The following is a 57671-nucleotide window of genomic DNA, read 5'->3' as shown; positions in this document are numbered from 1 at the left end:
GCAGTACTCCAGCACGCCCTTGCGCAGCTGGCTCACACCGCGGGCCTCCACGTGATTCCTTGCTTTGCCAGCTACCATGCAATGCATACTACGTGGGCGTGTCAACCCCGGGCCAGAACTGGCGACTTCGCGTAATTCGACTTCGGTCAACTGGCGGACCCTCGTAACCAAGAGTCGCGCATTCCCCGGCCGATGAAGGCTTGATGTCACCGTGAGTGATCGCCGAGGCATAGTGCCGCGAAGTCCCTTCACTCTCGGCAGCGCGTTGGGCGGTGGTGTCGTCGCGGTAGCCGAGCATGCGGGCGATCACGGTGAAGGTACCTGGAGGACGAGGTGACGGATGGCCGCAGTGCGTCCCCGCTGGGTGGGGAAGCCCAGGCGACGGAACCGGAGTTCGATTCGCCCTGCGGAAACAGTTCCGTCGCGATTGGAGGCGATGTGCGTGCATCGGAGTGTTGTGCGGTCCCAGTTCTCGCCGGCATGGGGTTGGGAACCGCTGGTTCTGGTGACGTCCTGGGGCGGCTGACGGTCTTGACCGTCAGGTTCGGGTAGGTCTTTGCCCAGGTCACGCGCTGGCCGGCATAGGCGGAGTCGGCCCAGACGATGGTGATCTCGGGGTGCATCAGCCGCAGCCGGAACAGCACTTCCTTGGCCCTGTTGCGGTCGGGCGATCTGCACCATGGACACCCGCGGCCGACCAGCCCGAGCACCTCCGGCCCCGCGCACACCAGCCTGCCCGACCTGCACTTTTCACGATGCGCACTGCTTAATGGACGGCCGGCCGAACGGCATTGGGGGACCTTCGGGCGGCTGCCGCGAGAGCGGCGGGGGTCGATCCGGGGCAGCGGCCATCGGGACGGCGAGTCATGAGGGTGCCGGGGTGACGGGGGCGGCGGCGCTGGCGATCAGCTGCTCCGCGTCGGGGAGGAAGACCTTGAGGTCGGCCTGGTCCCTCCCCTCGATCCCGATGGCGAACAGATGGCTCTTGCCTCCATATCCGATGTCGGACAGATAGAGCCGCAGCACTGCGGGCTCGGCGAGGCCATAGACGTTGTCTCCGGAATTCGGCCAGGTCAGAAAGTCTGCGCAGGCCCGCGCCGGGCAGTCGGAGGCCTCATTCACCGCCTTGCTGGAGATCGCGATGTCGACTACCTGCGCCGGGAGGGCGTTGGCGCCGATCGTGCCGCTCCGGGGTTTGGAGACCTGTAGGTTCGGGCGGGTGCTGAGCCATGTCATCAGCCCCGACGCGGTGTTGGGCACTCCGGCGGCACGTTTGCGGTCCTTACCCACCGGGACGAGGTCGGACCAGAACAGGACCCGGTGCAGATCCCAACTGCCCTCCGGCGCCACGGAGAACTCGACGGGCTGGTCCTCATGGCTCTCCCACCGTCCCGTGAACGTCACCGTCAGTTGCGCGTTGAAGAAGTGCGACGTCTGATGTCGGCCCGCAGGCAGGCTTCCAGGATCCGACCCGCCCGAGAGGCACTCCGGGGCGCAGCCCGGGATCCCCGCCGATGCACTGGCCGTGGTCGCCGGAGTTCTGGATGGACCCCCCGAGTTCCCCGAGCCGTCGGAGCCGCCGCAGCCGGCGACGAGGACTGCTGAGAGCGCGACCGCGACGAGCTTGAGAGCGGATTTCATGACAGACCCCCTTTTGATCCGGCGCCCAGCCATGCCTAGTTAGTGTCTCGTGATCCTTTTCACGTCATCCACGGCCGGCCAGAAACTGCTGGTCAGCGACCAGGCTAGGTCTCGCCCGGAGCGACAGCGACGGAATCACGAGACACTGGACCGGCGTAAATGCTCCCAGAATCTGATGCACCGGCATAGGCCAAAGCACAGGCTGCGCACCGGCACTGTTGCCTGCGTTCCCGGGGTCTTCATGCGCCTGCCGCGAGTTCGGGGTGCTCGTGCTCGCAGGTGTCGTCGATACCGTAGGTGTCCCAGGCGGGGAACGGGTCCTTGGGCGGCAGGTTCTCTCCGTCGGCCATGAGGCAGTCGGTCAGTGCCTCGTGCAGGGCGCCCGCGTGCAGGTGTGTGCCGATGAAGACAAGTTCCTGGGCGTCCGGGCTGTCGGTGTCGCGGGCTGCGGAGGGCTCGAAGCGGGCGACGGAACCGGCCTGTGACCACAGGCCCGTCACCTGCCGGCGGCTTGCCAGAGTGAAGAAGCCCTTGGAGCGCAGGATCTGCCCGTACGCGCCGCTGTCGAGTTCCTCGGTCACGAACGTCCACAGCCGCCCAGGGTGGAAAGGCAGTTCGGAACGGAAGACGGTCGAGGTGATGCCGTACTCCTCCGTCTCGGGGACGTGTTCGCCGTTGAGCTCCCGCACCCAGCCGGGGGCCTGTTGGGCGCGTTCCAGGTCGAAGAGCCTGGTGCCCAGAATGTCGGCGACCTGGACCCGACCGTGGATGGCCGGGACGATGCGTGCGGCCGGGTTGAGTCGGATGAGTGTCGCCCGCAGCTGGTCGGCTTGCTCCTCGTCGACGAGGTCGAGCTTGTTGACGACGATGACGTCGGCGAACTCGATCTGGTCCATCAGCAGGTCGCTGACGGTGCGTTCGTCGTTCTCGTACTGGTCGAGGCCGCGCTCGACGAGTTCGTCGCCGTTTGTCAGCTCGGGCAGGAAGTTGGCGGCGTCGACGACGGTGACCATGGTGTCCAGGCGGGCGGTATCGCCGAGCGTGGCGCCGTCGTCGCGGGCGAAGGCGAAGGTGGCGGCCACCGGCATGGGTTCCGAGATACCGGACGACTCGATGAGCAGGTAGTCGAAGCGGCCTTCGCGGGCCAGCCGGTCGACCTCTTCGAGCAGGTCGTCGCGGAGGGTGCAGCAGATGCAGCCGTTGGTCAACTCGACGAGGCGCTCCTCGGTGCGTGACAAGGCTGCCTCGCCGCCGCGTACCAGGGCGGCGTCGATGTTGACCTCACTCATGTCGTTGACGATGACCGCGACGCGCAATCCTTGGCGGTTGTCGAGGACGTGGTTGAGGAGAGTGGTCTTGCCCGCGCCGAGGAATCCGGACAGGACGGTGACGGGCAGTCGGTCGTGAGAGCCGCAGGACATGAACGGTCAGCCCTCGGGGCGCAGCAGCTCGCGCGCGTATGCCTTCACCAGGCGCTGAGGCACAAGGTACGGGACGCCGTCGACGGTGACCGGGGCGAGTGTTGGGGTGGTCGCCTTCCACTGGGCGCGGCGGTGGCGGGTGTTGCTGCGGGACATCTTCCGCTTGGGGACGGCCATGGGTTCCTCCTGAGTGGGTGAGCACGCACGCTACATGGAAATGAATCCCATTACTACTTGCGAGGTGAGTCCGGGAGCGCGGGCGGCATGCACGGGTTCGGGAGCGTGCAAAGGCCCTCGGCCGGCTCGGCGTCACGCTGGGGGAGGCCTTGCGGGCGTTCTCTCGGGTGAGCTCTCGGAGGCGGCCAAGGCGGCGGGGGCTGGCGTGTTGCCCAGGTCGGGTCGTATGTGTTCGACGTTGTGGAGGGCCTGGTTCAGGAGCCGAAGGGGTGCGCCGCGCGGGCTTCGGCAGCATGCGCGCCTGGTCCAGCGGCAGCGCACGCAGCCTTCCCGATATGGGCAAGTCGTCGGCCCAAGCCGACTGGCGCTCCGTCGCGCGGGGCCGCCCGCCCCAACGCCAGTGCCTACCACGGGTTCCCTGCGGCAGCGTTCAGGATGGCCGCAGATCGCCGGCGGCGGGTCGGCGCCGATGCCGGTGCGGACGAGGTGGTCCACAGCCGTCCGCCAGCGGGGGGCGGGAAGTTCGACGGTGCCCGGCGGGCGGCGGCGCAGCCGTTCGGGCTGCTCGCCGTCGGCCACCTGCTCGGCGGTCACCACCCGTACGTAGTGACACTGGGCAGTGCCTACGGCGCAGGCGAGTACCTCGGCGCTCGACTCGTCGAGCCGCTGGAGGCTCTCGGCGGCCGGCGGAACGGGGCCGACGGCGGCCGGGGTTCGCGGCACTTCGAGGATGGGTCTCCCGGTAACTCTCCGGCGCAGGCGCGCACAGGTCGACGCGGCCGACGAGGGGGGCGGAGTCCTCCTGGGCGGGGTGAACAGTGCAGGACCGTGCCGGTCGGCCGGCCCTGCGCGGCCCAGACCGTCGTGAGGGCGGTCACGGGCATGGGCTTGCGGCTTTCCATGGGGCTGTGGAACTGCGCTCCGGATCAATTTCTCTCCGATGACGCGCAGGGCTTGCGGCCATGGGCAGGGCCTGCCTAATCTCTCTCTCGAAAACGACAATCGTTTTCAATAGAGAGGGGAAACGCATGCTGTCGCTCGCCTTCGAGGAGCTCAAGGCCGACGGTTCGCTCGCGGCGCCGCAGGGCCCGGGTACGAACGCCCTGGTCCACAACCCGTTCGCGTTCGAGGAGCTGGAGGCCGACGGCTCCCTGGCCGCGCCGCAGGGTCCGGGCACCAACGCGCTGGTCCACAACCCGTTCGCCTGGACCGCCTGAGCAGTCACCGACGCCGCCCGCCCCGTGGTCAGGTCACGGGGCGGGCGGCCCCTCGTAGGAAGGCATTTCCCATGGATCGCATCGCCCCCGGACACCATCTGTATGCGGGCCTCGACGGAAGTTGGCGGCACAGCACGCCCGATGGACGCTTCACCCGGATCCGCGGTCCGCGGGAACTGCTCACAGCGGCCCAGCGGCTCGCCTACGGGGCCGACGACGAACCGGTCGATCCCGCCCTGGAGAGCGAGCACGGTCAGGCCCTGCTCGCGGCACTCAGCGAGCGCGGCACACTGACCACCGCCCCGAAACGGCCGGCTCCGGGCACCTTGAGCGTTCATATCGAGGGCGACAACCCCCTCGCCCACGCGGCCGCCGCACTGCTCCCCTCCGGAACGCGCATCGCCGGCGGCCCGGTCGACGAGGACGCCGTGCGGGCCGCCGACGCCGTGATCTGTTGCGCCGGATGGCTGCCCGACGCGCATTGGCAGCGGGTGGACGCCTGGTGCGCGCTCAACTCGACTGCCTGGCACCGCTGCCACGCCGAAGGGCTGCGCTTCGTCCTGGGCCCCATGTCCGTCCCCGGCCGGACGGTCTCGTACGCCGACACCCGCGGCCGTCTGCTCGCCGCCGCCGACCTGCCCGACGAACTGGCCACGCACTGGGCCTATCTGGACGGCGACACCGTGCCTCCGGTGCCATGGCCGGGAGCCGCCGCGACGGCCGTGCTGGCCGGGCTGCTGGTGGAGGATGTGCTGCGCTGGCACGAGACCGGCACACCGGCCGCCCAGGACGTACAACTGGTCGTGGACGCCGCGACCGCCGGTGTCGAGCGGCACCGCGTCCTGCCGCTGCCGCTCACCACGCCCGCGGGGGCCGTGCGATGAGCGGGCTGCCCGTGCGGGCCAACGAACGCGTGCCCGGCTGGGACGGCACGCCGCTCGCCCTCGACATCCACCTCCCGCCTTCCGACACCTGGCCGGTGCCGGCCGTCGTGACCCGCACACCGTACGGCCGCGGCGGGCACCTCGCCGAGGGTGCGGGCTGGCGGCGCCGGGGTTTCGCGTACGCCGTCCAGGATGTGCGCGGCCGGTACGACTCCGACGGGACCTGGCAGCCGTACCGTAACGAGCGCGGCGACGGCGCGGCTCTCGCCGACTGGATCCTGAAGCAGCCGTGGAGTGACGGACGGCTCGTCACCTACGGCGGCTCCTACGCCGGTCACACCGCGTGGGCGCTCGCCGCCGAGCGCCCGGACGCCGTGCGGGCGGTGGTCAGCATGGGCCCGTCGATGGCGCTCGGCCGCACCAAGTTCGAGCGCAGCGGGATCCTGAGGCTCGCCGAGCACGCCGCCTGGTGGCTGGAACGGGCCGACGCGCGGACCAGCCGCGAGGGCCTCACCGCCCATGTCTTCCGGGAGTGTCCGGACCTGCTCGGTCACCTGCCGGTCGTGGAGCTCGCCGACCGGCTCGGCGCCCGCCTCCCGGGCTGGGCCCAGGTCATCGAGGACGGTCCCGATCACCGGGCGCAGGGACCGGACGCCGCCGAGCTGGAGAAGCTGCCGACGGCCGCCCTGCACATCGGCGGCTGGTACGACCTCCTGGTCGACGAGGTCCTCGAACACTTCCACCGCGTGGGCGCCGCCCTGGAGCCGCGCCCGTCGCGGGCGCTGGTCATCGGCCCCTGGGGACATGATCTGGCGTACGCCCCCGGAACACGGATCGGGGACCGGGACCACGGACCCGCCGCACGCATCGACCTGGGCGCCCTTCAGGTGGACTGGCTGGGGCGGGTGCTGGGCGGCACCGGGCAGGGCGCGAGCGAGGCCAAGGTGTTCACCGTCGGCGCGGACCGGTGGTGGACGGGCACGTCGTGGCCGCCGCCGTCCGTAGATGCCGTCTGGCATGCCCACCCCGACGGGACGCTCGCCCCGCGGCACCCCCGGACCGGCGGCGAGGCCCGGTTCCGCTACGACCCGGCCGACCCCTACCCCTCCCGGCAGCCAGGCGTCGACCGGGCGCCGCTCGCCGCCCGCCGCGACGCCGTCCGCTTCACGAGCGCCACGCTCGACGAGCCGGTGACGGTCGTCGGCAGGCCGGTCGTGGTACTGGACGCGGCCACCAGCGCACCGGCCACGGACTGGATCGTCCGCTGGACCGAGGTCACCGCCGACGGCCGCTGGCTGGAACTCGCCCACGGCAGCCTCGACACCGGACGGACGACGGCCCCCGGCCCGCACGCGATCGAACTCGGACCGGTGGCCGTCACCGTACCCACCGGGTCCCGCCTCCAACTGGAGGTCACCAGCAGCGACTTCCCCCGTCTGGCCCGCTCGCTCGGCACGGGGGAGGACCGCTGCACAGGTACCGCCTACCGCGTCGCCGAGCAGACCGTCCGCACCAGGCCGGTCGACGGCACCCGCCTCATCCTGCCCCGCACCACGCCCGAGGAGACGACCGAGTGAGCAGCACAGACGTCGTGAGCGGCGCGGTTCCTACAGGCTCTGCCGAATCGGCTCTGCTCGACGCGCGGACCGGGCTCATCACACGGCTGGAACGGCAGCGCCGCCGCCCGGGGCTGCCCCGGATGTGGGTCGGCTACGGCGCCAGTGTGGCCCGCACCGACGTGTTCGCGCCCTGGCTCGCCGACCGCTTCGGGTTCGGGGCATCGGCCGGCGATGAGGAACGTGCCCGGCGCGCTGCCATCGGAGAGGCCGTCGAGCGCTACTGCGGCAATGCCGTCCCCGACGGTCTGCGCACGGCGTCGTACCGTGAACTGACCATGCGCGGTCTGCGTGCGCTCGACCCGGAGACGCTGTCCCTCTACTCGCCCGCCCAGTACGCCACCCCCGGCTTCCCGTTCACCCCCTTCACCCGCGATCTGCCAGTGGCCTGGACCCCGGGCCGCGATCTGCACGACGGCGCCGAGGTGCTCGTCCCCGCCTCACTGGTCTGGCTGGACTACTTCCACGGCCCGCGTGCCGCCGAACCCGCCACCCACTCCCTCGTCTACTCCGGCATCGCCGCCGGCGAGAACCGTGCCCACGCCGAACGCTTCGCCCTCGAAGAGCTGCTGGAACGCGACGCAACAACCACCTGGTGGAGTACGGGTGCCGAAGCCGCCGCGATCTGTGACGCCGCAGCCGTCACCGGTCGCCTCGGAGGTCCCGCCCCAGGCGAGGGGCCCGGCCCGTCCGTGCGCCTGCTGCACATCCCGTCGGAGTTCGGCGTACCCGTGGCCGCGGCCTTTCTGGAGGACCGGCAGCGCGAGATGGTCGCCTTCGGCAGCGCCTGCCGGGCCGAGCCCGAACTCGCCGCGGAAAAGGCCCTGGTGGAGGCGTACGGGCTGTACTCACTCACCCGGCAGCTCGCCGAACCGGGCAGCGAGGTGTGGCAGGCAGTCGCCGCCGGCACCCTGGAGGGCCATGTCTTTCGGCCCTTCCGCGCCGACCGCACCTACCGGGACGCGTTCCGCGCGGACTACCGCGACCTGACCGACCTCCCCGCCATCGCCCAGCTCTACCTCGACCCGCGCATGCAAGGGCAGCCGCTCGACCGGCTGCGCGGACCGGCGCGTATCGCCTTCCGCGACATCCCGGCGGTAGCGGACGCGGACCCGCGCGATGTCTATCTGAGGCGGCTCGCGGACGCGGGGCTGCCGGCCTACAGCGTCGACCTGACGACCTCCGATGTCGCCGCGGCCGGACTCTCGGTCGTCCGCGTGGTCGTGCCCGGGCTGATCGGCAACGCCCCGCCGGCCTTCCCGTACCTGGGCGGGGACCGGCTGTACCGGACCCCGGCCCGACTCGGCCTGGTGCCGGGCCCGTTGCGCGAGGACGAGCTGTACCCCCATCCCCTGCCGCTGGCCTGACGAGGACTCTTCATGGCGTACCCGTTGCTGACCGACCCGCGTACCGGAATCGTGCGCCGTCTGTCCCGCCCACCCGTACCGGACCACTTCCCGTCGGGCTTCCAGATCATCGCCTCCCAGCTGTGCGACACCACCCGCTTCTGCCCCTGGCCCGCCGACTCCGCCGGTGCCGGCTACGCCTTCGCGGACCCCGACGCCGCCCTGGGCGCCGCGCTCGGCGAGGCCGCGGAGCGGTACTGCGGAAACCTCGTGCCCGACCAGCTCGTCCGCGCCTCCTACGAGGAGCTGCGCGGGCGCGGCCTGCGGGCGGTGGACCCCGCTCTTCTGGGCCTGTACGGCCCGGAGCAGTACGCCGACCCCGCGTTCCCGCTCACTGCCTTCACCCGCGAACTGACGGTGGAGTGGACCGAGGGCACCGACCTGACCGACGGCGGCCGAGTGCTCGTCCCCGCGTCCCTGGTCTGGGTGTCGTACGTCTCCGCCGACGTGGAGCCGCGCGGCCCGCGCACCAACCCCGTCATCCAGGCGGGTCTCGCCGCGGGGGCCACCTACGAGGAGGCCTGCCTGGGCGCGCTGTGCGAGATCGTCGAACGGGACGCCATGACCATCAGCTGGCACGGCAGAGCCGGCTTGCGCGCCATCCGGCCGCCGGACTGGCTCGACCGCTTCGCCCGCGGCCCCCACGACCGACTGAGCACCAGATTCCTCGCCTTCGCCACTCCTTTCGGCCTACGGGTGGCAGGGGCACTGGTCCACGACACGATCACCGGCTACCTCACCCTTGGCGTCGCCGCCCGCGCCGACGAGGAAGCCGCCCTCCTCAAGGCCTACGGCGAAGCCCTCCAACTCCAGCTCTTCACCGCCGACTACGACAACCCCACCGGCCCCTACATGCGCGCCGCCGCCGACCCGCGCAGCCCCCTCAAGCCCTGGCGCCCCGCACGCGACTACGGCGACGCCTACCGCGAGGACTTTCGCGATGCCGTCGACTACGGCTGCCACCTCCAGCTGTATCTGGACCCGCGCATCCAGGACGCCTTCGAGCAGGAGCTGGAACTCGCCCTCAAGGAAGGCGCGGACGCGAGCGGCGAGTCGGGGCCGGAACCTGCCGCTCCCACCCTTGACGCGCTGGTGTCACGCGTCGGCGCGGCGGGCCACCGGGCCGTCGCCGTCGACGTCACCACCCCCGACGTCCGCGCCGCGGGCCTGCACGTCGTCCGGGTCGTCGTCCCTGGCCTGTACTCCAACACCGCGGCCGGGCTGCCCTTCCTGGGCGGTACACGGCTCACCGCCGCCCTGGGCGGAACACCTCGCCGTGTGCTGCCCCTGCCGCACTGAGCCCGCTCACACCTCGCGAAGGACCCGCCCGTGATCGTCCCGCCACCGGCCGCCGCCGACGGCTCACCTCCCGCGCCTGTTCCGGCACCGCCCGCCCGCGCCGCTCTGCGCCCCGCACGGGCCACCGCCCCGGACCGGGAGGGCAGCGCGCGAAAGCCGGCCGCCCGCGTGATGTCCGCACGGCTGCTCCTGCTGTGCCTGTTGCTCGCGCTGCCCGCTGCCGCGCTCGCCTCCATCGCCCTCGGCGCGGCGTCGCTGCCGTTCGCCGAGGTGTGGCGCGATGTGGTCTCCCATGTGACCGGCGGCAACCGTCCGGGCGGGACCAGCGGAATCGACGACGCCATCATCTGGGGCTCACGGGTGCCGCGCACTCTCCTGGCGATGGTCGCCGGAGCGGGGCTGGCCGTCGCCGGGGCGGTATTGCAGACCGTCGTACGCAATCCACTCGCCGACCCCTATGTACTCGGCGTCACCTCCGGCGCCTCCCTGGCGGCGGTCGCCGTCCTCACGCTCGGGCCCGCCGGACTGCCGGGTCCACTGCACCTCGGAGTGCCGGCGGCGGCCTTTTTCGGGGCCTGCGCGACTCTCGCCCTGGTCGTCGCGCTCAGCCGTCATCAGGGCACGACGGCACCCGTGAGGCTCGTGCTGGCGGGAGTCGCCCTGTCGTATCTGCTCCAGGGCGCCACCAGTTACCTGCAACTGCGGGCCCGCCCCGACCAGCTCTCCGGGGTGCTGTTCTGGCTGCTCGGCTCGGTCGCGGGCGCACAGTGGACCGATCTCGGCCTGCCGGCCACGCTCGTCGTGGTCTGCACGGCCTGGCTGCTGCTGCACGGACGGTCGCTGAACGCCCTGGCCATGGGGGAGGAGACGGCGGCCTTCCTGGGCGTACGGGTCCAGGCGCTGCGCCTTCAACTCCTCGCCGTGTCCGCCCTGCTGACGGCGGCGGTCATCTCGGTGGCGGGCGGCATCTCCTTCGTCGGGCTCGTCGTACCGCACAGCGTGCGTCTGCTGATCGGCTCCGACCATCGGTCGCTGCTGCCCGCGACCGCGCTGGCCGGAGCCCTGTTCCTGCTGCTGGCGGACCTGGCGGCCCGTACCGTCGCCGCCCCCATGGAGCTGCCGCTCGGCATCCTCACCGCCGTGGCCGGGGCCCCGTTCTTCCTGTGGCTGCTGCGGCGAGACCGCTCGGCCGCCGGACGGGAGGTGTGATGGAAGCCCGCCTCGAAGCGGTCACCCTCGACATCGGCGGCGCACGGATCGTGAGCCGGGCCACCCTGCACGCCGCCCCGGGGGAGATCATCGGTGTCGTCGGGCCCAACGGAAGCGGCAAGTCGACCCTGCTGCGCGCCGTGTACCGGTCGATGCGTCCCGCCTCCGGAGCGGTCCTGGTCGGGGGCCAGGACGTGTGGCGGAGCCTGACCCCCCAGGCCGCCGCGCGTCGTACGTCCGTAGTGGCCCAGGAGAACCCGGCCGCCTTCGACTTCACCGTCGCCGAGGTCGTCGCCGCCGGTCGGACCCCACACCGTACGCCCTGGTCGGGCGAGAGCACCGCCGACCGCGGCATCGTCGCCGACGCGCTGGATCGGGTCGGCATGGCACACCTGGCAGGCCGCCAGTACTCCTCTCTCTCGGGCGGCGAGAAGCAGCGCGTCCTGCTCGCCCGGGCACTGGCCCAGCAGGGGCGGCTGCTCGTCCTGGACGAACCCACCAATCACCTGGACATCGGCACCCAGCTTGACCTCATGGAGCTCGTGCGCGACCTCAAGGTGACCACGCTCGCCGCACTGCACGACCTCAACCTCGCCGCCGCCTACTGCGACCGCGTCCACGTCCTGCGCGGCGGACACGTCGTCACCTCGGGCACGCCCCAGGAGGTGTTCACCCCCGAACTCCTCGACGAGGTCTTCCAGGTCCACGCCGCACTCGGCACCCACCCACTCACCGGACGCCCTCAGCTGAGCTTCGCGCCACTTCCCGCCCCCACCACTCACCCCAGCCTCAACGGAGCAGACCAATGAACCGTCGTCACCTCGCAGGAGGGCTCGCCCTCGTCGGCGTGGCCCTCGTAGTCACCGCCTGCGGGTCGCCCGCAGCCACGGACACGGCCGATGCCGCGAAGGCCGCCGCCCGCCCGTCCGGGGGCACGGTCTATCCGGCACAGGTCACCAGCTGCGGCCGCGAGGTCCGCGTGGAGAAGGCACCCGAGCGGATCGTCTCGTTCTTCCCGTCCAACACCGAACTCCTGCTCCGGCTCGGCCTGAAGGACCGGATCGCGGGCCAGACCTGGACCGACCAGTCCCCGCCCAAGCCGGCCTACGCCCGCGACTACCAGAAGGTGAAGGTCCTCGCTCCCGGGGAGATCGGCAGGGAGGCGCTGCTGGCGGCCCGCCCCGACTTCATCCTCGCCGACGGCGAGTACCAGTTCGACGGGAAGAAGCTGCCCACCATCGCCGAACTCGCGAAACTCGGGGTTCCCGTCTACATCGACAGCGCCTTCTGCCCCAAGACCACCGGCACCGCCACCCTCACCGCCACGACCACCGACCTCACCGCACTCGGCACGCTCCTGGACGTCCAGCCCGCGGCACGGCAGGCCACGGCCGAAACGCGGGAGCGACTGTCGGCCGTGGACAAGGCCCTCACCGGACGGCCCGCCACCACAGCAGCCATGGTCCAGATCGTCGACAGACAGCTCTACGCCCTCGCCGGCGGGCTCTACTCCGACATCGTCCGCCGCGCCGGAGGCCGCAACGTCCTGGACGACGCCGTGCCCAAGGGCAGCAACTTCGCACCACTGTCCGTCGAGGCCCTCGCCAAGAAGAACCCAGACGTCCTCATCTACCACTACACCGGCGCCGCCGACCGCGCCGCCTCCGAGGAGTGGCTGCGGACCCACCTCGCCGCCACGGCCGCCGTACGCGGCCACCGCCTCATCGCCGTACCCGCCGCCGACTTCTCCGAACTGCGTGCCGTCGACGGCACCGTAACCCTCGCCAAGTCCCTTCACCCCGACGCCTTCTGATGACCACCCGGACCGGCTTCGGTCTTTTCCTCACCGCGCGCGTGGTGTCCTGGGCCGGTTCCACGGTCACCGCGGTGGCGCTGCCGGTCCTGCTCTACCAGCGCACCGGCAGCGCCTCCCTCAGCGGCCTGCTCACCGCCCTGGAGGCCTTGCCCTACCTCGTGCTCGGCCTGCCCGCGGGCGCCCTCGCCGACCGCTGGGACCGGCGCCGCACCATGACCTGGTGCAGCTGGTCCAGCGCCGCACTCATCGCGGCGATACCGGCCGCCGCGGCATCGAGCCTTCTCAGCACGGCCCAGTTGATGCTGACCGGCCCGGCCGTATCCGCGGTCTTCGTCTTCTTCGACGCCGCCGCGTTCGGCGCTCTCGCCACCCTGGTCGGCCACGACGGCCTGGCCCGCGCCACCGGCCGCATGATGAGCGCCAGCACCCTGATCGGCCTGATCGGGCCGTCCGCCGCAGGACTGCTCGTCGCCACGTTCGCTCCACCCGCTGCGATCACGCTCGATGCCCTCAGCTATGCCGCCGCCGCCCTCCTCCTGACCCGCCTGCCCCTGATGCCGATCGCCCGCACCAAAGCCCGTTCACCTGTACGGGACACCTTCGCCGACATCGCCGAAGGTCTGCGGTACATACGCCGGCACCCCCTGATACGCCCCCTCACCCTCCTGGGCATCGGCAACAGCTTCACCGAGGGCGCCGTCGTCGGGCTGATCGTCGTCACCGCCGTGCGCACCTTCGGTATGGCCCCGGACGACGGACGCATCGGCCTGCTCTGGGCGGCCGCCGCCCTCGGCGCACTCGCCGCCGCCACCGCCCTGCCCCGCCTGCAGAAGACCGTGCCCCTCGGCTGGATCACCCTCGGCGGACTCGCCGCCAACACCGCCTTCCTCGCCTGCTGGGCCGCCTCGCCAGGACTGGTGACCGGCCTGGCCGCCCTCGCCTGCTGGCAGAGCGCCAACGCCGTGGTCAGCCTCAACGGCATCGTCATCCGCCAGCAGCTCACTCCCGAACACCTGCAGGGCCGGGTCAACACCACGGCTCGCATGATCGCCTGGGGTGGCCAGCCTCTCGGCGCCGCCGTCTCGGGTCTGCTCGCAGACGCCGTGGGAGTCCGGACCGCCCTCCTGACGGCAGGCCTCGGGGCGCTGCTGTCACTCTCGGCGGGGCTCACAACGCCACTTCGGCGGCGGGCAGTTGAGGTGGCCCCAAAGAGCTCCGCGCTTGGCCCGGAGGCCAGGAAGGCGGGATAGCCCGAGCACCTGCCCGCGGGACACGGTCCCCGATGCCGGCGGCCGAACCGGCCGGCGACAGATGCTTCCCGCACCCGCAGGGGAGCCTCTGAGCGGTAGAAGGGAAGCTCGCTGCATGACGGCTCAGACTGATTTTGCTCCGCTCCCGAGGCTGGCTAGGGCGGCGTTCAGCGGCCATTGCCGTTGTACTCCACCGCGACCACCCACTGGCCCCGCGCCCGGCACTGGACTTGGCCGACCTCACGAACGAACGCTTCAGCGTGATCGCCCGGGATGCCTTGCGCGGGCAACCGTTCGGGATCCACGGTCTGTGCCAGCGGACGGGGTTCCAGGCGCGCCGGTTCGCCGAGGTCCACGACGTCACCATGCAACTGGCGATGATCGCTGCCGGCCTCAGCGTGGGTGTGCCAGCCGAGTGGGTTGTTGCGGTTCCGAAGTGCGGTCCGGCGGCGCTTTACGCGCTTCACTCGGCGCAGCAGCAGCAGCAGCGGGTCGGTGCGGTGGCTGGCTCGATGGTCTCGGCACGCGGCCGGGTGATCCGGCGAACGCGGAGTAGGCGCGGCTGGAGCGGCATCCGCCTCCGCCCGGACAGTGCGGCGGCCGGTCGAACGACCACCGCTCGGTGGCCAACGGGATCCTGTTCCTGTTCCTGTTCCTGTTTCCTGTTCCGCTCCGGCATGCCGTGGCGTGACATGCCGGAGCGCTTCGGCCATCGGGAGGCGGTCCCTGAATACGACCGCTGCCAGCTGCGGCCCTTTCGCTTCTCAGCGGTCTGCCGTCCGGCCTTCTCGGAACGGTGGGGGCGCGCTAGGCGGGTGCCGGTGTCGCGCCTGTGCGCAGGATGCCTTCGACGCCGTTGAGGAATGTCTCGCGGATCAGTGTCGGATCGAAGAGGCAGCCGGCTGCCATGGCGCCGTCACGGAGCATGACGAAGTGCCGGCCTGCGGCGTCGGAGGGCGTGCAGCCGGCGTCTTCCAGTAGCTGGGTGGCGGTGTCCAGGAACCACTGCCGATGGGCCAGCACGGCTTGGTGGACGGGGTGTGCCGGGTCGGGGTACTCGGCGGCCGCGTTCAGGAAGGCGCACCCGCGGAAACCGGGGGACTGGATGCCGTCGCCGATGGACCGGCTCACTGCCCGGAGCGTGTCGGCCGCCGACAGGCTCTGGGCCCGGACGGCTTCCACTTGCGCCCGGATGCCGTGGTCGGCTTCTTGGAGATAGGAGAGGATCAGCTCTTCCTTCCCCTTGAAATGCCGGTACAGGGTGGCGCGGGTGACCTCGGCCTCCGCGATGATCCGGTCCACGCCGACGGAGTGGATTCCCTCGGTGTAGAAGATTCGGGTTGCCGTGTTGAGCAGCCGGGCCCGCGCCCCGGACGTGCCCCCGGCCTCTGTACTCGTGCTCATGCCGTCACCGTACCAGTCGGTGAGGGAGAACGTTCGGTCTTGACAGCTGGAGTCAGACCCCTTTGGATAAGGCACGAGACCGAACGTTCTCCCTCGTTGTGGGCTGACTGCCGTTCGCCCCTTCACCCGCCTTCGCCGAAAGGGCCCTGATGAACACCTCCATTGACGCGTCCGCCCCTGTCTCCGCCCCGGTCGTGAGTGACGCCGCGGTGCTGCGCCGCCTGTACTTCGCGCGTTTCGCGTTCGCCGCGGTGTGGGCCGCCCTGCTGTTCGCCTCGTCCGGCGAACTGGGTCCGCTCGGTGCAACCTTGTTGGTGATCTATCCGTTGTTCGACGCGGCCTGTGCGGTCGTCGACGTCAGGTCCGCCGCCGCGATCCGTGGGTCGGTACGTGGCCTGTACGTGAACATCGCACTCAGCGTCCTCACCGCCGCCGCTCTGGTCGCCGCCACGACATCTGGTGTCCCGGCCGTCCTGCGGGTCTGGGGTGCCTGGGCCGTCACGGCCGGGCTCGTCCAGCTCCTCGTCGGTGTTCTGCGCCGTGCCGCGGGAGGGCAGTGGCCGATGATCGTCAGCGGCGCCATCTCCGTTCTCGCCGGTGGGTCCTTCATCGCCCAGGCCGCCAAAGACGATCCCTCGCTGAGCGCCCTGGCCGGATATGCATTCCTCGGCGGAGTCTTCTTCCTCATTTCCGCGCTTCGCCTGGGGCGGGCCGACAGGACCAACCGATTTCCTGGGTCGGCCGGTCGAACGCTGTAGGCGGAGAGGCTGCTGGGGTACCGGGCGGGTTGCAGCAGCTGTTCTGTCGGCTGCTGCAACCCGCTTTGGCGGGTCGGCGGAGGACTGGGGGTTCGTCGATGGGCTGGTCCTGCGCCCTTGTCGGCTGGTCCGGAATCGGTGGAGAGTCCGGCGTACGCGCGCGGTTGAGTGCCGTCATCCGTCGGAAAGGCGGACCGCGACGGTCACGTGGGCCTATGGGTCCGTCCTGACAGGGATCTGGACGGCTCGCCGTCTGACACGGAGATGCGGGTGCTCTCGAGTCTTGGCCCGCGCGGGATCACGGCGGCCATCTCCTGGCAGGTCAGGGCCCCTTGACGGAGCCGGGCCCGGTCCGCGAGCACTTGCAGGATGCGCTGGTAGCCCACCGACAGCACCGACCAGGCCAGCCCCTCACGCCACACCGCCACCTGCGACGTCGGCTTCGCCGCGGTCGGCACCTGCGACGTCCTTCCGGTCTGCTCCCCGGCAGCCGGCACGGTCCCCTCGGCCGGGGCGTGGTCCTGTCCGCTTTCGTCAACGGGGGCCAGCACCTCGCCGACCCGCGAGCGGGCGATGGCCCGCTCCTTCCATTCCTGCTCGGCCACGGCCAACTCGGCCTGGATCCGGTCGGCCGCCTCCCGCAGTTCGTCCACACGACGGCGAGCACCCAGCTCACGCTGTTCCAACAGCCCGACCACCGACGGCATCCACGACCTCCCGGAAAGCGACAGCACGACAGGCCACAACTCCCACGGGATCACCGACCCTATGCCCGGCCAGCGGAAACGCAGTCCTCAAGTCCGGAAAGACAAGCTCAGCAACGGAGTCCTACTGGTAGGGGCTGCGGACGACGATCGAGACGTTCTGGGTGAGTTGGTAGGACGGGGCTGGAGTCTGGCAACGGGCCCACAGCGTGGGCCTGTTGACCACGAGGGTGGTCGGGATCTTGACTCTGGCCTCGAAGGACCCGGTCGCGAGTGCACTGACCGAGGACAGCTCGTATGTCCCGGCGGCCGTGGCGGTTGGGTGCGGTTGCCCCGGTGACGTTTTCTGGTCTTCCATGGAGAGGTTCAGCTTCGCGCCGCGCTCCCAGCGGATCCCGACGGTCACCGGCTTCCCGGGGGCGCAGTCCGTACCGGTCAGCGTGATCGTGCCGCCCGGCACGGTCTCGGACGGCGAGGCGAGCAGAGGCCTGGCGGGGCCGGTCACCGTGGGCTGGGGGGTGTGGGGCGCCGTCGGACCGGGTGTGCTGGTTCCGGAACGTTCCCGGGCGACCAGGGGGAAGGCCGCAAGCACCGCGGCGGCCACGGCTGTGACCATCGCGACCTCGCGGAATGTGCGGCGGCGCCGGGCCCTGCGCCGTAGGTCCGCGAGGGGCGGCTGCCGGGCGGCCCGCGTGCCCTCCTCGACGAGTCGGCGAAGTCCGTGTTCAGGGTCGGCCATGGTGGGACAGAGCTCCTTCCGGATCGGCGGCGAGGCGGCGGGCCAGGTTCGCGCGGGCTCGGGCGAGTCTGCCGCGCACGGTGCTCACCGGCAGGCCCAGCTGCTCGGCGACCTGCTCGATCGGCAGATCCAGTACGTCGTGCAGCAACAGCACCGGGCGCTGGTTCACCGGAACATGGCGCAGCATCTCGGCGACCTCGACGGTCTGCGGCGTGAGGTGGGGCAGCGGGCGCTGGGCACCCAGGCGCAGCAGAGCCGCGGCACGCCGGCGTAACCGGCGGATCTCGCTGACCGCGAGGTTGATCGCCACCCGGCGCACCCACAGCTCGGGCACGTCGTAGGCCTGGATCCGGGGCCAGCGGTCCAGGGCTCGGATGAACGCTTCCTGTACGACGTCCTCGGCCTGTTCGAGACTGCCGGTGACCGAGAACAGCTGACCGACCAGCCGCGCGTACGCCGACTGGTAGAACTCCTCGAAGTCCCTCACACCGGCCTGCTGTCCTCGGTCACCGCCACTGTCATGCTCCACTCAGTTCACGTTCACCGGTGCCGCCTCCACGCGCTTCTCGGCGGGAGTCAGCGCCAGCCACGCCAGTTGCGCGGCGGTGGCCTTGCCCTGCGCCTTCAACTGCCCGACCAACTTGTCGGCTTCGGCGACCTGGGCCTTGGTCGGGCGGCCGGTCGTCACCTTGATCGCCCACTGGATCTTCACGAGTTGCCGGTTGAGCTCGGACGCGGACGGCTGGTCCTTGATCTTGACGTCAGAGGCCGCCTTCGGTTTCGCGGCCTCCTTGACCACGGTCTGCGCGTGCTTGACGTTCTGCGCGGTGCTTCCGTGGTCGGACGAGGCGAGCGCCGTCGTGGCCAACGCGGCGCACAGGCCCGCGGCGGCGACGCCGGCAGCGGCGAATCCCAACTTGCGGTGCTGCATGGTCCATCCTCACGTTCGTAGGGGAGGGAAGGTCCGAGGGCCTCACTCGCTGGGCGAGCCCGACCGCCGTTCCACCACCCCCACGCCCGGGCCCCCACGCGGCGCACACTCCGCGGACCTTCGTTATCGACCCGTGACCGACCCGTCGCAGCCCAAGATCTGTCGACCCGGTTCGGTTTCGTCCCTGCCCGGTGCGACGGCGCGGTGTGCGGGCACCGTGAATGCCGGATACCCGTGAGCGGTGGGGTACGTGGAGGCTGCGCAACTCCAACCAGCCTTAACCCTGGCTATTCAGCGGAATCGGGTAATCTGACGCCCTGATAGCAGAAAGGCGCCGTTGACCTGCGAGGATGTGAGTGTTTCGGTCGTATCCGCTGTGGGAGCAAGGCACCTTTCTGGTGGTCGAGAGTACAGGGTGGGACCGTCGGCTGTCCGTGGTGGCTGATGGGAAGAGGCTGGTCGGGCATGCGGGGGCGGTGCTGCTGCGCCGGTGTGTGGACCGGACGGGGCTGACGGACGCGCTGGCGAAGGTGTTGCCGTCCAGTACGGTGGCCGGCTGGCGGGACCGTGCGGCAGTGCTGGTTCAGCTGGCGGGCGCGATCGTGCTCGGGGCCGAGAATCTGTCGGAGGCCGAGCAACTCCAGTTACATCAGCGGCCGTTGTTCGGGTTCGCGGCCTCGGATTCCACCGCTCGCCGCACACTGGCCGCGCCCGCACCCTGGTGAAAATCGCAAGGGTGCGGGCGCGGGTGCGGTAGCCGCGCAGGCGGACGAGCCGGTTGTGGGCGCGTGTGGAGAGCAGGGTGCGGTCGGCGTTCTGGTCGTGGAGGATCTGGCCGGTGGTGCGGTCGATGATTTGGCCCTGGTCGTTGCGGTAGCGGTCGGGCGGGCCTGCCCGGCCCACCGCCCGGGCCTCCTTGTCGTCTCGGTCCTCCCGGCCTCCTTGTCCTCCTGGTCCCCCGGGGGCTGCTGCCGGGGAGTCGGCCGGTTTCCGGGCCGCCTGCTGCCGTGGGCTTTCGCCACTTTTCCAGCTTCTCGCGGTCCGGCTGTTTGCCGATCAGCAGCCAGTGCGCGCTCTTCACGCCGAGCCGGGCTCCCAGCCCGCCCACGGCCGCTGCCGCGGTGAGGGGGGCGAGGCCGCGTCCGGCTTCGGCGGTGGCGTCGGCGAGCATCCCGCCGGTGTCGGCCGGCATGCCGGCGCTGTCGACGAGGGAGGTGAGGGCGTTCAGCAGCCGGTAGCGGGTGCCGAGCACACCGAGCCGGCCGCTCCCGCTGCCGGCGAATATGCGCAGGCCGCCGCCGTATCCGCCCAGGGTGGCGGGGGAGTTCATGCGCCTGGAGGTGTTGGAGGCCGTGCTGGCCATACTGCTGAAGACAGACGGTTCCCTGTCCCACTTGTCCAGCACACTTATGTCGAAGCTCCGGGGCAAGGGCAAGGCGTAACGCCCGGGAAACGGCGCACGAGTAGGCCCTACCGCATGGGGTTGCCGCGCGAAGGCGCACGTCTGTCGCGCGGTCAGCACCGGCACCGTGCGACAGGAAGTCACCGCCCCCGCCCCGGTGGCTGGACGGCGAAGAGGCCACCCGCGTGCGGTGGAACGCCCTGGCCGCAGCCTGGCGCCGCCACCTCGCCATGCCCAGGTAGCTCTCGGTGGCTGGGCGCGGACGACGACGTGTCCGGCCGGATCCCAGCGGCACAGGAGCCGATCCGCGTGGCGACCCAGGGCGACGTCCTCGAAGCCGAGCAGCCGTTGGTCCGGCGCCGGGCGGCGGCCGACGTACGGGGCCGGGTTCGTCCTCCGGTACGGATGGTCACGCCGACCCCGCCCAAGCGCATTGTCAGGTGCGCTACGGTGAATCACAGTTGGTGAATTCAGTGGGAGGCAGTCATGGGCGATCAGCAGTGGACCATCCAGTCCATCAGTGACGCCCTCGGCAACCCGACCCTCGCCCAGCGCTTCCTCAGCGAGATCAACCGGGCCCCCGCCCACCAGCTCCTCGCCGTGTTCACCAAATGGCAGGGGACCGCACAGCGCACCCTCGACGCGGTCCAGCGCGGCCGTGAGATCGCCGCATACGAGACGCGCGGCGAAGAACCTCCCGGCGCGTGGATCGATGTCACCGACCGGGTCCTGCGGGACGCTGCCCGAAACCGATCACAAGGCGCAGCCTGACCTGACAGGGTGGGAGCCGTGTACAGGCTCCTCTGTGACGAACCCCTCATGGCCATCTGGGACAGCCTCCCCGACGACGCCAGCAGGCAGCTCACGGCAGCCCTCTCGGATGTCTGCCACGAGCCCTTCATCGACACAGAGCCCTGGGGCATCGACGACGGCATCAACCGCATCCTCGTCAGACCCCTCGTCACGGCCCGGCTCGCCGTCAACGAGCAAGCCCGGACCGTACGGATCTACAGCATCGAATACCGGCACTGAAACGCCCCTGACCAGCTGGGCAGGAACCCTTCGCCACTGTTCAGGACCCGTCTTGTCGCCGCGACCAGCCAGCCGTCCCGCACGCCTTCAAACCGGCCTGAGCTTCACGACGTCGGGGACATTTCGCTATTTCCTGTCGGCCGCGATCTTCATGATGAGCTCCACCACGTCGACTATGAGCCGCAACACCGCGACCGTGAGCGAAGCCAACACGATCGCAGTTGCCACGAACCCCTCTGCGACTGCACTACTCAAACCGCCGCCAGACCCCGTCGTTCATCGCGTACAGGATCGCGGTCTTGATCTCGGGTTTGTTGTAGGCGAACCAGGTCGATACGCACGCTTCTCGTGCAAGCGTGAGCAGTGGGCCAGGGAAAACCTTTTGGAAGGCTTGGCAGGTGCTGGATGGATCATGGTTCTGGCTTACCGGAAGATTCGGTGAAATTTACCGAACGGGGGGCAAGCCGTGGGGGTTTCGATCAGGGCTTCCATAAGCCGCGCGTGTAGACAAAGGGGACGTAAGCGAAGACCCGGCAGGGTCCGGAGACGTCTGGCGGTGGTGTTGTCCGCCGGACTCCTCGCATCCGGGCTGGGAGGGATGGGTTCAGCAGCGGCTGACACCTCCGGGTCGGGCGGGGAGTTCGTGCCGATCTCTCCGTCGGCCAAGATCGTCGACACTTCGTCGGGACTCGGTATCTCGTCCTCGCTCGGAGCCACGACGACAAAGTCCTTCCAGGTGCTTGGACAAGGGGGCATCCCGACGAGCGGTGTGTCCGCCGTGTCCCTCAACGTGGTGGCCGTGGATCCGACTTCGACGTCCAGCTACATGGAGTTGTGGCCTGACGGCTCGTCACGGCCCAGTCCGGGGTCGGTGATGAACTTCCACTCCGGACAGACCATCAGCAACTCTGTGCTCGTAGCGCCCGGGTCCGACGGGAAAGTCGACGTCTACAACTCGTCCGGGACTGTCGGCGTGGTCGTCGGTGTCAGCGGATACTTCACGTCGTCGTCCTCCGGAGCGACACCCGGCGGCTACGTCCCCGTGACGCAGACTCGCCTGGTCGACACACGGGACGGAACGGGCGCCACCGAGGCGCAACTGGCGCCGGGCGGCAGCATCAATGTGCAGATCGACGGCGTGGACGGGATCGCCGACGCCTCGGCGGTCTTCGTGAACCTCACAGTGCCGTCACCCGCGGCCGCTGGCTCTCTGTACGCGTACGCTGCCGGGGGATCTGCTGGCCAACCTGTTCTGGACTACGTAGACGCCACCACGGCGAGTGCAGCGACCGTCGCCGTGAGCTCGGGCGGCCAGATCACCCTCAAGAACGGGTCGAGTACGCAGTCCATCGACGTCATCGTCGACATCTACGGGTACTTCAGTCCCGGTGTAACTCAGGGCGGCGGCTTCAACCCCGTCCAAGCGCGGCTGCTTGACACCCGCACCACCACCTCCATCCCGGCACACGGCACCGTCGCCGTGACGGCGGGAGGTACCAACGGCCTGCCCGTCTACGGCATCGGTGGCGTCGTCCTCAATCTGACAACCACCAACCAGCAGGCGACGGGCTATCTGCGCGCCTGGCCCACCGGCCAACCAGCTCCGGACACGTCAGTAGGCAACTTTCAGCCCGGCTCGTCGCGAGCCGATCTCGCCATCGTCCAGCCAGGCACCTCCGGCAAGATCAGTGTGTACAACAGCAGTTCGGGCACGGTCGATCTGATAGTCGATCTGGAGGGCTGGTTCTCGGCGATCGAACCATCCATCCCGGCGGACCTGGCAACGGCCGGAACGGATACCGCGACCCCGATGGTGTCGGGAGTGGTCTACGGTCCGACCGGCGACTCGGTGACCGGCGAAATCTTCGTTCAGGACGCGTCCGGCAACCCGGTCGGCGAAACCCCGACCGCGATCGGGACCGTGCCGTCCGGTGAGCGGGTCACCTACATGATCCCCGACGGGACACTGACGGCCGGCCAGACCTACAGCTGGTACATGCTCGCCTGCTACGCCTCCCTGTGCTCCGCACCCAGCACCACCCAGAACTTCACCTTCGCTGGGCCCTCCTCCGACTCCGGCTCCACCTCCGTGCCGACAAACGCCATCACCGCCACGATCCCCTCCGCGGGCATCACCAGCGAGGACGCCATCACGGACACGATCGGCTGTAGCGGGTCCGCCTGCGCTGTGAACTCCTCCTCCACCACCTTGAAGGTCGGCGGCGACGGGACCAACCACTGGGCCTCGGCGATCAAGACGGATCTTTCCGCAATTCCGGCTGGCTCCACCGTCTACAGCGCCACCTTGTCCCTCACGCGACAAGGCTGCCTCGGCGGATGCACCACCGACACCCTCGATGTGGAGCAGGCCACCAGCGACGTGACCGCGCAGACGACGGGGGCCGGTCTGCTGACACGCGAGGACACGTCCGGCCCTGTCGCCTCGGGAACGGAGGCCAGCGCCTCCTACGACATCACCTCCGCGGTGGTGGGCTGGCTGAGCAGTGACTTCCCCAACGACGGACTCGTCCTTCAGGCCGACGACCAGTCCACAGCCACCACCGGTACCGCCTACTACTCCTCAGCCGGCACAGTCCCCACTGCCGACCGTCCGACCATCAGCGTCGTCTACACGCCTCCGACCGCTCCCAGCGCCCCGACGAACGCCACCGCGACTCCGGGCGATGGGGGAGCCGTCCTCAGCTGGTCGCCGCCAACCGACAGCGGCTACCTCTACGCCGCCGGCGACAACATCACCTACACCATCAAGGCCCTCGCCCCCTCCGGCCAGGTCGCCCAGCAGGCCACCACGGGCGACCTGCACGCTGTCGTCACCGGCCTCACCGACGGCACGGCCTACACGTTCGCCGTCACCGCCACCAACCCGGCCGGTACAAGCCCCACCGACGCCACGACTGCGGCGACCCCGCAAGCAGTGTCCGGCGGAACGTCGCAGTACACCCAGACCATCAGCCAGTTCCTCAACGCCGAGGACCAGCTCCAGGAGAGCGCCACCGCCAGCAGCTCCATCGTGGCGTCCGAGTACAGCTTCTCCACGTCTTTCTCCACCGAGCTGAGCTACGGAGCGGACACGGACACCGCTATCGCCGCCCTGGAGCAGGCCAACGCCGAACAGGACACCCAGGACGCCACCACCTTGTCCAACACCCTCGTCGTTCACCCTTCTGGCAGCACCACCACCGAGGTCTTCACCACAGCCGCCGAGACCTTCACCACCGTGGACACCAGCAGCGGTTCCTCGGTGTCCACTCCCGGAGAGAGCACCGACAACGACGAGTTCTTCCTCAATGCCACCGGCACACCCTTCATCACCGGCTTCGTCGACGCTGCGGCGGCCTTGGATCCCGTCACGGAGTACACCAACCAGACGGCAACGGCCCCCAGCGTCCAGGACACCGCGTCCGACGGCACCCCCGAGTGGATACTCGACAGCAATGGGCACGCCGTCCTCGCCCCGGGGTTCACCGATCCCGGCGGTGGGGGCAGCGGCGATCAAGCCGTTGCCAGCTGGGCGCTGAACCACGTCAACATCGATTACAACGGGTTCGGTGACGACTGCACCGACTTCGTCTCCCGGGCTCTGTTCTACGGGGGCGGGTTCCCGAAGAAGTACAACGGTGCGGGCTTCCGGGGCAAGCATGCCAGCACGTCCAACGATAAGTACTGGTTCATCCAGGACCTCCTGGGGCGCAGTTGGAGCCACTCCTGGACCGTCGCCCATGATCTCTACCAGTTCGAGAAGATTCAGGGCGCGGGCTTCGAGTCCCCGCACAATGCGGCCCCCGGAGACATCGTCTGGGTCAACTGGACCGGCACCAGTTCGGCGGGCATCAGCCACGCGGCGGTGATCACCAAGGTCACCGGCAGCAACGTCTACGTGACCCAGCACTCCAGAACGCGCAAAAACGAACCGATATGGAAGGTCAAAGACGTCATGAGCTGGCAGAAAGCCAACCCTCACCTCCATGCCTGGGCCACCCAGCCCACCGAGAGCTGATGAGGCCGACGCCATGAGACGTCTCATCCCTATGGGACCGGTCGCGTTGCTGGTCTCCGCGTTCCTGGTCGGCTGTTCAGCGAAGGGCCCTCACCTCCCCGACTACGTCGTGCTGTCCAAGCACGTCACCCATGGGGTGCACTGGCAGTTGGATGCGTACCTGAGCGATGAGGGGCTGTGCCTGACGGTGGACGGCCCCAAGGGGCCAGAAGTCAGCGGAGACTGGTCGTCCGGAGGCTGCGGCTTCGACAGCAGCCCGTCGGGCGGCTACTGGTCAGGCGGACAGGAGCCCGGCGCGGAAAACGCCATGGTCGTGTACGGACCGCTGCCGGACAATGCCACCGCGATCAAAGTGGCAAGCCACACTGTGGTGAAGTCCGTCCCGTTCCCCGACGGCAGCGGCCTGCCTGCTGACCGCTACTGGTTCTTCATCGAACCACCGGGATGGCCGAACAAGGCCGACGGAACACTGCTGAGCACGCCCCAACCGCTGGACAAACAAGGGAAGAAGGTCGCCTTCAAGAAGTTCTGACCCGATAGCCGACTCCATAGGCGACCCGTAACGACAGATGCCCCGGCGAGCCAACGTGCTCGCCGGGCAGGATTTCGATCGCTTGATGTCCGGTTCGTGCGGGCCGTCGGCTCGGTGGGTTCCGGGAACGTGGCAGGAACGGTCTTCCTGTCGGTTCCCCGGCTGGCGAACCACAAGTATCGGCCAACTCGAGGCAGATACCGGTGGTTTGTTAGGGCGGGACGTAGAGGTTCAGGGGTCTGCCGGTGCCGATGGTGTTGATCAGTTCCTGTAATGCTGGGGGCGGGGGCTCCGTCGTCCAGGCCCGCCAGTAGCGTTGCAGCGTGGCCCAGGGCATCAGCCAGCCACGGACGGCGCGGATTGCCTGGGGCCAACAGGCCGGTCGGGGCTGCTGGGACCCGGGTTCTCCCTCCTCTGCCGGTCCTGACGGTGCGTCAGGACCGAGTGGTGGGCCGACCGGAGCGGGCGGTGGTGGGTCGGGGGTGAACCAGGTGTTCCAGCAGAAGCTGAACGCACAGTTCACGAGGGTCTGGTGGCGGCGAATCGCGGTGTCGGAGCGGACCTGGAAGTCGGCCCAGCCGAGTTCGTCGTTGACCTGCTTGTGGCTCTGCTCGACCCAGTGCCGCAGCCCGTAGAGCCGTACCACTTCGGTGAGATCGGCGGCCGGGTGGCGGCTGTGTGCCTCGCGGGGTGATCCGGGCCGGGGCAGGTTGGTGGCCAGGTACCAGGTGGACATCTCGGACAGGGGGGCCGGGTCGGTGGTGGCTACCACGAGCCGGATCACGCCGTTGGGTCCCCACCAGCCCACCTGGGCGTCGGCGGCCCACCAGGTCGCGGTGCGTCCGTCGCGGAAGCTGCGGGTTACCGGTTGCCAGTCGCCGGGCTGGTCGGGGCCGTACCAGGCCAGTTCGCGAGCGGCATCGACGGGCCGGAAGGCGTCCTTGTACTGCCAAGTGCCGTGGCCGCTTTTGAGGGCCATCACGAACGGCAGGCGGGCGTCGGACAGTTCAGCGCGGAAGGTGTTGTGGTCGCCGTAGGCACAGTCGGCGACGACCGCCCGGAACACCACGCCCGCTGTCTTCGCCGCACGGGTCAGAGTGGCCCCGATCTGCAGCTTGGTGCGGAAGGCCGGGTCCTTCTTCCCGCCGGGGAAGTGGTGGGCGGGGGTGTAGGGCATGGCATGCAGTGGGTAGTAGAGGCGTTCGTCGGCCCAGCAGGTGGTCACCGTGACCACCCCACGGTCGATCTTCCCGACCGAGCCCAGGTACTGCTTGCCCACGTGAGCGGTCGCGCTGCCGTCCTTGCGGTCCCCGGAATCGTCGATGACCAGCACCCCGCCGTCATGCGGTGCGGTCGCCGGGTCGGCCAGCAGCAACTTCAGGCGGCGGGCATTGACCTGCTCGCCGTCCCAGGTCGACTCGGACAGGAAGAACTGCAGGCGCTGCACCGCCGCATGCTGGGCACCCACCACGGGCCCCGTGCCGGCCAGGCAGGTCAGCGTCTTGTTGCGGTCTCGCGGCAGCAACAGGCCGGCCAGGTACTCACGAAACCCACGACGCGGTGCCAACGTCCCAAAAAGATCGTCGAAGTCGGCGGCATACGCCTCCAGCGGACCCGGAGCGGGCGGACACGGCAGCCGCCTCGTCATCTCAGGCTCCCTAGACCGTAGTTGACGCCTTTACTTCACGACCTACTCCCGCACGAACCCGCCGTCAACAAACCACCGCTAGGAGGGTCACCTGCCCGCGTCCGCCGAGCGGAGCGCTGCGGATCTCCTTGCCCGCTCGCCCGCTGCGGGCCGAGGTGCTGCCGGGCCGCCAGATCGAACACCTGGACGGCCGCAGGTAACCCGACCGTGACTTCCGTAGGGCGCCGACCCGAATCGAGCCCGGATCTGCCCTGGTCGGCCAGGAGCAGACGCTCTGCGCCCTCGGTCGGCCTGCGGCCGGCTGAGGCTCGGGTGGCACCCCTGAGAGCTCGACCTGGCGAGACCCACCCATCGACACGCCTATGGGTGGGTGACGCCTCGCCGGATGACTCCCGTCGGCGCCGGCCGCTCCGTCCATCGAGGACGGCCGAGGGAACCTACAAAGGCGGATAACGGGGGTCAGCTTCCAGATGGTAATTGACAGGGTACGAAGGTACCTCTTAACGTACCCGCATCCGGGGCAACGCCGGCAGCTCAACGAGGAGCACCGATGCAGCACCTATATGAGATAGATGTTCAGGTTTCGATGCGGGACGGCGTGGCCCTCGCTGCTAACGTGTGGCATCCGGTCGAGGGGCGGGCTCCGGCGCTGCTCGTGCGCCTGCCGTACGGCAAGGACGTGATGGGCTTCGGCCAGTCGGCCATCCCTGACCTCCTGACTCTGGTGGAGGCCGGTTACGCGGTGGTGGTGCAGGACTGCCGGGGCACATACCGCTCGGAAGGCGAGTTCGTTCCCCATATGGCCGACCGGGCCGACGGCGAGGACACCGTCGCCTGGATCACCGACCAGTCGTGGTCGGACGGCACAGTGGGTATGTACGGGCCGTCCTACCTCGGCATGGTCCAGTGGGAAACCGCCGTAACCGGCACTCCCGCACTCAAAGCGATCGCGCCGACCTTCACCTCGATCGACAACTACGAGGCGCCCTGGTACGGCCCGGGCGGCGCGCTCTCACTGAGCCTGGTCACACTGTGGAGCGCCATGATGTACGCGGCCGATGCGCAACGATCCCTGGCGTCCGGCGAGGGATCCGTGGCCCAGCTGCTGCAACTCGGTCAGGCCGTCCTGTCCGCCGCGTCACTCAACGAGGTGCTGCCGACGGCGGAGGTTCCGGTCCTGGCGGAGTACGGGAAGTGGTGGGACGACTGGATGGCCCACCCGTCCCACGACGGGTACTGGGATGCCATGGAGCTCACGCCCGAGCTCAAGAACGTCACTGCCCCGGCGCTCAACATCGGCGGCTGGTACGACCTATACATTGGCCAGACCGTGCGCACCTACACCACCGCCCGCCAGAAGGCAGGAGGTGCGCAGGCACGCGAGGGGCAACGGCTGATCATCGGTCCGTGGGACCACATGTCCGCGAGTGGTTTCTATCCTGACCGCTCCTTCGGCCCGCTGGCCAGTGCGCAGATGATGGGCCTGACCGGCCTGCATGTGAAGTTCTTCGACCGCTGGCTGCGCGGCGACACCACCGCTCTGGACGGCGTGGCGCCGGTGAAGATTTTCGTCATGGGCATCGACCAGTGGCGCGACGAACAGGAGTGGCCGCTGCCCGACACGAGGTGGACCGACTTCCACCTCACGAGCGCCGGTCACGCCAACACAGCAGACGGCGACGGCATTTTGACGACCGACCCACCGCCCGGCGCCGGGCACGACACCTACCTCTACGACCCGCGCCGCCCGGTTCCCACCGCCGGCGGGGCGTCCATGCCGACGACGTTCGGATTCTGCGGCCCGGTCGACCAGCGCACGGTCACCGGCCGCGACGACGTCATGTGTTTCGCCACCCCCGTGCTCGACGAGGCCGTCGAGGTCACCGGTCCGGTCAGCCTGACCCTGTTCGTGTCCTCGTCGGCCGTCGACACCGACTTCACCGCCAAGCTCGTCGACGTCTTCCCCGACGGTAAAGCGCTCAACCTGTGTGACGGCATCCTGCGTACCCGCTACCGGGGCGGCCTGGCCACGGAGCAGCTGATGGAGCCCGGCACGGTCTACGAGATCGCCATCGACATGACCGCCACGTCCAACGTGTTCCTTCCGGGCCATCGCGTCCGCGTGGACGTCTCCAGCAGCAACTTCCCCCGCTACGACCGCAACACCAACACCGGCGGCGTCATCGCCCGCGAGAGCGAGGAGCAGATGATCCCCGCGGTCAACCACATCCACCACGGCCCGAACCACCCCAGCCGTCTCATCCTGCCGATCATCGACCGGAAGGCCCAGATATGACCGCCGCCGACCGCGTCTACGAGCTGACCGCGACTTTCGCGGCTTCCTCCTTGAATGTGGCGCAGCTGCTGTGTGACCGGCACCCCGCCGACCGTGTCGCGTTCACCGTGGCCGAGGGCGACGGCAAGGCTTCCCCGCTGACCTTCGGCGAACTGGCCGCGGACTCGCACCGGTACGCCCGGGTGCTGCAGGGGCTCGGAGTCGGGCCGGGTGACCGGGTGGCGACCCTGATGGGCAAGAGCACCGATCTGGTCACCGTCATGCTGGCGGTGTGGCGGCTGGGTGCGGTGTACGTCCCGCTGTTCACCGCGTTCGCGCCGCAGGCCATCGCCCTGCGCCTGGAGGGCTCAGGTGCGCACGTGGTGATCGTCGACCCGGACCAGCGCCACAAACTCGACCCCGGCCCCGACATGCCGGACGACCCCCAGCGCCGCGTCGTCGTCACCGGAACCCCAGCGCCGGGCAGTGACGTGTGGCTGACCGATCTCGTCGCGGCCGCATCGACGGAGCCGGTACCCGCTGTCACCACGAGCGGGGACGGACCGCTGGTGCACATGTTCACCTCCGGCACCACCGGCAAGCCCAAGGGCGTCATCCACCCCGTCGCCTACATCGCCGGATGGCAGATCTACCTGGAGTACGGTCTGGGTGTCACCCAGCAGGGCAGTTACTGGTGCGCCGCCGACCCCGGCTGGGCGTATGGCCTGTACGCAGCTATCGTCGCCCCGATGGCCGCCGGCATCCCCAGCCTCCTGCTGTCCGGCGGGTTCTCCCCGGAGACGACCTGGCGCACCCTCGCCGATCACCAGGTCACCGACTTCACCGCCGCCCCCACCGTGTACCGGGGCCTGCGTTCCTCCTCAGTCCCGGTACCGCCCGGTCTTCGTCTGAAGCGGGCATCCAGCGCGGGCGAGCCGCTGACTCCCGAGGTCAACGAATGGGCAGGCGCCGCGCTTGGCCTGGCCGTGCACGACCACTTCGGCCAGACCGAGGTCGGCATGCCGTTGGCCAACCACCACCATCCCGAACTCGCCCGCCCCCTCAAGGCCGGGTCGATGGGCCGTCCGGTGCCCGGCTGGAGCCTGACCGTCCTGGCCGACGAGAAGGACGAGCCCGCCGGACCAGGGGTGCTCGGCCGGGTCGCGATCGACGTGACGGCAAGCGAGTTGATGACCTTCCGTGACTACCAGATCCCGGGCCAGAGCTACGGCAAGTTCACCCCCGACGGCCGCTGGTACCTCACGGGCGACGCCGGACGCATCGACGCCGACGGTGACTTCTTCTTCTCCTCCCGAGACGACGACGTCATCATCATGGCCGGCTACCGGATCGGCCCGTTCGAGATCGAGAGCGTCCTCGCCCAGCACCCCGCCGTCGCCGAGTGCAGCGTCATCGGCGCACCCGACGCCGTCCGCGGCGAGGTCATCGAGGCCTACGTCGTCCCGCGCGACGGCACCGACGCCTCGCCACAACTGGCCGCCGAACTCCAGCAGTTGGTCAAGACCCGCTACGCCGCCCACGCCTACCCCCGCACGATCCACTTCATCGACGCCCTGCCCAAGACCCCCAGCGGCAAGACCCAGCGCTACCTGCTGCGCAACCGCCGACGCACCGAACTCACCACCCGAGAGACACCGTGACCGACACCGCTCCTCTGCTGGTCGAGCAACGCGGACCCGTCCGCTGGCTGCGGCTCAACCGCCCCCAGCGGCGCAACGCCCTCGACATCCCCCTCGTAGAGGCCCTGGACAAGCAAATCACCAGCGCCGAGGCCGACCCCGGCACCGCGGTCATCGCCGTGGCAGGCAACGGGCCGAGCTTCTGCGCCGGTGGAGACTTCCACCAGTTCCTGCAGCTGCACGACGCGGGCCTCAACCCGGTCGAATTCCTGGCCGACGTGTCCGCCTGCTTCAGCCGTATCGCGGCCAGCCCGAAACCATGGGTCGCCGTCCTGCACGGTCACGCCGTCGCCGGCGGCCTCGAACTCGCGCTGGCCTGCGATGTCGTCGTCGCCGCCGACACCACCCTCATTGGCGACGGCCACCTGCAGCGGAGGCTGGTACCGGCCGGCGGGTCAAGCGTGCGGCTGCCCGGTGCGGTCGGACGCGGACTGTCCCGCTGGCTCCTGCTCACCGGCGAACTGCTGCCTGCTACCGCCTTCGCGCACACCGGCTGGATCCACGCAGTCGTGCCTGAGTCCGACCTCGACGCCACCGCCACCCGCATCTGCCACCAACTGGCCGACCGCAACAGCCCGGCACAGCAACACCTCAAGACGCTGTTGCACCGCATCGAAGGCATCGCCCCCGAGCACGCCCTGCGGGAGGAACTGGCCACCTTCGCCGACAACTGGCAGGCCAGCTCGGTCGCCGACGCCCTGCGGGCCTTCCTCACCCCCCACACCACGAAAGCAGACACCACGTGAACCGTTACCACGGACGCGTCGTCGCCATCACCGGCGCCGCACAAGGACTCGGCCTCGCCATGGCGACCCGCTTCGCCGCCGAGGGCGCCACCGTCGCACTGGCCGACATCAACGAACAAGCTCTCACCGACGCCGCCGGAACCATCACCGAAGCCCACGACGCGAAACTGCGCACCGATGTGGTAGACGTGACCGACTCGCCCCAGGTCAACGCCTGGGTCGACCGCGTCACCGCCGAACTCGGCGGCCTCGACGTGCTGGTCAACAACGCCGGCATCATCCGCGACAACCGCATCGAGGACATCACCGACGACGACTGGCACGCAGTGATCGGCGTCAGCCTCACCGGCGGCTTCCACTGCGCCCGCGCCGCGTTCGCCCCCATGAAACGCCAGGGCTACGGACGTATCGTCAGCTTCTCCTCCATGTCATGGCGAGGGAACTTCGGCCAGACCAACTACGTGGCCGCCAAGGCCGGCATCGTCGGCATGACCCGCACCCTCGCACTCGAAGGCGCCCGCCACGGCATCACCGCCAACGCCATCGCCCCCGGCCTCATCGAGACCCCCATGCTCGCCTCCATGAACGGTCCCGCACGCGACAAACTCACCAACAAGATCCCCATGCGCCACACCGGCCGCCCCGAGGACATCGCCGAAGCCGCTGCCTTCCTCGCCAGCGAAGCCGCCGGCTACATCACCGGCATCGTCCTCGACGTGGACGGCGGCATCTCCATCGGGTCCTCCATCCGGTGACCACGAACCCAGCGGACAAGAGGGTCAGCATCCGCTGCGTGGGTCTGCGTCGTCCGGCCCACCCACAGCTCACGGACCGTAGCGTCCACGCGTGAGGCGATCGTTGAGGACAGTCACAGGGCCGCCCCAGCCAGTAGTTGTGCAAGCACGCGATGGTCTTGTCATGGTGCCGGACTGACCCCATATGCCCTTGCGGCCAGGACCCTCACCTTGGACGAGATTCCGGCGGCGCTGACGAAACCGGCCGGCCGTCACGTGCGGGACAAATCGACGGGACAGCCGCTGGCCGGGCCCGCAGGCCGACCCTGGCCCCTCACTGCCAGGTAGCGTGTCCCATGGACGAGAAGCGCTGCGGGCCGCCCCTCCCGCGGTGTTGTACAGGACGTGGACGAGGTTCGTTTCGTGCGTCCGGATGGTGGCATCGGTGAGCGCCTATATCTGCGCCGGGTCCGCGACGTCGGGGCCGACTCAGATCACATCACCGTCCCGGCCCGTCGAACGTCCACCCGGCTGCCAGGTCCGATGCCCGGCAGCGCGGCTGTGCCCTCGTCGACGAATCCGGTGGCGAGTCCCCGGTCGATGGGATGCTCTCGCAGGTACGTTAGTCGGTACGCTATTACGCATTTATGCGGGTTGGTCTTCCGGCCCGGACGACCAGCCGACGTTCCAGGCGGAGATGCTCATGGGAGACTGCTGCGGTGACGGCCCAAACTGACTCGCGTGACCGACGCCCGCGCCGCACGGCGCGCAGGCGGGTCGTCGACACCCGTCGGCGGGACGAACTGTTGCTCCAGGCCGAGGCGATCATCCTCACCGAAGGCTTCACCGCGGTGACCATGGATGAACTCGCCCAGCGACTTGAGTGCTCCAAGGCGACGCTGTACAGCCTCGCCTCCACGAAGGAACAGTTGGTCCTGACGGTCACCCGTGCCTTCTTCCGGGAGGCGACAGCCGAGATCGAACAGGCCGTCCAGGCCGAGCCCGACCCCAGGCAGCGCATCCGCGTCTACCTCACCGGCGTCGGCACGGCCATGCGCCGGCATTCCACCGCCTTCTACGACGACATGGTCGGTTACGAACCGACCGCGCAGATCTACCGAAAGAACTCCGCCGCGGCGGCGCACCGGGTCCACGAACTGATCGATGAGGGCGTCGAGAGCGGCGTCTTCCGCGCGCTCAACGGCCATTTCGCCGCCCAGGTCGTAGCGGTCACCATCGACGCCGTCCAGTCGGGTGCCCTCCTGGAGAGCACCGGCCTCACCGCTGGCGACGCCTTCTCCGAACTCGGAGACCTCCTGCTGGACGGGCTCAGTTCGGGGCAGACCGTATCCGAGTCTCCCTCCAAAGAGGCGCACCCTCCCGGTCAGTTCTGACCGGGAGGGTGCCCCTCTTCAATCGGACGCCGTCAGCAGGAGCAGGCGGACACCGTGCCGGCTTCGGATGGGAAGTGTGCGCACGGCAGCAACTCGATTCCGGAATGCCGGGTGGTACGCCGGTGCCCTCGTTGCGTGCTTACCGTGGGTGGGAGGCCGCCCGCAATCAGCAGACGTATCCGGTGTCCCGCCTTGACCTCCCCGGAGAATCTCCGCGTTGGAACGACAGCTCAAGGCGCCACTGGTGGAGCGAGGTGCGCAGGCCTACACGCTGGCTTCGCTAGGCCGACAGTTTCTCCGCTCCTGTGAGCAGGTGCAGTCCGCGGTAACGGCGTTCCAGCAGATGAGTGGGCGCGCTGAGCCTGCACCGAGCGATTTGCACGGTCGGTCTGGTGCGGATCGCCTGACCGAGGCATTCGGGACGTGCGTCGTCGCACTCGTGATGGCCCAACTGCAGCGGGACAACCCGGGACGTCACGTGGAGATCGTCCCCCAGACACGGCTGAGCCCCTACGACGTCGGCTTTCTGCGGCGACATCGAGGTCGGCGCCCCCGTACGCAGCCGCCCCCCATGCCGAGAAGCTGTCCGGCTACCGGCTGGGGCTGTACGCGTCCAGCGCGTATCTCCGAGAGAGCGGAATGCCGTAATCGACCAGGGACCTGTCGGAGCACTATCTGATCTGTTACGTCGAGGGGCTTCTGCGCGTCGAGGATCTCGAACGCGCTCGGCCGGTTCACCTCGGTGACCCACGCGGCGTTCGGCTCCACCAGTCAGGCACAGTGCGGATGGCCCGTCACGATGGATGGACCGTCAAGGCCACCTGACAGCCGATGCCCGCAACCCGCCGACCTCAGTCGCCGACAGGCCCTGGATCGATGAGTTCGGCAAGGTGCAGGCTCTGCCGCCTGGGCGCGAGTTGCTTCACCTGCATGGAGCAGCTGAACCCGTCGGCGAGGACAGGTGCGTCCGGTGTGGTCCGCTCAAGGGCAGGGGCGAGAGCCTGCTCGGCGACCTTCATGGAGACGTCGTAGTGCTCGGACTCGAATCCGAAGGTGCCCGCGACGCCGCAGCATCCCGTGGCCTCGACGACCTGGGCGACGCCCAGTGCCGCCAGTGTCTTGCGCTGGACGGCGGCACCGAAAGCCGAGTACTCGTGGCAGTGGGTCTGCACGGTGACCGTCGACGGCATCGTCGGAGGCTGCCAACCGCCGTCGACCCACTCCAGCACGGCTTCCGCGAAGCTGCGGACCCGGGACGACACCCGCTCGGCCGCCTGTGTGCCCAGGAGCTCCGGGGCTTCTTGCTTCAGCGCGGCGGCGCAGCTCGGTTCGACGACGACGATGGGTGTGTCCGTACCGTCGTCGAGCTTCGCGACGGTCTTCGACAGCACCTTCTTGGCGGTGTCGAGCTGGCCCGTCGTGATCCAGGTCAGCCCGCAGCAGGCGTCGGTCTCGCAGGTGACCTGGCGGCCCGGGCCGGCTGCGACCCGCGCGGCGGCGCCTGCCACTTCCGGGCGGAATCCCTTGGTGAAGGAGTCGACGAACAGGACGACGTCGGCACGTCCCGCGTCGCTGGCGAAGCCCGCCAGCTCCTCGCGAAGCCTGCGCCGGGAGGTGAACCGCGGCAGCGCCCGTTCGGTCGTCAGGCCCCCGGCCCTGGCCATGACCTTGCCGAGCGGTGAGGCGAGCACCGCGTTGACCAGCGGGCTGATGAGCCCCGTGAGCTTGAGCCAGCGCGGCAGCCAGCCGAGTGAGAAGTGCGACATGGGACGCAGGCGACCCGCGTAGTAGTGGGAGTAGAACTCGGACTTGTACGTCGCCATGTCGACGCCCGCGGGGCAGTCGTGCGAGCACGCCTTACAGGCCAGGCAGAGGTCGAGAGCCTCGCGGACGTCGTCCGACCGCCACCCTTCACCGACACTCCGCGCGCCGCGGACCATGTCCTGCAGTACTCGCGCACGGCCGCGGGTGGAGTCCTTCTCGTCCCCCGTGGCCCGGAAGCTCGGGCACATGACGCCACCTGAGTCCGCACGGCACCGTCCCACGCCGATGCATCCCTGCACCGCGTGGACCCAGGGGTCGGTCCCGGCCTCCTCGGCGTGGACGGGGCTGAGTGTGAAGTGGGTGCGCCACTCGCGGTCGGTGACCCCGGCGAGCGCGAGGTTCGCGTCGATCGGGTCCGGCTGGGTGATCGACCCGGGGTTGAGCAGCCCCGAGCCGTCCCAGATGCCCCGGTAGGCCTCGAAGGCGGCGAGCACGGACGGGCTGTACATGATCGGGAGGAACTCGGACCTGGCCCGTCCGTCGCCGTGTTCGCCGGAGAGCGACCCGCCGTGCCGCACGACCAGTTCGGCGGCTGCCGCGGTGAAGTCCCGGTACACCTTCCGGCCGGCGTCGGTGCGCAGGTCGTAGGTGATGCGGATGTGCATGCACCCGGCCCCGAAGTGCCCGTACATGATGCCCGTCAGCCCGTGCTCGTCCAGGAGGAGGCGGAAGTCGGCCAGATAGTCGGCGAGCTTTTCCGGCGCGACGGCGGAATCCTCCCACCCCGGCCAGGATTCCCCGCCGGACGCCGGACGCGACGACAGGCCGGCACCGTCCTCGCGAACGCGCCACAGCGTCGCCCGCTCGTGAAAATCGGGAACCGCGCGGCCGTCCACCAGGCGCCCGCCCGCCTTCAGCCGTTCCAGCAGTGAGGCGGCAGCAGCGGCCACGTCCTCCCGCCGTTCGCCGTCGAGATCGACGTAGAGGTACGCCTTGCCCTCCGGCAGGCCCTGGACGGAGTCCGCGCCACGGCGCAGCCGCATCGTGTCCACGATGACCTCGTCGATGCCTTCCACGGCGGCGGGCGAGAACTCCAGGATGGTGGGGATGTCCCGTGCGGCGTCGACGATGTCCGCATAGCCCAGGCACACCAGGAGCGCGCTCGGAGCCTTCGGTACGAGCCTCATCCGGGCCCGTACGACGAGGGCGCAGGTTCCCTCCGAGCCAACGAGGGCCCGGGCGACGTCGAAGCCCTTTTCGGGCAGCAGGTGGGAGAGATGATAGCCGGACACCTGCCGCTGGATGCGCCCCAGCTCCGTGCGGAAGGGGGCGAGGTTGACCTGCGCGAGTTCTTTGAGCTGTGCGCTCACCTCAAAAGCTCTGGCCACCGCATGCGCGTCCTCGGGGTCCGTCGCGCGCAGTCCGCCGGCGAACGCCGTGAGCCGTGTGCCGTCCGAGGTGACGATGTCGAGTTCGACCACGTGGTCCGATGTCCGCCCGTACCGCACGGAGTGATTGCCGCAAGCGTCGTTCCCGACCGCGCCCCCGACGGTGGCGCGGGTCTTCGACGAGGGGTCGGGCGCGAAGGTGAGGGCATCCCCGGTGGTGTGCTCCACCGTGCGGCTGAGCACCGAGAGCACGACACCCGCGTCGACGTCGGCTGTGCCGGACGTCTCGTCGATCGTGTGGATCCGGTTCAGATGGCGGGAGAAGTCCAGCACGACGCCGGGCCCGATCGCGTTGCCGGCCATGGACGTACCCCCGCCCCGGCCGACGACGGGCGTACCGGTGGCGGCGCATGCCTTCACGACCGCCACGACATCGTCGGCGCTGCGCGGGAAGACGACGGCCATCGGTGGAACGCGGTAGTTGGACGCGTCGTAGGAGTACGCGGAGAGCCGGAGTGCGGAGGTCTCCACGACCACGCCGGCCGCCTCGATCCTCGACAGGACGTCCATGGGGCCGGTCACGTCAGCGCCCGTCCTTTCTGCCCGGGGGCCGCAGTGGAAACTGGTCGTGGCACATTCGGACGCACCGAAGGTGGCTCGTCCGGACGCTACTGGCCGGCTTGTCGGCCAGCACTCGGAAGAAGCACCGGTCACCAGCCGAACCCTCGGCTTTTTACCAATGCCCGCCGCCGTGCGCGCCTGCATAGCCTGTAGAGGCGAGCAGTCTGTGACAACGGAGCTGATCATGCCGACGCATCTGACTCACTGGGGAGCTTTCGAAGCGGAAACGGACGGCCGGTCACTGACCTCCGTCCGGCCGTGGTCAGGTGACCCCGATCCCCGAGACATCATCCACAACGTGGCGTCCGCCCAGCACCACCCGACGCGGGTGCTGCGGCCGGCCGTTCGTCTCGGCTGGCTGGAGAACGGCCCCGGCAGCGGCTCGGGCCGAGGCACCGAACCCTTCGTCGAGGTGTCGTGGGAACGGGCCATCGACCTGGTGAGCGGTGAACTCGGGCGCGTCTACGCCGAGCACGGCCCGTCCGCCGTGTACGGGGGGTCATACGGCTGGGCCAGCGCCGGCAGGTTCCATCACGCCCAGAGCCAGATCCACAGGTTCCTCAACTCCCTTGGCGGCTACGTGGCCGGTTGGAGCGACTACAGCTTCGGCGCCTCCGGGATCCTGCTCCCGCATGTGGTGGGCAACGCCGGCGCCATCATGGCGGGTGCCACCTCCTGGGACGTGATCGGCCGGACCACCGACCTGTTCCTCTCCTTCGGCGGCCTGTCCGAGAAGAACAGCGGCATCAACTCCGGCGGGATCGGCCGGAACCCTGCCCGGGATGCGATCCGGCGGTCGGTGGCCCGGGGATGCCGTTTCATCGACATCTCGCCGCTCGCGGACGACACGTATGCCGAGGCCAAGGCCGAGTGGATCGCGCCCCTGCCCGGCAGCGACGCCGCCCTGATGCTGGCCCTCGCGTTCGTGCTGGACGCCGAGGACCTCGCCGACCGCGCTTTCCTCTCCACGCACTGCGTCGGCTTCGATCAGTTCCTCCCGTACCTGCGCGGAACGGTCGACGGCGTCCCGAAGAATCCCTCCTGGGCGGAGCGTCTGACCACCGTCCCCGCCGATCGGATCGTCCGTCTTGCCCGGGAGATGGCGGCGTCGCGCACGATGATCAACCTGAGCTGGTCCCTGCAGCGCCAGCAGCACGGGGAGCAGCCCATATGGCTCGGGGTGACCCTGGCGGCGATGCTCGGACAGATCGGACTGCCGGGGGGTGGCTTCCAGCACGGCTACGGCGCGACGGCCGAGATGGGGCTCCCCAAACGTGTGACCAGTGCTCCCTCGTTCCCGCAGGGACGCAATGCCGAGACGTCGGGGATCCCGGTGGCGAGGATCGTGGACATGTTGCTGACGCCCGGCCGCGAGATCGATTTCGACGGGCGGCGCATCACTCTTCCGAAGATCGAGCTGATCTACTGGGCGGGGGGAAACCCCTTCCATCACCACCAGGACCTGGCGCGTCTGCGCCGGGCTTTCACGAAGCCCGCCACCGTCGTCGTCCACGAGCAGTTCTGGACCAGTACGGCACGCCATGCCGACATCGTGCTCCCTGCCACGATGACCATGGAGCGTGACGACTACGGCGCCGGCCGCAACGACCCGGCCTTCTTCCCGATGCCCGCCCTCACGGAGCCGGCCGGTGAGGCCAGGGACGACTACGCGATCTTCTCCGCCCTCGCGGAAAAGCTCGGCCGAGGGGAGAGCTTCAGCGAGGGCCGGGACGTCAGGGGATGGCTCCGCCATCTGTACGACGGGTGGCGGAACAGGCTCGCGGAGCGCGATATCGAGGTCGTCGACTTCGACACGTTCTGGAGCAGCGAGAACATCTCGATCCCCATCGTCGACAAGGACCAGGTGTTGTTCTCGGAGTTCCGGCGTGATCCCGGCGCGAGTCCGCTGCCCACGGCCAGCGGGAAGATCGAGATCTATTCGTCGACGATCGCCGGGTTCGGCTATGACGACTGCCCCGGCCACCCCGTCTGGATCGCTCCTGACGAATGGCTCGGCAGTTCCGGCGCCCACCAGCTGCACCTGATCGCGAACCAGCCCAGGACCCGACTGCACAGTCAGCTCGACATCGGCGACACGAGCCAGAAGGCGAAGGTCGCGGGCCGGGAGCCGCTCCGGATGCATCCCGAGGACGCGACGGCCCGTGGCCTGTCCGACGGCGATGTCGTGCGGCTCCACAACGAGCGCGGGAGTTGCCTGGCAGGCCTCGTGGTGTCGGACGCGGTCAGGCGCGGAGTGGTCCAGCTCTCGGCGGGCGCCTGGTACGACCCCGACCCCGACGACCCGTCGTTCTGCCGCCACGGCAACCCGAACGTGCTGACCGCGGACCGGCCGGCGTCGAGCCTGTCCCAGGCCACGACCGCGCAGCACGCGCTCGTGGAGGTCGAGAAGTGGCTGGGTGACGTCCCGGAGGTGACCGTGACCACCAGGCCGCCCACGCTTCTGGGCGCGTCCCCCTGATCTGTCGTCGGGAACCAGCGAGGCTCCCGAGTCGATGAGCTGAGACGATCAACGTCTCTCTCAACGGCTCGGGAGCCTCGTGTCCGTCGGGTTGTCTGTTGTGCCTGTCGGCTCGGTCAGACGAGGGGAAGCGTGATGAACTACCCCGCGCCCCTGCCCACTTGGAGGGTCTGGGACGCCACCCGTGTCTCGCCGGTGTGCAGGCCGTGGGCGGTGTTCGGGCTGCGGTCCCCGGCCGTGCGAGGTTGACGCGACGGCGTCGGACTAGTCGAGGTCGGTGACCTTCTGGAGATGGTCGAGGGCATCGACGTACTCGTTGAGCAGCCGCGTGATCTCGGACTTGACGGTGGTGTGGCCTTTCATGTCGCCGACCACCTGGCCGACGGCGTAGGTCCAGTAGTCGAGATCGCGCGCGTGCTCGGCCCGCTTGTAGGAGTAGCCGTTCAGGATCGACTGCATGGGCCAGGTCAGCGGGTCGGGAGCGGTGGGAGCCCGCCAGGCGTCGATGTACTTGGTGCGCAGCATCCGCCCCGGCTTGCCGGTCATGACCCGTGCCAGGAGAGCGTCCTCCGACTCGGCGGCGAAGAGCTTCTCCCGCATCTCCTCGCTGAGTTCGCTCTCGGCGGTCCCGAGCCACAGCGACCCGGTCCACACGCCCTGGCAGCCCAGGGACAGCGCCGCGAGGAGGTGCGAGCCGCGGGACACGCCGCCGGCGGCCAGCACCGGCACACCTGCTGCCGCCTCCACGACCTGCGGCCACAGCACCATCGACGCCACGGTGCCGACGCTGCCGCCCGCCTCCGTGCCCTGCGCGACGATGAGGTCCACGCCGGCTTCCCGCTGCTTGACCGCGTGCCGGGCGGTGCCGACGAGCGCTCCGACCTGGACGTTCCGGGCGTGCGCGGCCTTCACCACCCAGTCCGGCGTGACACCGAGGGCACCGACGACAAGACTCACCGAACTCCGGGCCAGCGCCACATCGAGCTGGTCACGGCTCTTCTTGTTGGTCATCGCCATCTTCCTGGCGTTCTCGACCATGTAGGCGTCGCGGTCCTCTGCGGTGAGATCGCCCAGCCCGCCGCCGTCCAGCATGTCCTTCACGAACGCCAGGTAGCGGTCCGGGATCGAGGCCAGGTACTCCTCGGGGGTCTTCTCGTCGTCCATCGCCGTGCCGGGGAAGACCAGGTCCACGCCGAACGGCTTGCCGCCGACCTCCCGCTCCAGCCACTCGATCGACATGTCGAGTTCTTCGGGAGTCATCCAGGCGGCGCCGAGCACGCCCATGCCTCCGGCCTTCGTGACGGCCGCGACGACGTCACGGCAGTGGGAGAAGGCGAAGATGGGGAGGTCGATGCCGAGACTTTCGGTCACATCTGTTTGCATCAGGAAACCTTCTCGTGGCGGTAGAAGTCGACGTGTTCGGGAGCCAGCGGCTCATTACCCAGGATCAGGTCGGCGGCCTTCTCGGCGATCATCATGACTGGGGCATAGAGATTCGCGTTCGGGATGACGGGGATCACTGAGGCGTCCACGACGCGGATCCCGTCCAGACCGTGGACCCGCATGGTCTGCGGATCGACCACGGCCTCGTCATCGGTGCCCATCTTGGCCGTGCCGCAGGGGTGGTACGTCGTCTCGGCGTCGCGGGCCACCCACGCGAGGATCTCCTTGTCGGTCCTGACATCGGGTCCTGGTGAGAGCTCGCCGCCGTTGAACGGCGCGAACGCGGCCTGGTTCAGCACATCCCGCGTGACGCGGACACCGTCGATCCAGTCCTGCCGGTCCTGCTCGGTCGACAGATAGTTGAAGGTGAGGACCGGGGCCTGGAGGGGATCGTTGGCGCGCAGCTTCACATGCCCCTTCGACTGGGGCGTCTGCGGACCGAGGTTGATCTGGTAGGAGTGCTCCGTCGGCGCGGGCGTGCCGTCGTTGCGCACGCCCAGGGCGAGCATCGTCAGCATCTGGTTCGGCATAGGCGCGTCGTCGTTCGAGCGGACGAACCCGCCGGCCTCGAAGTGATTGGTGGCGGCCGGGCCCTCCCGCTTCAGCAGCCACCTGGCCCCGATGCCCGGCCATGACTTCATCTTGAGGATGCCGGCCATCGAGACCGGCTGCGTACACGCGTACATGACGAAAGCTTCGAGGTGGTCCTGCATGTTCTCGCCGACCCCGGGCAGGTCCTCGACCACGTCGATCCCGAGTCGGCTCAGCTCTTTCCCGTTGCCCACGCCGGAGAGCTGCAGGAGCTGGGGCGAGTTGAACGCTCCGCCGCAGAGGATGATCTCCTTGCCGTGGACGACCGTCCTGCCGTCCCGGCGCGAGGCGAGTTCGACGCCGACCGCGCGCTTGCCGTTGAAGACGACACGGCTGACGAGTGCGCCGGTCATCACCTCAAGGTTCTTCCGGTCGCGGACCGGCGCGTAGTACGTGCGGGCCGCGTCGTACCGCTCGCCGTTCTCGATGTTGCAGTCGAAGGGCGCGAAACCCTCCTGCCGGTAGCCGTTGACGTCGTCGACTACTTCGTGACCGGCCTGCCGTGCGGCGTCGAAGAGAGCGCCGAACAGGGGGTTGTCGGCCTTGTGCCGATGGACCGGGATGGGTCCGGAACGGCCGCGGTAGACACCGCGCGGATCGCCACCGACGAGGCGTTCGAGGCGCTTGAAGTAGGGCAGGGTGTGCGCGTAGCTCCAGGTCTCCATACCCGCGGCCTGGGCCCAGCCCTCGTAGACGAGAGGGTTGGCGCGCTGGAAGAACATGCCGTTCATGGCGCTGCAGCCGCCCATGAGCTTGCCCCGGTAGTGCGCGATCCTCCTGTCGCCCAGCATGGGCTCGGGCTCGGACTCGTACTGCCAGTCGTAGAGCTTGTGGCCCATGACGAAGAGGAAGGCGGCCGGCACCCGCACGGGATAGTCGAATCTGGAGTGCCGCCGGCCGGCCTCCAGGACCAGGACCCGGCTCCGGCCGTCGGCCGTCAGACGGTTGGCGAGCACACAGCCGGCCGAACCGCCACCGACGATGATGTAGTCGTAGCCGTCATGCTTCATGAGAGGTCCTTCTTCCGGGATTCCTGTGTCATGCCGGTCCACTCAGGTCGGCGAGCAGCGCGGCGACGTCCTTCCGGTTGAGCTTTCCGGTGGTCGCGTTGACCGGGAGGGCGTCGACCACGACAAAGGCGCTGGGCACCTTGTAGGAGGAGAGCCGCGCCTTGCAGTGCGCCCGGAGTTCGGCCTCGTCCACATGCGACGCGGCACCGGGGACGACGGCGGCGACGACCCGCTGGCCGTAGATCTCGTCGGGCATACCCACGACGGCGGCATCGCCGACCGTCTCGTGCTCGTTGAGGACCCGCTCGATCTCCGAGGGGGAGATGTTGGTGCCCCCGCGGATGATGAGGTCCGACAGCCGGCCGACGACGTACACGTAACCGTCGTGGTCGACCCTGACCAGGTCCTTCGTCCGGTACCAGCCGTCGTCGGTGAGCGCCTCGCGCGTCAGCTGCTCGTCCCGCCAGTACCCCAGCATCAGGCCGGGACCGCTCGAATACGCTTCCCCGACCTCGCCGGGCGCGACGTCGCCTCCCTCGGGGCCCAGGATCCTGAGCGCGGCGCGGGGAACCAGCTTCCCGGCCGAGCCCGGCTTGGGTGCGGGGTCCGTGAAGGGGTCGTAGGTGACGAGGGGAAGGCACTCCGAGGCGCAGTACGCGTCGAGCACCGAGACACCGGTCAGGGCCGTCCAGCGGTCGAACACCGCCTCGTTGCGGGGCTCGCCGCCGGAGATGCACAGGCGGAGCGACTCGAACACGCGCGTACCCGGGGCCGGATCTCCCACGTGCTGGACGAGTTTGGCGAACGTGGCGGTGACGCCGGCCACGAACGTCGCCCGGTGCTTTTCGATCACCGGGGCGATGAACTCCGGACGCGCCCGCCGCACCACCATGACGGTGCCGCCCCGGAGAAGAACCGCCAGCGAGGTGCTCGCGAGGCCGTACAGCCACGCCATCGGCAGGCAGATGATCGCCCTGTCGTCGGGGGAGAGGTGCCAGACCTCGCCGTAGGTGTCCGCACAGTTGAAGACCGCGCCGGCGGACACCATGATCGCCTTCGGCCGGCTGGTCGTGCCCGAGGAGAAGCAGATCAGGGACAGCGGCTCCCGCAGGTTCTCGGGGTTGGGGGAGCGGTCGTGACGGACTCCGGTGACGTTGAAGGACACGATGTCCGCGACGGGCGTTCCGGGCGCCCCAGCCTCGACGGCTTCGCGATCGACGCCTTCCGAGACGACGATCAGCGAGGGGTCGCTCGTCTCGATGGCGTAGCGCATGTCGCCCGGGCCCGACGAGGGGTAGACGGTGACGAGGACACCGCCGGCCCGCCACACGGCGAGGGCGGTCATCAGATACTCCGCCGAGCTCTCGGCGACCAGAGCCACCCGGTAACCGGGTCCGAGGCCGGCTTCGAGCAACGCCGCCGTCCGGAGCTCGACCGCCGTCTGCAGATCGCGATAGGTGATCGTCGCGTCGTTGTCGATCACGGCGGTGCGGTCGGGCTGCTCACGGGCGACGCGCTCGAAGGCCGACACGCAGTCGTCACGCACGCTGGCCGGCTGGAACGCCATCCAAAGCTCCAGTTCCTTGATCGGACGAGGCTGTGCAACGAGTCACCCGAGTGAGTGGTCGGGCGCCTGGCGATGAACCACAAGGTAGGCGGTGGGACCGTGGGAGGTAATTGGAAATTCTTCTGACAGGCCGCTCCGATCCTCTGGGAAGTTCCAATGCGGTCCCGACGCCTGCGGGGAGATAGTTCCGAAGGATGCTCATGCAACCGGTGACATGCCGAGTCGACGACCGATGGCAGGGAGATCGCAACGTGAAACTGGACCAGGCGGACGTGGTCGTGGTCGGCGGTGGCATCGTCGGAGTGTCGACGGCGTACTTCCTCGCGGCCAAGGGACACGACGTCGTCCTCTTGGAGCAGCGGGAAATCGCGCATGGCGCGTCCGGGCGGAACATGGGTTTCCTCCATATGCACAACCGCAACGGAGATTTCTCTCTGGCGCTTTCCCGGGCAGGCCGCGCTCTCTACGACGACTTCTCCCAATTGCTGGGCCCGTCGTTCGAGTATCGCGCGAACGGCGCGATGACGTATTTCTTCACCGACGACCAGCGTCAGGTCTACAAGGAATTCGTCGAGGACCGCAACCGTCACGGCTTCACCATGGAGCTGCTGGATGGACCGACGGCCCGTGAGGCGGCGCCGATCCTGCCGCCCACCGTCATCGGCGCCACGTTCTGTCCGGAGGACGGCCAGATCCGCACCCCCAAGTTCGTCCGGGCCCTGGCTCAGGAATGCCGCCGCCTCGGCGTGCGCATCCATGAGCACACACCCGTGCTCGGACTGACGCGCGACGGAGCCAGGGTCACAGGCGCCCGGACTCTCGGCGGAGACGTGCACGCGGACCGGGTGGTCTGGGGTACGGGGGTCTGGTCCCAGATGCTCGAAGCGGAGGGCATCCACGTGCCGATCAAGCCCGAGCGACTCGGCGCAGTGCTGTTCGCCCCGGTCGAGGAACACCTCGACAAGATCCTCAACGGCCCCCTGGCTGCCAAGCAGTACGGGCACATCCGGAGTCTCCCGAGCTATCGCGACGAGTACTTCACGGCGTCCTACGAGGATTCGAGCCACGGGATCGAGCACCTGGAGTGTGTCGCCAAGACGGAGGACGGCAACCTGTTCGTCGGGTGTCCGATGGACTACCCCGAGCAGTTGGACGACCGTATGCCGCTCGGCGGACTGAAGATGACCATCGACGCCCTGCTGGAGACCTTCCCGCACTACCGGGGACTAGGTGTCGAGGGTGTCTGGACGGGTCTCCTCCCGGCCACCGCCGATTCACTGCCGATCGTCGACGAGGTCGACGAAGTACCGGGCCTGGTCCTCGCCACCGGACATGTGTACGGGAACCTGGCCGGGCCGATCACCGGACAGCTCGTGGCCGAGCTGATCTCCGGCGAGGAACTCAGCCTGCCGATCGATGAGATGGCTTTGGACCGGCCGGCACTTCGCGACAACCCCGACGGCGTCATCCGCTGGTGACCTCGCCGAAAGCAGAGAACTTCCCGACGAGGGCGGAAAGCGTCCCGTTGTCCTTATCAGCTTCTGAGGAGCATGAATTGACCACCAACACCCTCGGCGCGGCGCACACCTCGGATTCTGTTCGATACCTCGACGAGATCGAGGTAGGGCAGACCTGGCTGACACTCGGCAGGACGGTCACCGAGACCGATGTCGTCACGTTCGGCACCTGGTCGGGTGACATGCATCCGCTCCACATGAACGAGGAGTACGCGAAGCAGACCCAGTTCGGTGGCCGGCTCTTTCACGGCCCGGGAGTCCTGGCCATGGCGTTCGGACTGGAGATGGGCCTGGGGTGGAAGAACCCGTCGGCGATCGCCTTCCTCGGAATCCAGGACTGGAATCTCCTCGCCCCGGTGCGCATCGGGGACACCATCAGGGTGAGCGAGGAGATCGTCGGGATCCGGCCCTCCGCGAGCAAACCCGATCGCGGCATCGTGACCACCCACGTGCAGGTCCTGAACCAGAACGGGGACGTGTGCCAGGAGGGCAAGTGGATCGTGCTGCTGTCGCGCCGCCCCGACCGGTCGGAGTGAGGTGCCGTGACGCTACGACTGCCCGAGGGGAAACAACTCGCCGTATGCCTCAGCCCGGACTTCGACGCCCAGAGCGTCTGGATGGGCACGTTCCGGTCCACGTCGCAGACGAATCTGTCGCGAGGAGAGTTCGGCGCCCTGGTGGGGGCCCCGCGTCTGCTGGACGTGTTCCGCCGCTACGGGATCACCACCACATGGTGCGTGCCGACGCACACGATCCAGACGTTCCGCTCGGCCGTCGACGCGATCCTCGATGACGGTCACGAGATCGGAGCACACGGGGTGTATCACGAATACGTCCCCGCGCTGGACCGGGACGAGGAACGGCGGCTGCTCGAACTACAACTGCGTCAGCACGAGAAGCTGCTGGGCACGCGGCCGAGGGGCTACCGTTCTCCGGCCCTGGACGTCACCAACGACACCCTCGACCTGCTGGCCGAGTTCGGCTTCGACTGGGACTCCTCCCTGATGGGGCGTGACTTCACGCCCTACCGGCCGCGCATGGTCGTGGAACTCGACCAGGAGAACGGCAACACCTTCGGGCCCGAGAGCCGGGTCCTGGAGTTCCCCGTCTCCTGGTTCCTCGACGACTTCCCCGAGCTGGAGTCCTTCAAGGGCAACGCGCTGATGCAGTCCAACGAGGTCGTCCTCGCCCGCTGGAAGGACAGCTTCGACTTCGCCCACGAGCGCTGCCCGGGCGGCGTCGCGACCTGGACGCTGCATCCGCAGACCATCGGCAGGGCCCACAACCTGCTGATGCTCGAAAAGTTCCTCGACCACGTGACGTCCTTCGACGACGTCTGGTTTCCCACGCTCTCGGAGCTCTTCGACCGCTGGGAAGACGACTGAACTATGGACGCCGACGGCACATCACTCGGTCTGGACCGCGGACCGAGTGCTGTGACCGGCCCTGGACGACGTGCTCAGCCAGCTGCTGACCAGGCGCGCGGCGACCAAACTGTCGACGTACGGCACGTGCCCGCCTTCGAGTCCGGAGACACCGACTACGAGGAGTCCCGGACCCGGGCCGCCCGCGCCGCCGCCGAGCAGGCCTCCGCCTCCGCCTACGACGCGAACGTCATCGCCTGCACCATCGTCGCCTCGGCGTACGAGCGCTACCGCGAAGAGTTCCCGGACCGCGGGGTCGTCATGTTCAACATCAATTTCCTCGGCCTCACGGGCTCGGCCGCACCGGCCGTCAACTGAAAGAAGGGTCCTACGTTTCATGAACATAGTCGTCCTGGTGAAATACGTGCCCGACGTCACAGGGGAGCGCCGGTTCGCATCCGACCACACCGTGGACCGCGACGGCGTCGACGGCCTCCTGTCCGAACTCGACGAGTACGCCGTCGAGCAGGCGCTGCAGATCAAGGAGCAGCGCGAGGACGAGGAGATCACGGTCACCGCACTGACCGTCGGCCCCGAAGACGCCGCGGACGCGCTGCGCAAGGCACTGCAGATGGGCGCCGACCGGGCCGTCCACGTCGAGGACGAAGCCGTCGCGGGCTCCGACGCCATCGCCACCTCGCTGGTGCTCGCCGAGGCGGTGAAGACGGCGAACGGCGGCGCCGTGCCCGACCTCGTCGTGGCGGGGATGGCCTCGACCGACGGCGGCGCCGGGGTCGTTCCGGCCATGCTCGCCGAACGCCTCGGCATCCCGCAGGTCACCCTGGCCTCCCAGGTGGAGACCTCCGGCACGCAGGTCCGCATCCGCCGCGACAGCGACGCCGCCACCGAGGTCATCAGCGCCAGCATGCCGCTGGTCCTGTCGGTGACCGACCAGACGGGGGAGGCCCGCTACCCCTCCTTCAAGGGCATCATGGCCGCCAAGAAGAAGCCTCTGGACACGGTGGACCTCGACGACATCGGTGTCGACGCCTCCCTCGTCGGTCTCGGCGCATCCCGCACCACTGTCACGAGCACCACGGCCCGCCCGCCGCGCACCGTCGGCGAGATAGTCAAGGACGAGGACGGGACCGGCGCCGCAGCGCTCGCCGCCTTCCTCGCGAGCAAGAAATTCATCTGAGAGGGCACGAGAGATGTCTGAGGTTCTGGTTCTCGTCGACCACGTGGCGGGCACGGTCAAGAAGCCCACGTACGAACTGCTCGCCATCGCCAGGCGGCTCGGTGAGCCGTCGGCCGTCTTCATCGGCGGTGTCGATGCCGCGGAAGCCGTCGCCGACGCGGTCAGAGGGTACGGCGCCGAAAAGGTCTACGTCATCGACGACTCCGACATCGTGGGCTACCTGGTGGCCCCCATGGCGGAGGCGCTGCAGCAGCTCGCTGCCGGCAAGGACCTGGCCGCGATTTTGCTGCCCTCTTCGGCGCAGAACAAGGAGATCGCCGGCCGCCTGGCCATCAAGCTCGGCTCGGGTCTGATCACCGATGCCGTCGACGTCGCTGCCGATGGCACCACCATCCAGTCGGTCTTCGCGGGCAGCTACACCGTCGCCGCGCAGGTCACCACCGGCATCCCGATCATCACGGTCAAACCCAATTCGGCCGCTCCGCAGGAGGCTGACGGTGCCGGCGTCGTCGAGCACGTCACCGTGACGATCTCCGACGCCGCGAAGGCGGCCCGCGTCGAGGACAGCCGACCGCGCGCCGCCACCGGCCGCCCCGAGCTGACCGAGGCCGCCGTTGTGGTCTCCGGCGGACGCGGCACCGGAGGCGACTTCGGGCCTGTCGACGCTCTCGCGGACGCGCTCGGCGCCGCCGTCGGCGCCTCACGCGCCGCCGTGGACTCGGGCTGGCTGTCCCACACCTTCCAGGTCGGCCAGACGGGCAAGACCGTCTCCCCACAGCTGTACATGGCCAACGGCATCTCCGGGGCCATCCAGCACCGGGCCGGCATGCAGACCTCGAAAACCATCGTCGCGGTCAACAAGGACCCCGACGCACCCATCTTCGACATAGTCGACTTCGGTGTCGTAGGCGACCTTCACACCGTTCTCCCGGCCTTGACGGCACAGATCAGCCGGCGCAAGGGCTGATCCCCCTCCCGGTCATGAGCCTCGCCATCCACACGACGGTGACCCCGGAACCTCCGAGGCACCGTCGTGTGGATGGCGGAGCACACCATGGAAATGGGGACAACTTCAAACGGATGGTCTCCGGGCGAGGAATCCAGATGAGCGCAATGAGTTAGATCGCCAACGGCTCCACAGAGCCTGCCGACGCTCGCGAGGCAGGAGTGTCGATGTACCCCCGCCACAGGTCCGCATCCCGGAACGCCGTCCCACCGCCCACTGCGGTCACACGCGAAGGCGTGCAGCGTGGTCGCCTCGCTGGTGCCGTACGCGCCTTCACCGGGATTGCCTACGCGGCACCGCCGGCCAGCCCGCTGCGCTTCCGGGCGCCGCAGTCGGTGCGGCCCTGGAGGAGGAGCGCGATGCCACCGGCTTCGGCCGCCCCTGCCGCACAGTCCAACGCCGACCTTCCAGCCTGACTGGACGCCGCGCCGAGTGCGGATGACTGTCTCTGTCTCAACGCCTGGGCACCTGACCGCTACACCGGGACACCGCGCCCGGTACTGGTGTGGTTCCACGGCGGCGCCTTCGCGTGGGGTTCCGTCGGGGCGACGGTCCACGACGGTGCCGATCCGGCCAACGTTGGTGACCTGGTTGTGGTCTTCTTCAATGACCGGCCCAACATCTTCGGCTACCTGTGGCTCGGCGATGTGCTTCCGGGGCTGAAGGCGGACGCCCCGGGCCACCAGGACCTGGTCGCCGCGCTGCGCTGGGTGCGGGAGAGCAGCGCGGCCTTCGGCGGCGACCTCGACGGGCGGCACGGACGACGAGCGGTCATCTTCAGTCCTCAGCCAGACAGTTGGTTCATACCACCGGCCTACGACCAACCCAACCCGTCGTCCATCCCCACCATCGGCCGGATCGAACGAACTACCGGTAGCACGGACCGCTGGGTGATCCACGAACTACCGGTAGAGCGGTTACCGGCTCCATGCCCTCGCCTTGGAACACGTCGGGCAGGCCGATGGTGACGAGATCAGCGAAGTGGTTGGCAACTGCCTCTGCCAGTTCCTGCGCGGGCCGGGTGATGTCCAGCGTTCCGATCCGTCTGGCGGCCTCGTGCATCGGCTGAGCTGCCGAGGCGGCTGTCAGCTCACGTGGTGACCACGAGCTTCCCGATGTGCGTGCGCTTCAGCAGCCGTGCCTGGCCCCGAGCGAGGTCCTGCAGCGGGAAGACCTCCTCCAGCAGCGGCTGGAGCCGGCCGCTCTGGATGAGTTCCACCAGCCGGGCGAAGGTCGCCGCGGTCGGATTGGTGATGCCGTGCATCTCAAGGTCCTTGTAGATCAGGTCGCGCAGGTCGATTCTCGTGACCGGACCCGCGATCGCACCGGCGGTGGTGTACCGGCCGCCGCGGCGGAGCACTTTCAGCAGCACGTCGAACACCGGCCCGCCGACGACGTCCGCGGCTACATGGGCTCCTCGTTCACCGATGACGCGTTCGATCTCCCGTTGTACGTCCTCGCTCTCGCGGGCGACAAACTCGTCCGCCCCGAGTGCGCGAAGGCGCTTCTCCTTGGCGGCGCCGGCGACGGCCACGACGCGTGCGCCGCGCAGGCTCGCCAGCTGGATGAGTGCCGTTCCGACACCGCCGGCGGCACCGGTGACCACGATGGTCTCGCCGTCCGTCAGCCGAGCGCGCTGCAGCATCTCCTCGGCCGTGTCGTACGAGCACGGAAACGTGGCCAGCTCGGCGTCGGACAGCGGCGAGTCGACGCGGTGGGCATTGCCCTCGGGCACCGCCACATAGTCGGCGTAGCCGCCGTCGCGCTCACTGCCCAGGTACTGCACCAGCTGTGCGTGGAGCGGCAGTTCGGGGTCGCGGACCGAGGGGTCCACGATCACCCGCTCACCGATGCGGCCGGGGTCTCCCCCCGGCCCCACGCCGGCGATGTGCCCCACCACTGCGGCACCCTGGATGCGGGGGAAGTCGACCGTGGAGCTGTTCCACGAGGACGCCGCCCCGTCGGACCGCCCCTGTATGCCGAGTTCCTCGGAGACCGCGGACTCGACGACCGAGTCGTACCAGCCCGTCCGCGTGTTGATGTCCGTGTTGTTCATGCCGCAGGCGCCCACCCGGACCAGTACCTCCCCCTCCGCCGGTGCCGGGGTGGGGTGGTCGTCGCGGAAGACGAGCTTGTCGATACCGCCGTGGCCGGTCAGCACGGTGGCCCGCATGGTCGCGGGCACGGGGGCGGCCGGGCTGGCGGAGGCGTTCACCTGTGTACGGGAGTTCATGGAAAGACCGGCGTCCATTTCTCGGCTACTTCGCCAGCTCGGGGTTGACCATCACGTGCTTGAACTTGGAGTACTCGTCGATCCCGTGCGGGGACAGCTCCTTGCCGTATCCCGAGTTCCGGAAGCCGCCGAACGGCATCTCCGAGGCGACGAAGATCTGCTGGTTCACCCAAACGGTTCCGAAATCGAGTTCCCGCGTGAAGCGCATGGTCCGGGCGAGGTTGGTGGTCCAGACACTCGCCGACAGGCCGTATTCGACTCCGTTGGCCATGTCGAGCATCTCGTCGTCACTGTTTCCGCGCTGGATCGTGATCACCGGCCCGAACACCTCGCTCTGGATGATCTCGTCCGACTGGTCGGCGTCGGTGATGACCGTGGGGGCGTAGAACCAACCCGGCCGGTCGAGCCGCTCCCCGCCGATCCGCACGGTCGCGCCGTTTTCGCGTGCGCGGTCCACGAAGCCGGCGACGCGGATCAGCTGACGTTCGGAGATCAGCGGGCCGATCTCCGTCTCCGGATCGGAGGGGTCGCCGACACGCAGTTTCGCCACCGCTTCGCAGTAGGCCTCGACGAACTCGTCGTAGGCCGCGTGCTCGACGATGATGCGGCAGGCGGCCGTGCAGTCCTGGCCGCTGTTGGAGTACCCGAACTCCACGAGGTCCCGCACGCTCTCCCGGATCGGGCTGTCGGCGAAGACCAGGATCGGAGCCTTGCCCCCGAGTTCGAGGCCGATTCGCTTCAGGGTCCGTGCGCCCGACTCCGCGACGGCCTTTCCGGTCGCGACGTCTCCCGTGAGCGAGATCATCCGGATGGTGGGATGTGCGACCAGAGCCTTACCGGTGGAGGAGTCTCCCAGCACGAGGTTGAGTACGCCCTCGGGGAGGAACTGATTCGCGATGTCGACGAAGAGGATCGTGCTGGTCGGAGTGAGCTCCGACGGCTTGATGACCGCCGTGTTGCCGGCGGCGAGGGCAGCGGAGATCTTCCACGACGCCATCAGGAGGGGATAGTTCCACGGGGTGATCAGGCCGACGACACCGAGGGGCTCGCGGCGCACCCACGAGGTGCTGTTGTTCGCGTACTCGCCGGTGGCGGGAACCGAGGACGTGCGCGCCGCGCCCGCGTTGAAACGGATGACGTCCCACACCCAGGGCATGGCTCCCTGGGCGACCGTGATCGGCTGGCCGACGTTCTCGCTCTCCAGCTGAGCGAACTCCTCTGCTCGGCTCTGGACCACGTCGGCGATCTTGAGGAGGATCTCGGCGCGCTCGACGGGAGGGGTGTTCCCCCACGCCTTCGCAGCCGCCGCCGCCCGCTGAACGGCTTCGTCGACGTCGGCCTCCGTCGCCGTCCGGTAGGCGGCGATCGCCTTCTCGGTGGCCGGGTCGATGACGACCATGGCGTCGGCGTCGGTGATGTCCGCCGCGAACGCCGCGGCGGCGCTCCGGTGTTCGGCCCTCGGCTTGCTCATCGTTGCCGCTCCTTGTGTATCGGTTATGCCTGGTTTCGCCAGTCGACCGGTGTGATGGACAGGAGGAGACGCGTTCCCGGAGCCGCTCCGTAGCGGACGGTGGTGCCTCGGGGAAGGACGATCAGCTCGTCCGCCTCCCCGGTCAGCGGGACGTCGACACCGTCCTCCACGACGAAGAACTCCGCCCGCCCGCTGACGACGTAGACCGTCTCCTCGTACTGGAGCGTCCACGGGTCACTGTGCCCCGGCTCGTCGAACGTCATGAAGTAGGTGCCGAGACGGTCGAGGCCGGAGCCCGCGGTGCGATGCTCGATCTCGGCCGGGCCGAAACGCTTGACGTTGGCCGGCCCGAAGGCCGGCTTCGAAGCGCTGGAGCGGGTCATCTCTGTCTGTCCCCTCGGTTGTGAAGGCTCTCCGGCGACGGAGTCACGGAGGGCCTGTGCGACCGCCTCGGGCAGCGGGCGGGACCGCGCTGCCTCGGCGTCGACGTTGACGTACACCACCTCGATTTCCGCGATCTTCGTCCCGTCACGTGCGACGAGCATGTCGAGCTGGAAGCTGGACGTCCCCACACGCGGGCAGGTGACCTCCACGTCGAGGACGTCGTCGAAGCGGGCCGGTGACAGGAAGGTCTGACGCGCGCTCACCACCGACGGGTCCGTTCCGCCGTCGACCAACTTCGTGTAGGGCCAGCCGAGTTCGCGGAAGAACTCGGTCATGGCGACGTCGGCCAGCTCCAGATAGCGGCTGTTGAAGAGGAAGCCCTGTGTGTCGACCTCGTGGTTGCGGACCCGGTGCGCGTGGGTGGACACGTCAGGCTCCTGCCTCGGCCTGGAGCTTCGCGTACAGGTCGGGCCGCTGGAGTGCGAGCCCGGGCGCTTCGGGGTTCGCGCGTGAGGCCTGCAGGAGGTCGTGGTCCAGGGACACCACCACCAGGTCCTCCCCGGACGAATCGGACCTGGCCAGGACCCCGTCGTTGATTCCGACGGTCCTGTCGACGGGCCCGGTGACCAGGGCGCTGCCGGTCGCGTGCATGGGTGAGTCGGCCGGTAGTCCGTTGTGGCCGATCAGGGGCGACATCGCGACGTAGAGCTGGTTCTCGATGGCGCGTGCCTGGCATCCGGTGCGGACCCGGTGAACGCCTCGTCGGTTCCAGGTGAGCGAGGGGCACAGGATCAGGTCGACCCCCTGGCGCACGAGGTACCGGGACAGCTCCGGGAACTGGATGTCGGCACAGATGAGCACGCCCGCGGTGAACGGCCCGATCCTGGTGACCAGCAGTTCATCGCCGCCGCGGGTGCCGAGCGCGTGCTCCTGGGGCGTCAGGTGGATCTTGTCCTGGGACTCGACCCGGCCGTCGGGGTGGGCGACGAAAGCGGTGTTGCGCAGGGAGCCGTCGCTGTGCACGCGGTTGTGGCTGCCGCCCGCCACCACGATGTTGTGGTCCCTGGCCATGCCGCGGAGGCCGTCGACGATTCCGTCGGTGAAGGTGGGGAGGACATCCCAGTAGTCGGACCTGATCGTCGCGGTGGTCACCTCGTGGTCGGTGATGGATCCGAGGAGCCCGGTGCTGGAGAGCTCGGGGAAGAGCACGACCTCCGCGTTCTGCTGAGCGGCGCGGCGCACGAGGTCCTCGGTGTGGGCGAGGAATTGATCGAGGTCCCGCTCGGGGCGAAGCTCGAACTGGGTGACAGCGACGTTCAGCGACACCATGATTTCTGGGGCTCCTTTTCCGGAGATGAGGCGATGGGTTCTGCCGGTAAAGGCCCCGCCGCCGCCCGTGAAAGCGACCGTATCGGCTCTGTCCCGGCGGTTCACTCGTCGCTTATGACAAGGGCAGGGTGCGTTCCCTGGAATCTTTCCAAGCCGCCCTCGGGCGGATGAGGAAGTGAAAGTGCGGTCAGCGTTCCGGCCCGAGCGCCGCGCCGAAACGTGCCGAGAGGGCCAGCCCTCGTTCCGGGTCGGCGAGCACGCTGCCCGTCGCCCCCGCGCCGCGGATCTCTCCGCTCTGTTCCTCCCGGCCGACCGGTCTGATCCGGCGCTGATCCCAGGATTCCGCCTCCACCATGGACAGGGCGGTCAGTGCGAGGAAAAGGGACGAGATCGCCGACGGATCCCGCAGATTCAGGTCGAGCGCTGACTCGATCTTCGACAGGCGGTAGCGCAGGGAGTTGTGATGCACGGCCAGCGCATCGGCGGCCGTCATGATGTTCTGCTGGTGCTCGAAGTAGATGGAGAGGGTGGCCAGCATGGTCTGCTTGTCCTCCAGCGGGCGGAGAAGCTCCTTCGCCCACTCGCCCATCCGGTCGAGACCGACATCCGAGAACAGACGAGTGGCGAAGTCGAAGTCCTCGTAGGCCATCAGGCGCCGCCCCGCGCCGTCGCGGCGCAGTACGCGGAGGGCGAGCTGCGCGTCGTGGTAGGAGTCCACCACGTGTCCGACGCCGGCTGAGTCCCGTCCGATGCCCAGCAGGAAGCCCTCCGCCGGTGTGCCGGCCTTGACGAAGGCACGTCTGACGGCGGACGACGAAGCCTGCACAAGGCCGACCATGGCGGACTCCCGCAGGACAAGGAGATGGGGGAGACCTTCGCCGACCAGTGTGCGTTGCAGACCGGCGTGCAGCGACTCCAGGACCGCCAGGTCCCGGGCGGTGGTCACGCCGAGGGCGGGCTCCGCGACGATCACCCGCGTCTCCTGTCCGAAGGACAGCCCCAGTGAGGCGATGCGGCCCGCCAGCTCGGGGTCGTGGCGCTCCAGACGCAGCGAAGCGGGATCGGTCGTCGCCGACTTCGGCGAGTATCCGGGCCCCGGAGAGCGAGCCGAGGCCGGGGAAGCTGGTGATGATCCTGGCGTCGGGGTGTGCCTCGAATGCTTCCGTGGTTGCCGTGGCGAGGTCGTCCGCGCTGGCGCAGGCTGCATCGAGCTGCCGAAGCAGAGCCGTGGCCTGTCGTCCCATGGCTTGTTCGACCAGCGGGGGTTGCCGCATCTGCGGGAGCCGCAGGATCTCACGCAGCCGGTCGGCCTCGGTCTCGATGCCGCGTTTGCGCCCGGCCCGCCGGACGATCGCACGCAGCTGCGCGCGGGTGAGCCGGGCGGCGTGTTCAGGGGTGGGAGCCGCAGCAAGAAGTGCACGGGCCACCGGGTGGCAGAGCCCTTCGCGTACCGACTCGAAGGACGCCAGAAATCCGGGGAAGTATTCACGCAGGTGAGAGCGGAGTTTGTTCGCGGCCTGGGTCCGGTCCCAGACGGCGTCCTGCTGGGCGCGGGCCAAGACCGCTATGGATTTGGCGAGTTCGCTGTCGGCCGGCAGGGTCCGGAAGGCGGCCCGATCGGTCCGCAGGATGTTGGCCAGCACTGTCGCGTCCAGGTGGTCGGATTTCTTGCGGCTGACTGCGTGACGCTCTCGGTAGCGGGCGGCGGCCATCGGGTTGATGGCGTAGACGGGGCGCCCGGTTGCCCGCAGGCCGGCGACGAGGAGACCGCGCGAGGTCTCGATGGCGACCGGGATCGGTGTGTCCGGGCCGTCCCCCTGTGTGGTCAGCAGTTCAAGGAGCGTGTTCAGGCCGGTGAGGTCATCGGTGATTCTGGCCTTCGCGACGACGACTCCCTCTCTGTCGACCAAGGCGATGTCATGGTGATCACTGGCCCAGTCGATGCCACAGGTGACGGCCATTGTTTTGCTTACGTCCTCTCGGTCGGAGGTCCTGCTTCGTAGTCGTGCAGGGGTCTGCGGCTCCCTAATGGAAGGGCTCGGCGGCCCGGCATCCGATTGGCCGTTCGTGACCCCAGCGGCCGGCAGGGCTCTCCGTCCGCGGGGGAGCTCGATGGCTCCCGGCCTGTTGAGAGATGACTCCTGCCGGCGACTTGGACCACGATCACTGATGGTCGGCCGACCGTCGGCCGCGGGGCCCTTGGCACCAACCCGCAAGCCAGGAACCTGCAGGGACGGTGCCCGGCCCGTCTGGTCAAAGGACTCCAAGGTCCTGGCCCGCACCAGAGCTCCGCACCGTCCCTGCGTGCCCATTAGGCCCGCATGCGTCCCCGGGACTTCCAGCACCTGGATAC

48 protein-coding genes and 3 pseudogenes (1 of these 51 running past the window's edge) are annotated in these 57671 nt (G+C 69.0%); 30 read left to right on the top strand and 21 right to left on the bottom strand.

What is annotated here, in order from left to right; all coding sequences use genetic code 11:
* From JHN45_RS11210 to rpmF, 5 genes and pseudogenes are all read right to left on the bottom strand, one after another.
* Positions 1–78, bottom strand: partial view of a PadR family transcriptional regulator gene (locus JHN45_RS11210; RefSeq protein ID WP_201048900.1) — the 5' portion only. The gene continues 288 nt to the left of window position 1, outside the view; 78 of the gene's 366 nt are visible here — the first part of the coding sequence; its start codon is at positions 76–78; its stop codon lies off the left edge, out of view.
* A gap of 427 nt (positions 79–505) precedes the next feature.
* A pseudogene (locus tag JHN45_RS11205) lies at positions 506–653 on the bottom strand (IS5/IS1182 family transposase); the annotation flags it as partial.
* Positions 654–864: 211 nt separating this feature from the next.
* The gene (locus JHN45_RS11200) at positions 865–1641 is read right to left on the bottom strand and encodes a hypothetical protein (RefSeq protein WP_201048899.1); all 777 of its coding nucleotides are present in this window, start codon (positions 1639–1641) and stop codon (positions 865–867) included.
* A 239-nt stretch (positions 1642–1880) separates the two neighbouring features.
* Entirely contained in the window at positions 1881–3062 is a 1182-nt protein-coding gene (locus JHN45_RS11195; RefSeq protein WP_201048898.1) for a GTP-binding protein, read from the bottom strand.
* A 6-nt stretch (positions 3063–3068) separates the two neighbouring features.
* A complete protein-coding gene (rpmF, locus tag JHN45_RS11190) occupies positions 3069–3239 on the bottom strand; it encodes a 50S ribosomal protein L32 (RefSeq protein WP_201048897.1) in 171 nt (56 codons plus the stop codon).
* 1028 nt (positions 3240–4267) lie between these two features.
* On the opposite strand from rpmF, the gene JHN45_RS11185 reads away from it, so the two are divergent.
* From JHN45_RS11185 to JHN45_RS54670, 10 genes are all read left to right on the top strand, one after another.
* A complete protein-coding gene (locus JHN45_RS11185) occupies positions 4268–4456 on the top strand; it encodes a streptamidine-related RiPP repeat protein (RefSeq protein WP_201048896.1) in 189 nt (62 codons plus the stop codon).
* 71 nt (positions 4457–4527) lie between these two features.
* Complete coding sequence (locus JHN45_RS11180) at positions 4528–5340, top strand: hypothetical protein (protein ID WP_201048895.1); 813 nt, start codon at positions 4528–4530, stop codon at positions 5338–5340.
* Entirely contained in the window at positions 5337–6917 is a 1581-nt protein-coding gene (locus JHN45_RS11175) for a CocE/NonD family hydrolase (protein ID WP_201048894.1), read from the top strand. Before JHN45_RS11180 ends, JHN45_RS11175 begins: the two co-directional genes overlap by 4 nt.
* Positions 6914–8323 (top strand): YcaO-like family protein, encoded by a 1410-nt coding sequence (locus JHN45_RS11170; RefSeq protein ID WP_201048893.1) that lies wholly within the window; start codon positions 6914–6916, stop codon positions 8321–8323. Before JHN45_RS11175 ends, JHN45_RS11170 begins: the two co-directional genes overlap by 4 nt.
* Before the next feature lie 12 nt (positions 8324–8335).
* A complete protein-coding gene (locus JHN45_RS11165; RefSeq protein WP_201048892.1) occupies positions 8336–9661 on the top strand; it encodes a YcaO-like family protein in 1326 nt (441 codons plus the stop codon).
* Between the two features lie 30 nt (positions 9662–9691).
* Positions 9692–10870 carry a FecCD family ABC transporter permease gene (locus JHN45_RS11160; RefSeq protein WP_374195604.1) on the top strand — a complete coding sequence of 393 codons (1179 nt, stop codon included), beginning with the start codon at positions 9692–9694 and terminating at the stop codon, positions 10868–10870.
* A complete protein-coding gene (locus tag JHN45_RS11155; protein ID WP_201048891.1) occupies positions 10870–11679 on the top strand; it encodes an ABC transporter ATP-binding protein in 810 nt (269 codons plus the stop codon). The genes JHN45_RS11160 and JHN45_RS11155 overlap by 1 nt, the downstream gene beginning before the upstream one ends.
* The gene (locus tag JHN45_RS11150; RefSeq protein ID WP_201048890.1) at positions 11676–12683 is read left to right on the top strand and encodes an ABC transporter substrate-binding protein; all 1008 of its coding nucleotides are present in this window, start codon (positions 11676–11678) and stop codon (positions 12681–12683) included. Before JHN45_RS11155 ends, JHN45_RS11150 begins: the two co-directional genes overlap by 4 nt.
* Positions 12683–13936, top strand: coding sequence for an MFS transporter (locus JHN45_RS11145; RefSeq protein WP_201048889.1), 1254 nt, complete (start codon positions 12683–12685; stop codon positions 13934–13936). The genes JHN45_RS11150 and JHN45_RS11145 overlap by 1 nt, the downstream gene beginning before the upstream one ends.
* Before the next feature lie 134 nt (positions 13937–14070).
* Entirely contained in the window at positions 14071–14796 is a 726-nt protein-coding gene (locus JHN45_RS54670) for a LysR substrate-binding domain-containing protein (protein ID WP_201048888.1), read from the top strand.
* Here the strand turns inward: JHN45_RS54670 and JHN45_RS11135 are convergent.
* Complete coding sequence (locus tag JHN45_RS11135; protein ID WP_201048887.1) at positions 14744–15340, bottom strand: TetR/AcrR family transcriptional regulator; 597 nt, start codon at positions 15338–15340, stop codon at positions 14744–14746. The two genes, JHN45_RS54670 and JHN45_RS11135, sit on opposite strands and share 53 nt — an antisense overlap.
* A 149-nt stretch (positions 15341–15489) precedes the next feature.
* Between JHN45_RS11135 and JHN45_RS11130 the strand changes: the two genes are divergently transcribed.
* A complete protein-coding gene (locus JHN45_RS11130; RefSeq protein ID WP_201048886.1) occupies positions 15490–16098 on the top strand; it encodes a hypothetical protein in 609 nt (202 codons plus the stop codon).
* A gap of 203 nt (positions 16099–16301) precedes the next feature.
* Here JHN45_RS11130 and JHN45_RS11125 read toward each other — a convergent pair whose 3' ends face one another.
* The 4 genes from JHN45_RS11125 to JHN45_RS11110 all read right to left on the bottom strand — a co-directional run bounded on the left by JHN45_RS11125 (position 16302) and on the right by JHN45_RS11110 (position 18472).
* A complete protein-coding gene (locus JHN45_RS11125; RefSeq protein ID WP_236583557.1) occupies positions 16302–16805 on the bottom strand; it encodes a hypothetical protein in 504 nt (167 codons plus the stop codon).
* Positions 16806–16926: 121 nt separating this feature from the next.
* Positions 16927–17541, bottom strand: a complete 615-nt coding sequence (locus tag JHN45_RS11120; RefSeq protein WP_201048885.1) for a hypothetical protein — start codon at positions 17539–17541, stop codon at positions 16927–16929.
* Positions 17528–18070: a sigma-70 family RNA polymerase sigma factor gene (locus tag JHN45_RS11115; RefSeq protein ID WP_307783076.1), complete on the bottom strand. Its 543-nt coding sequence runs from the start codon at positions 18068–18070 to the stop codon at positions 17528–17530. Before JHN45_RS11115 ends, JHN45_RS11120 begins: the two co-directional genes overlap by 14 nt.
* A complete protein-coding gene (locus JHN45_RS11110) occupies positions 18071–18472 on the bottom strand; it encodes a hypothetical protein (protein WP_201048884.1) in 402 nt (133 codons plus the stop codon). It lies immediately after the preceding gene.
* Between the two features lie 437 nt (positions 18473–18909).
* On the opposite strand from JHN45_RS11110, the gene JHN45_RS11105 reads away from it, so the two are divergent.
* The 6 genes from JHN45_RS11105 (at position 18910) to JHN45_RS11080 (ending at position 25456) form a co-directional block, all read left to right on the top strand.
* Positions 18910–19197 (top strand): hypothetical protein, encoded by a 288-nt coding sequence (locus JHN45_RS11105; RefSeq protein ID WP_307783075.1) that lies wholly within the window; start codon positions 18910–18912, stop codon positions 19195–19197.
* Positions 19198–19713: 516 nt separating this feature from the next.
* A complete protein-coding gene (locus JHN45_RS11100) occupies positions 19714–19914 on the top strand; it encodes a hypothetical protein (protein WP_201048883.1) in 201 nt (66 codons plus the stop codon).
* A 446-nt stretch (positions 19915–20360) separates the two neighbouring features.
* Entirely contained in the window at positions 20361–20645 is a 285-nt protein-coding gene (locus JHN45_RS11095) for a hypothetical protein (RefSeq protein ID WP_201048882.1), read from the top strand.
* A 48-nt stretch (positions 20646–20693) separates the two neighbouring features.
* Positions 20694–20906, top strand: a complete 213-nt coding sequence (locus JHN45_RS11090; protein WP_201048881.1) for a hypothetical protein — start codon at positions 20694–20696, stop codon at positions 20904–20906.
* 643 nt (positions 20907–21549) lie between these two features.
* Positions 21550–24924: a DNRLRE domain-containing protein gene (locus JHN45_RS54355; protein WP_201048880.1), complete on the top strand. Its 3375-nt coding sequence runs from the start codon at positions 21550–21552 to the stop codon at positions 24922–24924.
* Between the two features lie 31 nt (positions 24925–24955).
* Positions 24956–25456 carry a hypothetical protein gene (locus tag JHN45_RS11080; RefSeq protein ID WP_201048879.1) on the top strand — a complete coding sequence of 167 codons (501 nt, stop codon included), beginning with the start codon at positions 24956–24958 and terminating at the stop codon, positions 25454–25456.
* Positions 25457–25667: 211 nt separating this feature from the next.
* On the opposite strand, the gene JHN45_RS11075 is transcribed toward JHN45_RS11080, so the two are convergent.
* A complete protein-coding gene (locus tag JHN45_RS11075) occupies positions 25668–27104 on the bottom strand; it encodes an IS701 family transposase (protein ID WP_236583556.1) in 1437 nt (478 codons plus the stop codon).
* Between the two features lie 550 nt (positions 27105–27654).
* Here JHN45_RS11075 and JHN45_RS11070 point away from each other — a divergent pair.
* The 5 genes from JHN45_RS11070 to JHN45_RS11050 all read left to right on the top strand — a co-directional run bounded on the left by JHN45_RS11070 (position 27655) and on the right by JHN45_RS11050 (position 33953).
* Positions 27655–29400, top strand: a complete 1746-nt coding sequence (locus JHN45_RS11070; RefSeq protein WP_201048878.1) for a CocE/NonD family hydrolase — start codon at positions 27655–27657, stop codon at positions 29398–29400.
* Entirely contained in the window at positions 29397–31040 is a 1644-nt protein-coding gene (locus JHN45_RS11065; protein ID WP_201048877.1) for an AMP-binding protein, read from the top strand. Before JHN45_RS11070 ends, JHN45_RS11065 begins: the two co-directional genes overlap by 4 nt.
* Positions 31037–31825 (top strand): enoyl-CoA hydratase/isomerase family protein, encoded by a 789-nt coding sequence (locus tag JHN45_RS11060; protein WP_201048876.1) that lies wholly within the window; start codon positions 31037–31039, stop codon positions 31823–31825. Before JHN45_RS11065 ends, JHN45_RS11060 begins: the two co-directional genes overlap by 4 nt.
* Entirely contained in the window at positions 31822–32580 is a 759-nt protein-coding gene (locus JHN45_RS11055; RefSeq protein WP_201048875.1) for an SDR family NAD(P)-dependent oxidoreductase, read from the top strand. Before JHN45_RS11060 ends, JHN45_RS11055 begins: the two co-directional genes overlap by 4 nt.
* A gap of 698 nt (positions 32581–33278) precedes the next feature.
* Entirely contained in the window at positions 33279–33953 is a 675-nt protein-coding gene (locus tag JHN45_RS11050; RefSeq protein ID WP_201048874.1) for a TetR/AcrR family transcriptional regulator, read from the top strand.
* Between the two features lie 851 nt (positions 33954–34804).
* On the opposite strand, the gene JHN45_RS11045 is transcribed toward JHN45_RS11050, so the two are convergent.
* Complete coding sequence (locus JHN45_RS11045) at positions 34805–37687, bottom strand: FAD-binding and (Fe-S)-binding domain-containing protein (protein ID WP_307783074.1); 2883 nt, start codon at positions 37685–37687, stop codon at positions 34805–34807.
* Between the two features lie 223 nt (positions 37688–37910).
* Here JHN45_RS11045 and JHN45_RS11040 point away from each other — a divergent pair, with 223 nt between their 5' ends.
* Complete coding sequence (locus JHN45_RS11040; RefSeq protein WP_201048873.1) at positions 37911–40205, top strand: molybdopterin-dependent oxidoreductase; 2295 nt, start codon at positions 37911–37913, stop codon at positions 40203–40205.
* Between the two features lie 264 nt (positions 40206–40469).
* Here JHN45_RS11040 and JHN45_RS11035 read toward each other — a convergent pair whose 3' ends face one another.
* Genes JHN45_RS11035 through JHN45_RS11025 form a run of 3 tightly spaced genes read right to left on the bottom strand, consistent with a single transcriptional unit; the run spans position 40470 to position 44816 of the window.
* Complete coding sequence (locus JHN45_RS11035) at positions 40470–41576, bottom strand: nitronate monooxygenase (protein ID WP_201048872.1); 1107 nt, start codon at positions 41574–41576, stop codon at positions 40470–40472.
* 11 nt (positions 41577–41587) lie between these two features.
* The gene (locus tag JHN45_RS11030) at positions 41588–43249 is read right to left on the bottom strand and encodes a choline dehydrogenase (protein WP_201048871.1); all 1662 of its coding nucleotides are present in this window, start codon (positions 43247–43249) and stop codon (positions 41588–41590) included.
* Positions 43250–43277: 28 nt separating this feature from the next.
* The gene (locus JHN45_RS11025; RefSeq protein ID WP_201048870.1) at positions 43278–44816 is read right to left on the bottom strand and encodes a class I adenylate-forming enzyme family protein; all 1539 of its coding nucleotides are present in this window, start codon (positions 44814–44816) and stop codon (positions 43278–43280) included.
* A 251-nt stretch (positions 44817–45067) separates the two neighbouring features.
* Between JHN45_RS11025 and JHN45_RS11020 the strand changes: the two genes are divergently transcribed.
* From JHN45_RS11020 to JHN45_RS10985, 7 genes and pseudogenes are all read left to right on the top strand, one after another.
* Positions 45068–46294 carry an FAD-binding oxidoreductase gene (locus JHN45_RS11020; protein ID WP_201048869.1) on the top strand — a complete coding sequence of 409 codons (1227 nt, stop codon included), beginning with the start codon at positions 45068–45070 and terminating at the stop codon, positions 46292–46294.
* A 77-nt stretch (positions 46295–46371) separates the two neighbouring features.
* Positions 46372–46869, top strand: a complete 498-nt coding sequence (locus tag JHN45_RS11015) for a MaoC/PaaZ C-terminal domain-containing protein (RefSeq protein WP_201048868.1) — start codon at positions 46372–46374, stop codon at positions 46867–46869.
* Between the two features lie 6 nt (positions 46870–46875).
* Positions 46876–47718 (top strand): polysaccharide deacetylase, encoded by an 843-nt coding sequence (locus JHN45_RS11010; RefSeq protein ID WP_201048867.1) that lies wholly within the window; start codon positions 46876–46878, stop codon positions 47716–47718.
* A gap of 126 nt (positions 47719–47844) precedes the next feature.
* The gene (locus tag JHN45_RS11005) at positions 47845–48075 is read left to right on the top strand and encodes a hypothetical protein (RefSeq protein ID WP_201048866.1); all 231 of its coding nucleotides are present in this window, start codon (positions 47845–47847) and stop codon (positions 48073–48075) included.
* A gap of 19 nt (positions 48076–48094) precedes the next feature.
* Positions 48095–48895 (top strand): electron transfer flavoprotein subunit beta/FixA family protein, encoded by an 801-nt coding sequence (locus tag JHN45_RS11000; protein WP_201048865.1) that lies wholly within the window; start codon positions 48095–48097, stop codon positions 48893–48895.
* Between the two features lie 13 nt (positions 48896–48908).
* Positions 48909–49862 (top strand): electron transfer flavoprotein subunit alpha/FixB family protein, encoded by a 954-nt coding sequence (locus JHN45_RS10995; RefSeq protein ID WP_201048864.1) that lies wholly within the window; start codon positions 48909–48911, stop codon positions 49860–49862.
* Between the two features lie 206 nt (positions 49863–50068).
* Positions 50069–50869: pseudogene (locus tag JHN45_RS10985) on the top strand (carboxylesterase family protein).
* Positions 50870–50991: 122 nt separating this feature from the next.
* On the opposite strand, the gene JHN45_RS10980 reads toward JHN45_RS10985, so the two are convergent.
* The 6 genes and pseudogenes from JHN45_RS10980 to JHN45_RS52855 form a co-directional block, all read right to left on the bottom strand.
* Positions 50992–52134 carry an alcohol dehydrogenase family protein gene (locus JHN45_RS10980; protein WP_201048862.1) on the bottom strand — a complete coding sequence of 381 codons (1143 nt, stop codon included), beginning with the start codon at positions 52132–52134 and terminating at the stop codon, positions 50992–50994.
* Positions 52135–52159: 25 nt separating this feature from the next.
* A complete protein-coding gene (locus JHN45_RS10975) occupies positions 52160–53605 on the bottom strand; it encodes an aldehyde dehydrogenase family protein (protein WP_201048861.1) in 1446 nt (481 codons plus the stop codon).
* 23 nt (positions 53606–53628) lie between these two features.
* Positions 53629–54417, bottom strand: a complete 789-nt coding sequence (locus JHN45_RS54350) for a thioesterase family protein (RefSeq protein WP_201048860.1) — start codon at positions 54415–54417, stop codon at positions 53629–53631.
* A 1-nt stretch (position 54418) separates the two neighbouring features.
* Positions 54419–55318 (bottom strand): nitrilase-related carbon-nitrogen hydrolase, encoded by a 900-nt coding sequence (locus JHN45_RS10965; protein ID WP_201048859.1) that lies wholly within the window; start codon positions 55316–55318, stop codon positions 54419–54421.
* A 187-nt stretch (positions 55319–55505) separates the two neighbouring features.
* Positions 55506–56315: a CdaR family transcriptional regulator gene (locus tag JHN45_RS10960; protein WP_236583561.1), complete on the bottom strand. Its 810-nt coding sequence runs from the start codon at positions 56313–56315 to the stop codon at positions 55506–55508.
* Between the two features lies 1 nt (position 56316).
* Positions 56317–57279 (bottom strand): annotated as a pseudogene (locus JHN45_RS52855) (IS110 family transposase); the annotation flags it as partial.
* Between the last annotated feature and the right edge of the window lie 392 nt (positions 57280–57671).

It is taken from the genome of Streptomyces sp. MBT53, assembly GCF_016654115.1.
Classification (GTDB): Bacteria; Actinomycetota; Actinomycetes; order Streptomycetales; family Streptomycetaceae; genus Streptomyces.
The sequence above is the reverse complement of the archived record's forward strand: the minus strand, read 5'-3'. Positions and strand labels throughout refer to the sequence as shown.

Bases quoted from the DNA above. Each gene is read 5' to 3' on its own strand.
- JHN45_RS11200 (WP_201048899.1), bottom strand. From the start codon at position 1,641: ATGAAATCCGCTCTCAAGCTCGTCGCGGTCGCGCTCTCAGCAGTCCTC.
- JHN45_RS11195 (WP_201048898.1), bottom strand. From the start codon at position 3,062: ATGTCCTGCGGCTCTCACGACCGACTGCCCGTCACCGTCCTGTCCGGA.
- rpmF (WP_201048897.1), bottom strand. From the start codon at position 3,239: ATGGCCGTCCCCAAGCGGAAGATGTCCCGCAGCAACACCCGCCACCGC.
- JHN45_RS11185 (WP_201048896.1), top strand. From the start codon at position 4,268: ATGCTGTCGCTCGCCTTCGAGGAGCTCAAGGCCGACGGTTCGCTCGCG.
- JHN45_RS11180 (WP_201048895.1), top strand. From the start codon at position 4,528: ATGGATCGCATCGCCCCCGGACACCATCTGTATGCGGGCCTCGACGGA.
- JHN45_RS11175 (WP_201048894.1), top strand. From the start codon at position 5,337: ATGAGCGGGCTGCCCGTGCGGGCCAACGAACGCGTGCCCGGCTGGGAC.
- JHN45_RS11165 (WP_201048892.1), top strand. From the start codon at position 8,336: ATGGCGTACCCGTTGCTGACCGACCCGCGTACCGGAATCGTGCGCCGT.
- JHN45_RS11155 (WP_201048891.1), top strand. From the start codon at position 10,870: ATGGAAGCCCGCCTCGAAGCGGTCACCCTCGACATCGGCGGCGCACGG.
- JHN45_RS11150 (WP_201048890.1), top strand. From the start codon at position 11,676: ATGAACCGTCGTCACCTCGCAGGAGGGCTCGCCCTCGTCGGCGTGGCC.
- JHN45_RS11145 (WP_201048889.1), top strand. From the start codon at position 12,683: ATGACCACCCGGACCGGCTTCGGTCTTTTCCTCACCGCGCGCGTGGTG.
- JHN45_RS11135 (WP_201048887.1), bottom strand. From the start codon at position 15,340: ATGAGCACGAGTACAGAGGCCGGGGGCACGTCCGGGGCGCGGGCCCGG.
- JHN45_RS11130 (WP_201048886.1), top strand. From the start codon at position 15,490: ATGAACACCTCCATTGACGCGTCCGCCCCTGTCTCCGCCCCGGTCGTG.
- JHN45_RS11125 (WP_236583557.1), bottom strand. From the start codon at position 16,805: ATGCCGTCGGTGGTCGGGCTGTTGGAACAGCGTGAGCTGGGTGCTCGC.
- JHN45_RS11120 (WP_201048885.1), bottom strand. From the start codon at position 17,541: ATGGCCGACCCTGAACACGGACTTCGCCGACTCGTCGAGGAGGGCACG.
- JHN45_RS11110 (WP_201048884.1), bottom strand. From the start codon at position 18,472: ATGCAGCACCGCAAGTTGGGATTCGCCGCTGCCGGCGTCGCCGCCGCG.
- JHN45_RS11095 (WP_201048882.1), top strand. From the start codon at position 20,361: ATGGGCGATCAGCAGTGGACCATCCAGTCCATCAGTGACGCCCTCGGC.
- JHN45_RS11090 (WP_201048881.1), top strand. From the start codon at position 20,694: ATGGCCATCTGGGACAGCCTCCCCGACGACGCCAGCAGGCAGCTCACG.
- JHN45_RS11080 (WP_201048879.1), top strand. From the start codon at position 24,956: ATGGGACCGGTCGCGTTGCTGGTCTCCGCGTTCCTGGTCGGCTGTTCA.
- JHN45_RS11075 (WP_236583556.1), bottom strand. From the start codon at position 27,104: ATGACGAGGCGGCTGCCGTGTCCGCCCGCTCCGGGTCCGCTGGAGGCG.
- JHN45_RS11070 (WP_201048878.1), top strand. From the start codon at position 27,655: ATGCAGCACCTATATGAGATAGATGTTCAGGTTTCGATGCGGGACGGC.
- JHN45_RS11065 (WP_201048877.1), top strand. From the start codon at position 29,397: ATGACCGCCGCCGACCGCGTCTACGAGCTGACCGCGACTTTCGCGGCT.
- JHN45_RS11040 (WP_201048873.1), top strand. From the start codon at position 37,911: ATGCCGACGCATCTGACTCACTGGGGAGCTTTCGAAGCGGAAACGGAC.
- JHN45_RS11030 (WP_201048871.1), bottom strand. From the start codon at position 43,249: ATGAAGCATGACGGCTACGACTACATCATCGTCGGTGGCGGTTCGGCC.
- JHN45_RS11025 (WP_201048870.1), bottom strand. From the start codon at position 44,816: ATGGCGTTCCAGCCGGCCAGCGTGCGTGACGACTGCGTGTCGGCCTTC.
- JHN45_RS11000 (WP_201048865.1), top strand. From the start codon at position 48,095: ATGAACATAGTCGTCCTGGTGAAATACGTGCCCGACGTCACAGGGGAG.
- JHN45_RS10995 (WP_201048864.1), top strand. From the start codon at position 48,909: ATGTCTGAGGTTCTGGTTCTCGTCGACCACGTGGCGGGCACGGTCAAG.
- JHN45_RS10980 (WP_201048862.1), bottom strand. From the start codon at position 52,134: ATGAACTCCCGTACACAGGTGAACGCCTCCGCCAGCCCGGCCGCCCCC.
- JHN45_RS10975 (WP_201048861.1), bottom strand. From the start codon at position 53,605: ATGAGCAAGCCGAGGGCCGAACACCGGAGCGCCGCCGCGGCGTTCGCG.
- JHN45_RS10965 (WP_201048859.1), bottom strand. From the start codon at position 55,318: ATGGTGTCGCTGAACGTCGCTGTCACCCAGTTCGAGCTTCGCCCCGAG.